Origin of the sequence: Cyanobium sp. Copco_Reservoir_LC18 (assembly GCF_009834675.1) — a bacterium.
Lineage (GTDB): Bacteria > Cyanobacteriota > Cyanobacteriia > PCC-6307 > Cyanobiaceae > Cyanobium > Cyanobium minutissimum.
Window position 1 is genome coordinate 54468 of sequence record NZ_ASAC01000014.1, and the last position, 55715, is coordinate 110182.

The 55715-nt window shown below is 66.9% G+C and carries 53 protein-coding genes and 1 tRNA gene (2 of these 54 cut by a window edge); 29 read left to right on the forward strand and 25 right to left on the reverse strand.

The window, feature by feature from the left end; translation table 11 throughout:
* Positions 1–181, forward strand: the 3' end of a protein-coding gene (locus L107_RS07760) for a single-stranded DNA-binding protein (protein ID WP_015109779.1). Its footprint begins 215 nt before the window's first position; the window shows 181 of its 396 coding nt (coding positions 216–396); its start codon lies beyond the left edge, outside the window; the stop codon is at positions 179–181.
* Between the two features lie 140 nt (positions 182–321).
* Here L107_RS07760 and L107_RS07765 read toward each other — a convergent pair whose 3' ends face one another.
* Both L107_RS07765 and ahcY read right to left on the reverse strand, forming a co-directional pair.
* Positions 322–978, reverse strand: coding sequence for a DedA family protein (locus L107_RS07765; RefSeq protein ID WP_159817640.1), 657 nt, complete (start codon positions 976–978; stop codon positions 322–324).
* A gap of 74 nt (positions 979–1052) precedes the next feature.
* Positions 1053–2495, reverse strand: coding sequence for an adenosylhomocysteinase (gene ahcY, locus L107_RS07770; protein WP_159817642.1), 1443 nt, complete (start codon positions 2493–2495; stop codon positions 1053–1055).
* A gap of 91 nt (positions 2496–2586) precedes the next feature.
* Here ahcY and tsaE point away from each other — a divergent pair, with 91 nt between their 5' ends.
* Positions 2587–3120 (forward strand): tRNA (adenosine(37)-N6)-threonylcarbamoyltransferase complex ATPase subunit type 1 TsaE, encoded by a 534-nt coding sequence (gene tsaE / locus L107_RS07775; RefSeq protein WP_159817644.1) that lies wholly within the window; start codon positions 2587–2589, stop codon positions 3118–3120.
* Here tsaE and mutT read toward each other — a convergent pair.
* Positions 3083–4255, reverse strand: coding sequence for an 8-oxo-dGTP diphosphatase MutT (mutT, locus tag L107_RS07780; RefSeq protein WP_159817646.1), 1173 nt, complete (start codon positions 4253–4255; stop codon positions 3083–3085). The genes tsaE and mutT overlap by 38 nt on opposite strands.
* Positions 4256–4635: 380 nt before the next feature.
* Here mutT and L107_RS07785 point away from each other — a divergent pair, with 380 nt between their 5' ends.
* A complete protein-coding gene (locus L107_RS07785) occupies positions 4636–5652 on the forward strand; it encodes a hypothetical protein (RefSeq protein ID WP_159817648.1) in 1017 nt (338 codons plus the stop codon).
* Between the two features lie 61 nt (positions 5653–5713).
* Here L107_RS07785 and L107_RS07790 read toward each other — a convergent pair whose 3' ends face one another.
* From L107_RS07790 to mgtE, 3 genes are all read right to left on the reverse strand, one after another.
* A complete protein-coding gene (locus L107_RS07790; RefSeq protein WP_159818082.1) occupies positions 5714–6511 on the reverse strand; it encodes a putative 2OG-Fe(II) oxygenase in 798 nt (265 codons plus the stop codon).
* Between the two features lie 64 nt (positions 6512–6575).
* The gene (locus L107_RS07795; protein ID WP_159818084.1) at positions 6576–7595 is read right to left on the reverse strand and encodes an RpoD/SigA family RNA polymerase sigma factor; all 1020 of its coding nucleotides are present in this window, start codon (positions 7593–7595) and stop codon (positions 6576–6578) included.
* 182 nt (positions 7596–7777) lie between these two features.
* A complete protein-coding gene (mgtE, locus tag L107_RS07800) occupies positions 7778–9154 on the reverse strand; it encodes a magnesium transporter (RefSeq protein WP_106222010.1) in 1377 nt (458 codons plus the stop codon).
* A gap of 79 nt (positions 9155–9233) precedes the next feature.
* Here mgtE and L107_RS07805 point away from each other — a divergent pair, with 79 nt between their 5' ends.
* Positions 9234–9713 (forward strand): glutathione peroxidase, encoded by a 480-nt coding sequence (locus tag L107_RS07805; protein WP_106222012.1) that lies wholly within the window; start codon positions 9234–9236, stop codon positions 9711–9713.
* A 31-nt stretch (positions 9714–9744) separates the two neighbouring features.
* Here the strand turns inward: L107_RS07805 and L107_RS07810 are convergent, their stop codons facing one another.
* Positions 9745–10062, reverse strand: a complete 318-nt coding sequence (locus L107_RS07810; protein ID WP_159817650.1) for an SH3 domain-containing protein — start codon at positions 10060–10062, stop codon at positions 9745–9747.
* Positions 10063–10079: 17 nt separating this feature from the next.
* Positions 10080–12038: a DNA topoisomerase (ATP-hydrolyzing) subunit B gene (gene gyrB / locus L107_RS07815; protein WP_159817652.1), complete on the reverse strand. Its 1959-nt coding sequence runs from the start codon at positions 12036–12038 to the stop codon at positions 10080–10082.
* Between the two features lie 206 nt (positions 12039–12244).
* Between gyrB and miaA the strand changes: the two genes are divergently transcribed.
* The gene (gene miaA, locus L107_RS07820) at positions 12245–13180 is read left to right on the forward strand and encodes a tRNA (adenosine(37)-N6)-dimethylallyltransferase MiaA (RefSeq protein WP_159818086.1); all 936 of its coding nucleotides are present in this window, start codon (positions 12245–12247) and stop codon (positions 13178–13180) included.
* Between the two features lie 20 nt (positions 13181–13200).
* Positions 13201–13782 carry a translation initiation factor IF-3 gene (gene infC / locus L107_RS07825; protein ID WP_159817654.1) on the forward strand — a complete coding sequence of 194 codons (582 nt, stop codon included), beginning with the start codon at positions 13201–13203 and terminating at the stop codon, positions 13780–13782.
* A 59-nt stretch (positions 13783–13841) separates the two neighbouring features.
* Here the strand turns inward: infC and L107_RS07830 are convergent, their stop codons facing one another.
* Complete coding sequence (locus L107_RS07830; RefSeq protein WP_236550573.1) at positions 13842–14651, reverse strand: dienelactone hydrolase family protein; 810 nt, start codon at positions 14649–14651, stop codon at positions 13842–13844.
* 103 nt (positions 14652–14754) lie between these two features.
* Between L107_RS07830 and L107_RS07835 the strand changes: the two genes are divergently transcribed.
* The 6 genes from L107_RS07835 to L107_RS07860 all read left to right on the forward strand — a co-directional run bounded on the left by L107_RS07835 (position 14755) and on the right by L107_RS07860 (position 19456).
* Positions 14755–15744 (forward strand): GntR family transcriptional regulator, encoded by a 990-nt coding sequence (locus tag L107_RS07835; protein WP_015109798.1) that lies wholly within the window; start codon positions 14755–14757, stop codon positions 15742–15744.
* 110 nt (positions 15745–15854) lie between these two features.
* On the forward strand, positions 15855–16088 hold the full coding sequence (locus tag L107_RS07840; protein ID WP_236550574.1) for a type II toxin-antitoxin system VapB family antitoxin: 234 nt from the start codon (positions 15855–15857) through the stop codon (positions 16086–16088).
* Entirely contained in the window at positions 16089–16502 is a 414-nt protein-coding gene (locus tag L107_RS07845) for a type II toxin-antitoxin system VapC family toxin (RefSeq protein WP_159817660.1), read from the forward strand.
* A gap of 11 nt (positions 16503–16513) precedes the next feature.
* Entirely contained in the window at positions 16514–17275 is a 762-nt protein-coding gene (gene cysE, locus L107_RS07850; RefSeq protein WP_159817662.1) for a serine O-acetyltransferase, read from the forward strand.
* Entirely contained in the window at positions 17272–18078 is an 807-nt protein-coding gene (locus tag L107_RS07855; RefSeq protein ID WP_159817664.1) for an ABC transporter permease, read from the forward strand. Before cysE ends, L107_RS07855 begins: the two co-directional genes overlap by 4 nt.
* A gap of 1 nt (position 18079) precedes the next feature.
* Positions 18080–19456, forward strand: a complete 1377-nt coding sequence (locus L107_RS07860; protein WP_159817666.1) for an ABC transporter ATP-binding protein — start codon at positions 18080–18082, stop codon at positions 19454–19456.
* Here the strand turns inward: L107_RS07860 and L107_RS07865 are convergent, their stop codons facing one another.
* On the reverse strand, positions 19457–20812 hold the full coding sequence (locus L107_RS07865) for an FkbM family methyltransferase (RefSeq protein ID WP_159817668.1): 1356 nt from the start codon (positions 20810–20812) through the stop codon (positions 19457–19459).
* Between the two features lie 83 nt (positions 20813–20895).
* Here L107_RS07865 and L107_RS07870 point away from each other — a divergent pair, with 83 nt between their 5' ends.
* Positions 20896–22281 carry an FkbM family methyltransferase gene (locus L107_RS07870; RefSeq protein WP_159817670.1) on the forward strand — a complete coding sequence of 462 codons (1386 nt, stop codon included), beginning with the start codon at positions 20896–20898 and terminating at the stop codon, positions 22279–22281.
* Between the two features lie 60 nt (positions 22282–22341).
* Here L107_RS07870 and secA read toward each other — a convergent pair whose 3' ends face one another.
* Positions 22342–25176 (reverse strand): preprotein translocase subunit SecA, encoded by a 2835-nt coding sequence (gene secA, locus L107_RS07875; RefSeq protein ID WP_159817672.1) that lies wholly within the window; start codon positions 25174–25176, stop codon positions 22342–22344.
* Positions 25177–25351: 175 nt separating this feature from the next.
* Here secA and L107_RS07880 point away from each other — a divergent pair, with 175 nt between their 5' ends.
* Complete coding sequence (locus L107_RS07880; protein WP_159817674.1) at positions 25352–25828, forward strand: GNAT family N-acetyltransferase; 477 nt, start codon at positions 25352–25354, stop codon at positions 25826–25828.
* On the opposite strand, the gene L107_RS07885 is transcribed toward L107_RS07880, so the two are convergent.
* A tRNA-Gly gene (locus tag L107_RS07885) sits at positions 25820–25891 on the reverse strand. The two genes, L107_RS07880 and L107_RS07885, sit on opposite strands and share 9 nt — an antisense overlap.
* Before the next feature lie 418 nt (positions 25892–26309).
* On the opposite strand from L107_RS07885, the gene L107_RS07890 reads away from it, so the two are divergent.
* The 4 genes from L107_RS07890 to L107_RS07905 are packed head-to-tail and all read left to right on the forward strand — an operon-like array spanning position 26310 to position 31111.
* Positions 26310–27809: a hypothetical protein gene (locus L107_RS07890; RefSeq protein WP_159817676.1), complete on the forward strand. Its 1500-nt coding sequence runs from the start codon at positions 26310–26312 to the stop codon at positions 27807–27809.
* Positions 27806–28990 (forward strand): glycosyltransferase, encoded by a 1185-nt coding sequence (locus L107_RS07895; RefSeq protein WP_159817678.1) that lies wholly within the window; start codon positions 27806–27808, stop codon positions 28988–28990. Before L107_RS07890 ends, L107_RS07895 begins: the two co-directional genes overlap by 4 nt.
* 31 nt (positions 28991–29021) lie before the next feature.
* Complete coding sequence (locus tag L107_RS07900) at positions 29022–30218, forward strand: glycosyltransferase family 1 protein (RefSeq protein WP_159817680.1); 1197 nt, start codon at positions 29022–29024, stop codon at positions 30216–30218.
* Positions 30218–31111, forward strand: coding sequence for a glycosyltransferase family 2 protein (locus L107_RS07905; RefSeq protein WP_159817682.1), 894 nt, complete (start codon positions 30218–30220; stop codon positions 31109–31111). The genes L107_RS07900 and L107_RS07905 overlap by 1 nt, the downstream gene beginning before the upstream one ends.
* Here the strand turns inward: L107_RS07905 and L107_RS07910 are convergent.
* On the reverse strand, positions 31078–32232 hold the full coding sequence (locus L107_RS07910; protein WP_159817684.1) for a glycosyltransferase family 1 protein: 1155 nt from the start codon (positions 32230–32232) through the stop codon (positions 31078–31080). The two genes, L107_RS07905 and L107_RS07910, sit on opposite strands and share 34 nt — an antisense overlap.
* The gene (locus tag L107_RS07915; protein ID WP_159817686.1) at positions 32229–33059 is read right to left on the reverse strand and encodes a glycosyltransferase; all 831 of its coding nucleotides are present in this window, start codon (positions 33057–33059) and stop codon (positions 32229–32231) included. The genes L107_RS07910 and L107_RS07915 overlap by 4 nt, the downstream gene beginning before the upstream one ends.
* A 113-nt stretch (positions 33060–33172) precedes the next feature.
* Between L107_RS07915 and L107_RS07920 the strand changes: the two genes are divergently transcribed.
* Positions 33173–34132, forward strand: coding sequence for a glycosyltransferase family 1 protein (locus tag L107_RS07920; protein ID WP_159817688.1), 960 nt, complete (start codon positions 33173–33175; stop codon positions 34130–34132).
* Here the strand turns inward: L107_RS07920 and L107_RS07925 are convergent.
* The 6 genes from L107_RS07925 to ribH all read right to left on the reverse strand — a co-directional run bounded on the left by L107_RS07925 (position 34118) and on the right by ribH (position 38775).
* Positions 34118–35068, reverse strand: a complete 951-nt coding sequence (locus tag L107_RS07925; protein ID WP_159817690.1) for a GDP-mannose 4,6-dehydratase — start codon at positions 35066–35068, stop codon at positions 34118–34120. The genes L107_RS07920 and L107_RS07925 overlap by 15 nt on opposite strands.
* A 71-nt stretch (positions 35069–35139) precedes the next feature.
* The gene (locus L107_RS07930) at positions 35140–36297 is read right to left on the reverse strand and encodes a sugar transferase (protein WP_236550576.1); all 1158 of its coding nucleotides are present in this window, start codon (positions 36295–36297) and stop codon (positions 35140–35142) included.
* Positions 36298–36509: 212 nt separating this feature from the next.
* Positions 36510–36698, reverse strand: coding sequence for a photosystem II reaction center protein PsbZ (psbZ, locus tag L107_RS07935; RefSeq protein WP_015109823.1), 189 nt, complete (start codon positions 36696–36698; stop codon positions 36510–36512).
* Between the two features lie 87 nt (positions 36699–36785).
* Positions 36786–37385: a dTDP-4-dehydrorhamnose 3,5-epimerase gene (rfbC, locus tag L107_RS07940; protein WP_159817692.1), complete on the reverse strand. Its 600-nt coding sequence runs from the start codon at positions 37383–37385 to the stop codon at positions 36786–36788.
* Positions 37382–38290 (reverse strand): glucose-1-phosphate thymidylyltransferase RfbA, encoded by a 909-nt coding sequence (gene rfbA, locus L107_RS07945; RefSeq protein ID WP_159817694.1) that lies wholly within the window; start codon positions 38288–38290, stop codon positions 37382–37384. Before rfbA ends, rfbC begins: the two co-directional genes overlap by 4 nt.
* Complete coding sequence (gene ribH, locus L107_RS07950) at positions 38287–38775, reverse strand: 6,7-dimethyl-8-ribityllumazine synthase (protein ID WP_094584241.1); 489 nt, start codon at positions 38773–38775, stop codon at positions 38287–38289. Before ribH ends, rfbA begins: the two co-directional genes overlap by 4 nt.
* 110 nt (positions 38776–38885) lie before the next feature.
* On the opposite strand from ribH, the gene mutS reads away from it, so the two are divergent.
* Positions 38886–41756, forward strand: coding sequence for a DNA mismatch repair protein MutS (mutS, locus tag L107_RS07955; RefSeq protein WP_159817696.1), 2871 nt, complete (start codon positions 38886–38888; stop codon positions 41754–41756).
* Here mutS and L107_RS07960 read toward each other — a convergent pair.
* Positions 41729–42394: a precorrin-8X methylmutase gene (locus L107_RS07960; protein ID WP_159817698.1), complete on the reverse strand. Its 666-nt coding sequence runs from the start codon at positions 42392–42394 to the stop codon at positions 41729–41731. The genes mutS and L107_RS07960 overlap by 28 nt on opposite strands.
* Positions 42395–42587: 193 nt before the next feature.
* On the opposite strand from L107_RS07960, the gene L107_RS07965 reads away from it, so the two are divergent.
* The 7 genes from L107_RS07965 to mscL all read left to right on the forward strand — a co-directional run bounded on the left by L107_RS07965 (position 42588) and on the right by mscL (position 50412).
* Positions 42588–43268: a type II toxin-antitoxin system Phd/YefM family antitoxin gene (locus L107_RS07965; RefSeq protein ID WP_159817700.1), complete on the forward strand. Its 681-nt coding sequence runs from the start codon at positions 42588–42590 to the stop codon at positions 43266–43268.
* A complete protein-coding gene (holA, locus tag L107_RS07970; RefSeq protein ID WP_159817702.1) occupies positions 43268–44278 on the forward strand; it encodes a DNA polymerase III subunit delta in 1011 nt (336 codons plus the stop codon). The genes L107_RS07965 and holA overlap by 1 nt, the downstream gene beginning before the upstream one ends.
* 28 nt (positions 44279–44306) lie before the next feature.
* Entirely contained in the window at positions 44307–46121 is a 1815-nt protein-coding gene (locus L107_RS07975; protein WP_159817704.1) for an aspartate kinase, read from the forward strand.
* Positions 46122–46161: 40 nt separating this feature from the next.
* Positions 46162–48009 carry an MBL fold metallo-hydrolase gene (locus L107_RS07980; RefSeq protein WP_159817706.1) on the forward strand — a complete coding sequence of 616 codons (1848 nt, stop codon included), beginning with the start codon at positions 46162–46164 and terminating at the stop codon, positions 48007–48009.
* The gene (locus L107_RS07985; protein WP_159817708.1) at positions 47982–49139 is read left to right on the forward strand and encodes a PQQ-dependent sugar dehydrogenase; all 1158 of its coding nucleotides are present in this window, start codon (positions 47982–47984) and stop codon (positions 49137–49139) included. Before L107_RS07980 ends, L107_RS07985 begins: the two co-directional genes overlap by 28 nt.
* A 61-nt stretch (positions 49140–49200) precedes the next feature.
* Positions 49201–49986: an EAL domain-containing protein gene (locus L107_RS07990; protein WP_159817710.1), complete on the forward strand. Its 786-nt coding sequence runs from the start codon at positions 49201–49203 to the stop codon at positions 49984–49986.
* Positions 49987–50019: 33 nt separating this feature from the next.
* Entirely contained in the window at positions 50020–50412 is a 393-nt protein-coding gene (gene mscL, locus L107_RS07995; protein WP_159817712.1) for a large conductance mechanosensitive channel protein MscL, read from the forward strand.
* Here the strand turns inward: mscL and uvrB are convergent.
* From uvrB to L107_RS08010, 3 genes are read right to left on the reverse strand one after another with little or no spacing between them, the layout of a single operon-like run.
* Positions 50409–52418, reverse strand: coding sequence for an excinuclease ABC subunit UvrB (gene uvrB / locus L107_RS08000; RefSeq protein ID WP_159817714.1), 2010 nt, complete (start codon positions 52416–52418; stop codon positions 50409–50411). The two genes, mscL and uvrB, sit on opposite strands and share 4 nt — an antisense overlap.
* Before the next feature lie 51 nt (positions 52419–52469).
* Entirely contained in the window at positions 52470–52892 is a 423-nt protein-coding gene (locus L107_RS08005; RefSeq protein ID WP_159817716.1) for a phage holin family protein, read from the reverse strand.
* Between the two features lie 27 nt (positions 52893–52919).
* Positions 52920–53690 (reverse strand): DUF561 domain-containing protein, encoded by a 771-nt coding sequence (locus L107_RS08010; protein WP_159817718.1) that lies wholly within the window; start codon positions 53688–53690, stop codon positions 52920–52922.
* 23 nt (positions 53691–53713) lie between these two features.
* Between L107_RS08010 and tilS the strand changes: the two genes are divergently transcribed.
* Positions 53714–54760, forward strand: coding sequence for a tRNA lysidine(34) synthetase TilS (gene tilS, locus L107_RS08015; RefSeq protein ID WP_159817720.1), 1047 nt, complete (start codon positions 53714–53716; stop codon positions 54758–54760).
* A complete protein-coding gene (locus tag L107_RS08020) occupies positions 54738–55493 on the forward strand; it encodes a hypothetical protein (protein WP_159817722.1) in 756 nt (251 codons plus the stop codon). The genes tilS and L107_RS08020 overlap by 23 nt, the downstream gene beginning before the upstream one ends.
* Before the next feature lie 16 nt (positions 55494–55509).
* Here L107_RS08020 and L107_RS08025 read toward each other — a convergent pair whose 3' ends face one another.
* Positions 55510–55715: the 3' end of a ribonuclease J gene (locus L107_RS08025; protein WP_236550577.1), read on the reverse strand. 1807 nt of this gene lie beyond the right edge of the window; only the last 206 of its 2013 coding nucleotides appear in the window; its start codon lies off the right edge, out of view; its stop codon occupies positions 55510–55512.

A 55715-nucleotide genomic window follows, 5' to 3' on the forward strand; every position in this document is an offset into this window, starting at 1 on the left:
CTCCTTCAAGCTCGACCGCTGGACGGACAGGGCCAGTGGTGAGGAGCGCAGCAAGCCGGTGATCCGCGTCGATCGGCTGGAGCTGCTCGGCAGCAAGCGGGACGCGGAGAGCGGCGGCGGCGGCAGCTTCGGTGGCGGCTTCGGTGGCGGTGAGCCCAGCGAGGAAGAAGTGCCCTTCTGAGCCTTTCGACCCAGGTGTCGGCCCGGGGGCTTGTGCCAGTGGCCCAGCCGGGTTATCAAGCGTCCGAAGCCAGAGAAGGCGCCCCCCGGGGCGCCTTTTTTACTCTCTGGGGCCGGGTCGGAGTCCCCGCAAGCCCTGGATCAGGGCCGCTGGCGGTTCTGCTTCCAGATCCGCAGCCCCAGCCACACGGCCCCCGCGAGCACCGCCAGCACCAGCAGCACCTTGATCACCCGGGCGGCCGGTTCGATCCAGAGCTCCACGTTCGTGTAGCTCTCCCCCAGCGCCAGCCCCGCCAGGGTCAGCAGCAGGGTCCAGATCAGGCTGCCGGCGGTGGTCCAGATCAGGAAGGGCGTCAGCGGCATCATCTCGATGCCGGCGGGCACTGAGATCAGGGTGCGGATGCCGGGCACCAGCCGTCCCCAGAACACCAGCGCCGTGCCGTGGCGGCTGAACCAGCGGCGGCTGCGGTGCAGCTCCTGAGGGCTGATGCCGATCCAGCGGCCGTGGCGTCCGAGCCAGTGCTCGATGCGCTCCTCGTTCACCAGCCGGCCGATGCCGTACCAGGGGAGGGCGCCGAGCACGGTGCCCAGCAGGCCCGCCAGCACCACCGGCACCAGGGAGAGCTTGCCCTGCTGCACGAAAAACCCCCCGAGCGGCATGATCAGCTCGGAGGGAATCGGGGGGAACAGGTTCTCCAGGAACATGGCCGCGAAGATCGCGCCATACCCGGCCGCCGGGTTGGCCTCCACGGCCGCACCGATCATCTCGGGCAGCTTCTGGACCAGTTCGATCGCCATCGTGCCAGCCGGATCAGAGGCGCCAGTCTTCCACGACGGCCCGGACGCTGCCAGCAGCGCCGGGCCGTCGCCGCTCAGTAGCGGTAGTGGTCGAGCTTGTAGGGGCCTTCCACGGGCACGGCGATGTAGGCCGCCTGCTCGGGGGTGAGCTCGGTGAGCCTGGCGCCGATCCGGTCGAGGTGGAGACGGGCCACCATCTCGTCGAGGTGCTTGGGCAGCACGTAGACCTCCTTGGCGTACTGGTCACCCTTGGTGAACAGCTCGATCTGGGCCAGCACCTGGTTGGTGAAGGAGTTGCTCATCACGAAGCTGGGGTGGCCGGTGCCGCAGCCCAGGTTCACCAGCCGACCCTCGGCCAGCAGGATGATCCGATTGCCGCTGGGCAGGATCACGTGGTCCACCTGGGGCTTGATGTTCTCCCAGGTGTACTGCTTGAGCGACGCCACATCGATCTCATTATCGAAATGGCCGATGTTGCACACGATCGCCTGGTTCTTCATGGCGAGCAGGTGCTCGTGGCGGATCACCTGGTAGTTGCCGGTGGCGGTCACGAAGATGTCCACATCCGCCACCACGTCCTCGAGACGCACGACGCGATAGCCCTCCATGGCGGCCTGCAGGGCGCAGATCGGATCGATCTCGGCGATCATCACCGTGGCGCCGAGCCCACGCAGGGACTGGGCCGAACCCTTGCCCACATCGCCGTAGCCGAGCACCAGGGCCACCTTGCCGGCCACCATCACATCGGTGGCGCGCTTGATGCTGTCGACCAGCGACTCGCGGCAGCCATAGAGGTTGTCGAACTTGCTCTTGGTGACCGAGTCGTTGACGTTGATGGCCGGGAACGGCAGCTCACCGCTCTTCTGCATCTGGTACAGACGGGCCACACCGGTGGTGGTCTCCTCGGTGACGCCCTGGATGTTGGCGTAGATGCGGGAGTAGAAGCCGGGCTGCACCGCCAGCCGCTGGCGGATGGAGTTGAACAGCGCCACCTCCTCCTCGCTGGAGGGGTTGTCGAGCACCGAGAGATCCTTCTCGGCCTTGCTGCCGAGCACCACGAGGCCGGTGGCATCGCCCCCGTCGTCGAGGATCATGTTGGGGGTGCCGCCATCGCCCCACTCGAGGATGCGGTGGGTGAAGGCCCAGTACTCATCCAGCGTTTCGCCCTTGTAGGCAAACACCGGGATGCCGGCGGCGGCGATGGCGGCGGCGGCGTGGTCCTGGGTGGAGAAGATGTTGCAGGAGGCCCAGCGCACCTCGGCGCCGAGGGCCACCAGGGTCTCGATCAGAACGGCGGTCTGGATCGTCATGTGCAGGCTGCCGGCGATCCGGGCACCCTTCAGGGGCTGCTCGGCACCGAACTTCTCGCGCAGGGCCATAAGGCCGGGCATCTCGGTTTCGGCGATCGCCAGTTCCTTGCGGCCCCAGTCGGCCAGGCCGAGATCGGCGATCACATAGGACGACGTCGCCTGAAGGCCAGCGAAGGCAGCCTCAGGGCTGGAAGGTGTTGCCACCATGCATGGAAAGCTCCCCGAAGGGAGGACGAAGAAGTGGAAATATCTGCAGAGACGCCGAGGCTTCGGGCTCGCTGGAGGGCAATCTACATCGATGGAATCCACGGACGCGATCGAGGTGTGCCATCTGGCGGACCCCGCCGCCACCGACGCCCTGGGGCGGCGGCTGGCGTCGCAGCTGCTCGCGGCCGGTGCCGCTGACGGCGCCCTGCTGCTGCTGCGGGGGGAGCTCGGGACCGGCAAGACGTCCCTGGTGCAGGGGCTGGCCGCCGCCCTGGGCATCAGCGAGCCGGTCACCAGCCCCACCTTCGCCCTGGCCCAGCACTACGACACCGATGCCGGCTCCGACGCGGGCACCACGGCCCTGGTGCACCTGGATCTCTACCGGCTCGAGCCGGGCGCCGCGGCCGATGAACTGTTTGCCCAGGAGGAGGAGGACGCCCGCGGCCTCGGCGCCGTGCTGGCGGTGGAGTGGCCCGAGCGGCTCAGCTTCCGGCCGGAAGGGGCCTGGGAGGTGGCGCTGAGCCACCGGGAGGATGGCGAGGGTCGCGTGGCCCGGATCACCCCGCCAGGCTTCACGCCGCCAGGGGTCACCCCGCCGCCAGCCGCGCCTGCAGCGCCGCGATGATGCGGGCGTTGGCGGCCGGGAACGGATAGGACGGGAGCTCCTGGGGCGCCACCCAGCGCACCTGCTGGGAGGCCAGCGGCTGCGGTTCCCCCGAGCGCCAGCGGCAGAGATGCACCACGAAGCGCAGCCGCTTGTGGCTGTAGGCGTGCTCGAGGGTGATCAGCTCCTCCCCCACCGTCACCTCGATGGCCAGCTCCTCGCGCAGCTCGCGCCGGATGGTCGCCTCGATCGCCTCGCCCGGTTCCTGCTTCCCCCCCGGAAACTCCCACAGGCCCCCCAGCAGGCCCTCCGGGAGCCGCTGGTCGATCAGCACCCGGCCCGCAGCGTCCGACACCACCCCCACCCCGATCACCTGGAACGGCACGGGCGGGGGGGTGTCCTTCACGGGGAAGCGGCCGGGGTCGCCGGCAGCGTAGGCAGCGCAGTGCGGCTGCCACGGGCAGGCGCCGCAGGCGGGCTGGCGGGGGGTGCAGACACCGGCGCCCAGGTCCATCAGGGCCTGGTTGAAGGCACGGGGCCGGTGGGGGTCGAGCAGGGTTTCGCTGAGCCGCCAGAAGTGGGACTGCTGCCGCTTCGGCGCGACCGGGTGGGCCACCAGCCGGGCCAGCACCCGCTGGACGTTGCCGTCGAGGATCGCGAAGGGCCGATCGAAGGCGGAGGAGAGGATGCTGCCGGCGGTGCTGCGGCCGATGCCCGGCAGGGCCATCCAGCCCTCGAGCGTGCGCGGCCAGGGATCACGCATGCCCACAGGTGATGGGGGGGCCGCGACGAGCTGCCGGGCCCCCGCGTGCAGCCGCCGGGCCCGGGCGTAGTAGCCCAGGCCCTGCCAGAGCATCAGCACGTCGTGCTCGCTGGCGGCGGCGAGGGCGCCGAGGGCGGGGAACGCCGCCATCCAGCGGTGCCAGTAGGGCAGCACCACCGCCAGCTGGGTCTGCTGCAGCATCACCTCGGCCACCCAGATCCCGTAGGCGGGCAGGGGCTGCCCCGGCCCCGGCCGGGAGCCGTCGGGGTGCAGCTTCCAGGGGATGTGGTGGCGGCCGTTGGACTCCCACCAGTGCAGTAGGCCTTGGCGCAGGGCCGCCAACCGATCCTGGGATCCCTCAACGCCGTCTCCAAGCGACTCCAGCGAAGCCATTCGAGCCGCTCGAGGGTGGGTGGGAACGGGAACCGCGTCATTCATCGGGCGTCGAAAGGCATCGAGGCACGTGCCTCGTTCACCGAGGCCACCCGGACAGAGATGATTTTATTAAACGCGCTTACCATGGGGAGATTAAGCCTTGGTTATGCTTTATGCGGCTTACCCCATTTGGTCGGCATGAGGCCCTGACGAATAACGATCGATCACCACTGAATACCGCGAGTTGGCATGGGCGGCTGACTGATCCACTCGACTTCGCAGCACTCCCTTTTCGGCTTGGCGATGCCCATCCGGAGCTGCGACGCCTGCTATTCCTTCACATCCCGAAGACAGGGGGAACGTCCTTCAATTCGCTGCTGTGCTCCAGCAGGGAAACCTTGGCGGTCCCCACCCATCGAGACCACGCGCCCCAAGCCCTAATGCTGATGGGGATGCATGGTGTTGCCCTGGGCGAGAACGATGACTTCATCCCCCATTACATCACCGCATCGAATGCACTCCTAGCGCGGAGAGCACTTCGATGGCTCCTGCCTTGCACACACATTCGACTGCTGGAATTGATTTTCCTCGCAAGGGATGAACGCGATATTGGCTTCACCTTGCTTCGCCACCCTCACGAACAGGTACGTAGCATGCTGGGGTACCGGATCATGCTGACTCTAAGCTACCCAGATTCTGTCATCAGCGGGGGGTTACCTTCTGCGCTGGGTCTCACATCGGCCGAGTTCATGCATCGTGCAGACGCCTCGGATCCGGGATTGTTCCGGGCGATCCTCAACCATGAAGCCGCTCATCATTGCCCCCTGGGCTTCTCCCCTTGGCTCTGCCTGCCTGGTCGGCCAAAGACCTGCGAAGAGATGTTGAACTCCATCGCGAGCCATGGAATCCACTGCGCCACGGCATCCACGATGGCAAGCATGGTCCGAAGCCTAACCGGAATCGGTGATCCCGACTCTCCTCCAGTGCATCTGAATCGCACCAACGACATCCACCCATCTGGTCTCGAGCTTCGAATTGAGGATGAGGTGATCACTCCCTTCGTGGAAGAGTCCTCGATGGAGTTATTCCGCCGTCTCCAGGAAGCCGGCGCCTTGGAGGTGTGGGGCGAGCCGGCTTCCACGGCTGACGACTACTGGCGCTGCATCGATCGAGCCCTCAAGGGACAGGCCGCCAGCTCCGGCTTCTGCCGACCGCATGGAGAAGACATAGACCCGATGCCACCGTCGGCCTCCTTCGCCCGGTTCAAGCTGTTCGATGACCTGTCCCAAAAGGCACAGGAACGTGACCGACTGCTAGGCAGCCGCATCTGGAGAGCTACAGCTCCCTACCGCCGTTTCCGCCATTGGCTTCTGCGCTTCTGGCGGCGCCGAGGCAACAGCAAGCAATCCTGCTGATGCAGCTAGAGCCTGGGAGTTTGTCCAATCCCCGCATTCCTTGGTTCGCCTCCCCTCCCGATCAGCGAAATCCTCCAGGACGACGGCGATTCATGGAAAGCGACACATTGCCGGCTTGGTTCTCTGCATCGGGAGCAGGATGGGTTGGCAGCCCTCCAGACAAAACTTCGCCCTCTTTCTGAGGTGTGCGAGGGATTGACTTGGGTGGCGGCTGGGGCACGGCCACCACGTTGAAGGCGATCGACCAGCGTTCCCCCTCCCCCCGGAAGGGGGGCACCGAGTGGGGCTGCCAGGCCGGGAACACATAGAAATCGCCGGGCACCGGCAGCACGTAGTGGGCCATGCCGGTGCGGAAGCTCTGGATGTGCCATTCCTCCGGGCCGTGGAAACAGAGCTGGCCGTCGAAGCTGTCGGCCCGGATCTGGGGCGGCACCTGCAGGAACAGCACACCGGAGAAGCTGCCGCCGTGGGTGTGGGTGGGGTTGTAGTCGCCGGCGCGCTGGGCGTTGAGCCACAGGTCGATCATCTGCAGGCCGTAGCGGCCCGGCGTCCAGGGGCCCCGCCCCTGGGGAGGCTGCTGGTCGATCACGTGGCGGATCCAGCGCTCGCAGGCCGGCAGGATCACCGAGCGGCAGAGTTCGGCGGCGGCGGGGTGGTCGGGGCCGAGCTCCCGCTGCTGGGTGAGCTGGCCGGCCAGCTTCACCGAGGCATCGGGACTCCGCTCGGGGGCCGCCAGCACCGCCCGGGCCATGGCCTGCAGGTCGGCCAGCTGGGTCGGACCCAGCTGGCCCTGGAGCAGGTAGCGGGGGAAGAGGCTGATCACCTCCATCGTCGGGTCCTCCGAGGCTGCGGGGGGCATGCCGGCCATGGGAGGGGGAGGTGCGGGCGGTTCCAAGCCTCGCAAACGGTGCGCCGGGAGGGCCTCAGATGGCCACGTAGGCCTCGACGGCATCGCTGAGGCGGCGCAGACCCGCCAGCCCGTCGCGCTCCAGGTTGCGCACCCGGTCGCGGCTGATGCCCAGGATGCGGCCGATCCCGGTGAGGCTCATCGGCTCCTCGCCGTCGATGCCATAGCGCATCTTCAGCACCCGGCCCTGCAGTTCCGGCAGCTGCTCCAGCAGCGCCCGCAGGTCCCCCTTGAGGCATTCGCCGTCCACCAGGTCGGCGGGCAGCAGGTCGTCGCCGGCCAGCAGATCCAGCAGTTCGGTGTCCTCGCCGTCGCCCACCTTCGTCTCCAGGCTCACCGGCTGGCGGGCGCGGCAGAGCAGGTCCTTGACCTCCTGCTCGGGCAGTTCCACCGCCACGGCCAGTTCGCTCAGGGTGGGGGTGCGGCCCAGCTCCTGGCTGAGCTCCCGCTGGCCCTTCTTGAGCTTGTTGAGGGTTTCGGTGATGTGGATCGGCAGCCGGATGGTGCGGCTCTTCTCGGCGATCGCCCGGGTGATGCCCTGGCGGATCCACCAGTAGGCGTAGGTGGAGAACTTGTAGCCGCGGGTGGGATCGAACTTCTCGACGCCCCGCACCAGGCCGATGGTGCCCTCCTGGATCAGGTCGAGCAGCTCCATGTTCCGCTTGGTGTACTTCTTGGCGACGCTCACCACCAGGCGCAGGTTGGCGGCCACCATCCGCTCCTTGGCGCGGCGGCCGGCGTGCAGGCGCTTGCGCAGCACCTCCGGCCGCAGGCCCGCCGCCGCCGCCAGTTCCTGCTGACTGGGGTCGGAGCCGCCGGCGCGCATCTTCAGCTCCTCGCGCAGCTCCTCGAGGGCCATCAGCTCCTGGACCTGGCGGCCCAGGGTGATCTCCTGCTCATGGCTGAGCAGCGGCACGCGGCCGATGTCCCGCAGGTAGGAACGGACCAGATCGCCGTCCACCGGCGGCATGGAGCGGCCGGGCGAGGCGCGGACCACGGTCTGGACCGTGTCGGACACCTGGAGCGCCTCGGCCATCTGGACCGTGTCGGACGTCGAGGGCTGGGCGAAGGCGAGGGCGACGACCATGGATCCGATCCATAACTGTCTGTAAAGCGTAACATCACGAAGTGTGAACTCCTCTCAGAAACGGCAGGGGCCCAGAAGCCCGTTCCCGATGGGGCCCATGGGGCGTCGCGGCCCCCCAGCGCAGGCCCGGATCAGCCGCCGCCGAGCCGGGGCAGCAGCAGCTGGGCGGTCCTGAGGTAGATGAACACGCCCGCCACGTCGGTGGCCGTGGTGATGAAGGGGGCCGACATCAGGGCCGGATCCAGGCCGAGGCGGTCGAACAGCAGGGGCAGGGCCGCACCGGCGGTGGCGGCCAGGGTGGTGATGGCCACCAGGCTGATGCCAGCCGAGGCGGCCACCAGCGCACTGCCCCCCATGGTCCAGGCCCAGGGCACCACCACCACCGCCAGCAGACCACCCAGCAGCGCCCCGGCCACCAGTTCCCGGCCGATCGTGCGCCACGGACCGAGTGACTGAAGCCGCTGGGTGCTCAGACCCCGGATGACCACGGTGGAGCTCTGGGCACCCACGTTGCCCCCGGTGCCGATCAGCAGCGGAATGAAGGCCGCCAGCAGCACAACCTGTTTCAGCACATGCTGCTCGGAGGCGATCACCGCCGAGGTGCCGGTGTTGGCCACCAGCAGCACCAGCAGCCACACCACCCGGCGTCGCGCCACGGTGAACAGGTTGCTGCGGAAATAGTCGTCCTCGTCACCCGCCTGCACGGCGCCGGCCGCATACAGGTCGCGGGTGGCCTCCTGCTGGATGACGTCGATGACGTCGTCGACGGTGACGATCCCCACCAGCCGCTGCTCCCGGTCCACCACCGGCACGGCCAGGAAGTCGTAGCGCTGGATCACCCGCGCCACCTCCTCCTGGTCGGTGTCGGTGCTGACGCTCATCACCTCCCGGGTCATCACATCGCCGAGGCGGTCCTCCGGGTCGGCCGTCACCAGATCCCGCAGCGACAGCATGCCGCTGAGATGCCGGGAGGCATCGGTCACGTAGAGGCTGTAGATGGTCTCGGTGTCCCGGGCCCGGCGACGCACGATGTCGAGGGCCTGCTGGGCGCTGTGGAATTCCTTGAGGTCGATGAACTCGGTGGTCATCAGGCGACCGGCGGTCTCGGCCTCGTAGCCGAGCATCTGGGCGGTGACCCGCCGCTCCGCCGGGCTCAGCTCCGCCAGCAGCCGCCGGACCACCTTGGCCGGCAGTTCGTCGAAGAGCCGCACCCGGTCGTCCGGGGACATCTCCTCCACCAGCTCCAGCACCTCGCCGGAGCGCAGCCGCTCCAGCAGGCTCTGCTGCACCGAGCCATCGAGGTACTCGTAGACCTCGATGGCCTCGTTCTTGGGCAGCAGCCGGAAGGCGAGGGCCTGGAGCGTGCGCGGCAGGGTGCCGATCGCCTCGGCGGAATCCACCGGCTGCACGGGTTGCAGCAGCAGCTTGGCGCCGTCGTAGTTCCCTGCCTGCAGCAGCCCCTCCAGCTGGCGGGCCACCACCTCGGCGACGGCGGAGGCCTCAGCCATCGCTCCTCGGATGCCGGTGGGTACGAGTGTATGGGCTGGGCCGCTAGGGTCCGCGGCGTTCTCCCCTTCCCAGGAACCCATGGCCGTGAACGTGAGCGACGTGGTGGTGCGCACCGCCGCCGGCCAGGAGCGCCGGCTCGGCGAGTGGGCCGGCCAGGTGCTGCTGATCGTCAACGTGGCCAGCCGCTGCGGCTTCACCCGTCAGTACGCCGGCCTGCAGGCCCTCCAGGACCGCTTCGGCCCCCGGGGCTTCGCCGTGCTCGGCTTCCCCTGCAACGACTTCGGCGCCCAGGAGCCGGGCACCCTGGAGGAGATCCAGCAGTTCTGCTCCACCACCTTCGGCGTCGGCTTCGAGCTGTTCGACAAGGTGCACGCCACCGGCTCCAAGACGGCCCCCTACGACACCCTCACCCAGGCGGAGCCGGCGGGCGACGTGGCCTGGAACTTCGAGAAGTTCCTGATCGGCAAGGACGGCACCGTGGTGGCCCGCTTCAAGAGCGCCGTGGAGCCGGACGGGGCCGAGCTGACCGCCGCGATCGAGAAGGCCCTGGCGGCCTGAGCCGGCGGGAGCTGGCCCGGTCGAACCGGGATCAGCCGGGCAGCCAGCCCCGGCTGGCCCGGCCGTCCGCGGTGGAGGCCTCCACCCGCAGCCAGCGGCGGCCGCCGGGCTCCAGCCATTCCCGCAGCACCCGCAGCGGGGCGCCGGTTTCGAGGCGCACCAGCACCGGGGCCTGGCAACGGGGGGCGCAGTGGAGCCCGAGGCTGCCGCTGCTGATCAGAGGCTCGGCCTGGCGCTCGCGCCGCCGCACCTCCGGCAGGCGCCGCTCGCCGCCACCGGCGGGCAGGGCGGCGGGGGCCATCAGGGCGAACCCGAGCAGGGCGGCCCAGCGCCAGGCCGGCACTGCCATCACAGGACGGGGCCGCATCAGATGTCGAGCTGGGCGAAATCCAGCTCGGCGCTGTGGGTTTCGATGAACTCCCTGCGGGGGGCGACCTTGTCGCCCATCAGGATCGTGAAGATGCGGTCGGCCTCGAGGGCATCCTCGATCTCGACCCGCTTCATCATGCGGGTCTCGGGGTCCATGGTGGTTTCCCAGAGCTGCTTGGGCATCATCTCGCCAAGGCCCTTGAAGCGCTGGATGTTGTAGTTGGCCTTCTCACCGAAGCCTTCGAGCACCTTCTTGAGCTCGTTTTCGTTGTAGCAGTAGTTGTGATTCTTGCCGCGCTCCACCTTGTAGAGGGGCGGGCAGGCGATGTAGATGTAGCCCCCTTCCACCAGCGCCTTCTGGTAGCGGTAGAAGAAGGTGAGCAGCAGGGTGCGGATGTGGGCGCCGTCGACGTCCGCGTCCGTCATGATGACAATGCGGTGGTAGCGGAGGTTCTTCTCCTCGAAGTCCTCCCCCTTGATGCCCAGCCCCAAAGCCGTGATCAGGGCCTGGATCTCGGTGTTCTTGTAGATCTTGGCGTCGTCGGTCTTCTCGATGTTGAGGATCTTGCCGCGCAGGGGCAGGATGGCCTGGAAGCGGCGGTCGCGGCCCTGTTTGGCAGAGCCACCGGCCGAATCCCCCTCCACGATGTAGATCTCCGATTCACTGGGGTCGCGGGAGCTGCAGTCGGCCAGCTTGCCGGGCAGGGTGGAGCTCTCCAGCACCGACTTGCGCCGGACCAGTTCCCGGGCGCGGCGGGCGGCCTCGGCGGCGTTGAAGGCCTGGATGGCCTTCTCGAGGATCAGGTCGATCACCTGGGGATTGAATTCCAGGTATTCGCCGAGGGCCTCGCCCACCGTGGTGTCGACGATGCCGCGCACCTCGGTGTTGCCCAGCTTGGTCTTGGTCTGGCCCTCGAACTCCGGGTCCGGCACCTTCACCGAAAGCACGGCCGTGAGGCCTTCGCGGATGTTCTCCCCGGCCAGGTTGGCGTCGGCGTCCTTGCGCTTGCCCCGCTTCTTGGCGAAGGTGTTGAGGGTGCGGGTGAGCACCGTCTTGAGGCCCTCGATGTGGGTGCCGCCGTCGACGGTGCGGATGTTGTTGGCGAAGCCCAGGATGCTGTCGGAATAGGCGTCGACGCACCACTGCAGCGCCGCCTCCACCTGGACACCGTCCTTGGTGGCGTTGACATAGATGATCTCGGGATGCAGCGGATCCTTCTCCGCATTCATGTAGGCGACGTACTCCTTGATGCCGCCTTCGTAGTGGTAGATCTCCTCGTGGGCCTCCCCATCGGCGCCGGCGGCGGCGAAGCGTTCGTCGCGGAAGACGATGCGGACGCCGCCGTTGAGGTAGGCCAGCTCCCGCAGCCGGGCCGAGAGGGTGTGGTAGTCGAACTCGATCCCGCCGCTGAAGATCTCGATGTCGGGCCGGAAGCGCACCGACGTGCCGGTGTGGGCATCGGGGGCGTCCTCGGAGGCGAGGGTGCCGATCGGCAGGCCCCGCTCGAACCGCTGGCGGTGGACCTGGCCCTGGCGGTGGACGGTCACCTCCACCCACTCGCTGAGGGCGTTGACCACCGAGATGCCGACGCCGTGCAGACCGCCGGAGACCTTGTAACCGCCGCTGCCGAACTTGCCGCCGGCGTGGAGCACGGTCAGCACCGTCTCCAGGGCACTGCGGCCGGTGCGGGGATGGATGTCGGTGGGGATACCGCGGCCGTTGTCGGTGACGCTGGCGGAGCCATCCCCGTGCAGGGTCACCAGGATCTCGTCGCAGTGGCCCGCCAGGGCCTCGTCGACCGAGTTGTCGACGACCTCATAGACGAGATGGTGAAGACCCCGGGGCCCGGTGGTGCCGATGTACATGCCGGGCCGTTTGCGCACCGGCTCCAGGCCTTCCAGCACCTGAATCTGCTCGGCGCCGTAGGCCGCTTCGACTTTGATGGCGTCGCTCATTCAGAAAAAGGGCTCCCCAGGGGGCTGACAAGGACGGCGGATCCCAGGGGCGATGGGGCGGCAATGGGGCGTAGCGGCTCTTGAAGGTCGCTGCGCAAAGGTCAATCTACCACCGCCGTCCCGGAGGGCCCCAGAGGCGCCTCTGAGCACCGATTCGGGCCGGGGGTGCAACCGCCCTCCGGGCCCGCCTCCGGCAGGATGGCCCGATCCCCCCGCCCAGGCCACCCGTGGCGCCCCTGGTGATCGCCCTGCTGGGCCCGACGGCCAGCGGCAAGACCGCCCTGGCGATCGAGCTGGCCGAAGCCCTCGACCTGGCCGTGCTTTCGGTGGATTCCCGCCAGATGTACCGCCACATGGACGTGGGCACGGCCAAGCCCAGCGCCGAGCAGCGGGCCCGGGTGCGCCACGAGCTGCTGGATCTGAGCGACCCCGACCGGCCCCTGACCCTGCAGGAATTCACGGCCCTGGCCAGCGCCGCCATCGAAGCGGAGCATCGCCGCCGCGGCGTGGCCCTGCTGGTGGGGGGCAGCGGGCTGTACCTCAAGGCCCTGCTGGCCGGCCTGCGGCCGCCGGCGGTGCCGCCCCAGCCCGCCCTGAGGGCCCAGTTCGCCGCCCTGGGCCAGCCGTTCTGCCACCAGGTGCTGCGCCAGGCGGATCCGGCGGCGGCCGGCCGGATTGCCGCGGCGGATGCGGTGCGCACCAGCCGGGCCCTGGAGGTGCTCTATGCCACCGGCCGGCCCCTGTCGGCCCAGCAGGGCCAGTCCCCTCCCCCCTGGCGGGTGCTGGAGCTGGGCCTGGATCCGGCCGATCTGCCCCAGCGCATCCACCGCCGCACCGCCGCCCTCTACGCCGGCGGCCTGGTGGAGGAGACCGCGCAGCTGGTGGAGCGCTTCGGGGCCGACTGTCCCCTGCTGGAGACGATCGGCTACGGCGAAGCCGCCCGGCTGCTGCGGGGGGAACTGGAGCCGGAGGCCGCCATCGCCCTGACGGAGCGGCGCACCCGGCAGTACGCCAAGCGGCAGCGCACCTGGTTCCGGCGCCAGCACCATCCCCTCTGGCTGACGGATGGCGTCGCGGGCCCGGCCTCGGAGGCGGATGTGCTCCAGCGTGCTCTGGGGGCGACCGCGGGCGGTTTAAGGTGAAGGCCTAACCGCCCCTGTGAATGCCTCCCCGTCCCCGTTTTGATCGCCGTGCTCCCGTGCGGGAGCTGCCCAACATCAACGACCGCATCAGCTACCCCAACCTTCGTGTGGTGGATGCGGACGGCAGTCAACTGGGAGTCATCACCCGAGAGGCGGCCCTCGAGGTCGCCCGCGACCGGGAGCTGGATCTGGTCCTGGTGAGCGAGAAGGCCGATCCGCCGGTCTGCCGGATCATGGATTACGGCAAATACAAGTTCGAGCAGGAGAAGAAGGCCAAGGAGGCCAAGAAGAAGTCGCACCAGACCGAAGTCAAGGAAGTGAAGATGCGCTACAAGATCGATTCGCACGACTATCAGGTGCGCATCGGTCAGGCGGTGCGCTTCCTCAAGTCCGGCGACAAGGTGAAATGCACGGTGATCTTCCGGGGCCGCGAGATCCAGCACACGGCGCTGGCCGAGCAGCTGCTCTACCGCATGGCCAAGGACCTCGAGGAGAACGCCGAGATCCAGCAGCCCCCCAAGCGGGAAGGCCGCAACATGATCATGTTCCTGAGCCCGCGCAAGCAGGCGGCCGGCAAGACGGCGGCCGCCGCGGCCGGCTGACGCGCGCCGGCTGAGCCGCCCTCGGGCCGAGATCCCCCGGGCTCCTGGCCAGGGCCGATTCAGCCTTCCGCCTGGAGCCTTTCCGGCCCCAGCTGCTGCGCGAAGGTGTCCAGCAGCAGGGACCAGCCCGCCGCCGCCGAAGCCGGGTGGTGGTCGGAGCGGGCGGCGCACATGAAACCGTGCCCCCCCTCCAGCACCTCCAGCCGGTGCGGCCGCCGAGCCGTCACGGCCGCGGCGCGGGCGGCATTGGCGGCGGCCAGGGCCGTTGCGATCGCCGCCACGTCCGCGGCCAGGATCAGGGGATCCTCCCGGCCGCAGATGCACAGCAGGGTGCCGCCGATCGTCGGCACCAGCTCCAGGCTGGGGGGCCCGCCGCCTGGGCGGCCCGAGGCCACGCCGGCCCCGTAGAAATCCACCGTGGCGGCCACCGCCGGCAGGCTGGCCGCCAGCAGGGCGACGTGGCCGCCGAAGCAGAAGCCCACGCACCCCAGGCCTGGGGCCGCAGCCCCGGGGGACAGCTGGCTCCGCAGCCAGTCGGCGGCGAGGCCCACATCACTCAGCAGCTGGTCGGTGCGGGTGCGCTCCTTGTGGCTGCGCCCGAGGGCCAGGTCATCGGATCCGTAGCCCAGCTCCAGATCGGGGGCCGTGCGGGCGAACAGGGGCACCGCCAGTGCCCCGTAGCCCGCCGCCGCCAGCCGCTCCGCCACGCCCCGGATCCAGCCGTTGAGGCCGAACACCTCCGGCAGCACCAGCACGCCGGCCCGGGGCGGCCCGTCGGCGGGGCGGGCCCACCAGCAGCGCAGCGGCACCTGCTCCGGCCGCCGGGGGTCAAGGGTCTGCCAGGAGGCGACGCAGGCGGAGGGGGACAAACCGGCACAGGGCAACCGGCACATGGTCGTATGCCAACGGGGGAATTGTCACGGGGCCCAAAGCTCCTTAGGGTGGCCGCCAGACCCACCTGGCCCCTCCGGCGTGCGATTCCACATTCAGCAGGAGAGCGACATCCCGGCGTCGACCCAGCTGTACAACCAGATCTGTTTCGCCATCGCCGCCCGGCACTACCCACCGGGCCACCGGCTGCCGAGCACCCGCCAGCTGGCCATGCAGACCGGCCTGCACCGCAACACGATCAGCAAGGTCTACCGCCAGCTCGAGACCGACGGCGTGGTGGAGGCCATGGCCGGCTCGGGGATCTATGTGCGCGACCAGCAGAACCCGCGCGAGATCAAGCCGCCGCCGGGCCTGCGCAGCAAGGCCCTGCCGGACATCGACCGGGAGGTGCGCCAGAGCGTCGACGGCCTGCTCAACGCCGGCTGCACCCTGCAGCAGGCACGGGAGCTGCTCACCCGCGAGATCGACTGGCGGCTGCGCTGCGGCGCCCGGGTGCTGGTCAGCACCTCAAGGGAGGACATCGGCGCCTCGATCCTGATCGCCGAGGAACTCAAGCCCAGCCTGGAGGTGCCCGTCGAGGTGGTGCCGATCGAGGAGCTCGAGTCGGTGCTGGAGACCTCCAGCAAGGGCACGGTGGTCACCAGCCGCTACTTCCTGCAGGAGGTGGAGCAGATCGCCAAGGTGCACGGCGTGCGGGCGGTGCCGGTGGATCTCAACGACTTCGGCCACGAGCTGGGCATGCTCAAGGAGCTGCGCCCCGGCAGCTGCGTGGGCCTGGTGAGCATCAGCCCCGGCATCCTGCGGGCCGCCGAGGTGATCCTGCACAGCATGCGGGGTAACGAACTGCTGGTGATGACGGCCAATCCCGACACCAGCAGCCGCCTGCTGGCCCTGCTGCGGGCCTCCAGCCACGTGATCTGCGACAAACCCAGCCTGCCCCTGGTGGAGCAGACCCTGCGCCAGAACCGCGCCCAGCTGATGCGCCTGCCCATGGTGCACTGTGCTCAGAGCTACCTTGGCAGCGCCACCATTGACCAACTGCGCAAGGAGATCGGCCTCCTGGCGGCCTGAACCCGCAGGCCAGGTGCCGGTCAGGGGAGGGCAGATCCTGGGTAGACTATAGATGGTTTCTACCATGTGCGTCCATGGGGATGAACATCAAGGACCCCCAGGTTCATGCCATGGCCAGGGAGCTTGCGGCGCGCCGGGGCACCAGCGTGACGGAGGCCGTGCGTCAGGCCCTGGGGGCGGAACTCACCAGAACCACAGCGCCTGGTCCCGAGGACATTCGCTCCACCAGACTGGAGGCCATCCGCCAGATCCAGGCGCGCTTCTCTGAGCTGCCGATCAAGGATCCGCGTTCCTCCAGCGACTTGCAGGACAGCCTCTACGACGACCGTGGCCTGCCGATCTGAATGCCCCCATCCCCCATCGTCATCGACACCTCAGCTTTTCTGGCGGTGCTGCTCAAGGAAGAGGAGGCCGAGGCACTGTCCGTGCGGATGGCGGAGGCGCCGATGCTGCTGATGTCGTCGGCAACGAAGCTGGAAGCCTCCCTGGTGGCCGAGGGAAGCCGTTTCGGCGCCTCCAGCGAGGCTGTTGAAGCCCTCTGCCAGGCCCTGGAGGTTCAGGTCATTCCTTTTGATCAGAACCATCTGATGTGGGCGCTCAGGGGCTGGCGCGAGTTCGGCAAGGGGCGCCACCGGGCGGGCCTGAATCTGGGGGACTGCTTCAGCTACGGACTGGCCAGGGCCCTGAACATGCCGCTGCTCTACAAGGGGGATGACTTCACCTGCACCGACGTGCGATCTCCCGAACCGAGCACCTGAAGGAATCCACCATGCTCGATGCACTCCGGGCCGACCTGGCCATCATCCGGCAGAGGGACCCGGCCGCCAGGGGCACCCTGGAGATCCTGCTCTGCTACCCGGGGTTCCACGCCCTGGAGTTGCACCGCGTCAGCCACCGCCTCTGGCGCATGGGCCTGCCCCTGATCCCCCGGCTGCTGAGCCAGCTGGGCCGGCTGCTCACCGGTGTGGAGATCCACCCGGGGGCCCGGATCGGCCGCGGCGTGTTCATCGACCACGGCATGGGGGTGGTCATCGGCGAGACCAGCGTCATCGGCGACAACTGCCTCCTCTACCAGGGGGTGACCCTCGGCGGCACCGGCAAGGAGCACGGCAAGCGCCACCCCACCCTGATGGACAACGTGGTGGTGGGGGCGGGGGCCAAGGTACTCGGGGCGATCACCGTGGGCACCAACACCCGCATCGGCGCCGGATCGGTGCTGCTGCGCAACGTGGGGGCCGACAGCACCGTGGTGGGTATCCCCGGCCGGGTGATCCATCAGTCGGGGGCCCGGATCGATCCCCTGGCCCACTCCGCCCTGCCGGATGCGGAGGCGGCCGTGATCCGCAACCTGATGGAGCGGATCGACAGCTTGGAGAACGACGTCAACCGGCTGCAGGCCTGCCTGCAGGAGGTAGCAGCCGGCAGCCCCCTGAAGGAGCCCTGCGTCGGCCAGTCCCAGAACCTCAAGGATCGGGAAATCCTGGAGTTCCTCGGCGTGGGCGATGACGCCGACGTAGGTTCGACACCATGAGACTGAAATTTCCGGGAGCCCTGTGGAGGCAGCGTGAGCTGTGCTGGCGCCTCACAGAGAGGGAGGTGCTGGGGCGGTATCGTGGTTCACTTCTTGGCGTAGGCTGGAGCTTCCTGCATCCTTTGGCGATGCTGGCGATCTATACCTTTGTCTTTGCCCATGTCTTCAAAGCCAGGTGGGGGACTGGAGCCGAGAGCGGCGACACAATGGGGTACTCGATTCAATTGTTCGCCGGCCTCATCGTCTTCAACCTGGCTGCGGAATGCATCAACAAAGCTCCACAACTGATCCTCAGCAACCCAAACTATGTCAAGAAGGTTGTCTTCCCGTTGGAGGTCATGGGGGCTGTCACCGTCTTCAGTGCGGGCCTGCACGGCCTTGTCAGCCTTCTTGTTCTGATCCTCTTTCAGCTCGTCGCCTACCGTTCCCTTGAGCCGACGATCCTCCTGGTCCCCCTGGCATGGTTACCACTTGTGCTTGGGTTACTGGCTGTGACATGGGCTCTATCAGCCCTGGGAGTCTTCATTCGGGACATCGGACAGGTGACGGGAGTTGCCATGAGCATGCTGATGTTTCTAAGCCCCATCTTTTTTCCTCTCTCCGCCCTGCCCCCTCAATGGCAACCGTTGCTGCAACTTAACCCATTGGCAATCGTCATTGAACAGACAAGAATGGTGGCCATTGAGGGGCGGCTTCTCTCCGGCGTCTATGCCCTGGTGGGAACCATTGCTGGGTTGTTCCTGTGCGAATTCAGCTTTCGCTGCTTCCTGAAGGCCAAACGGGGCTTCGCCGACGTAATGTGATATGTCTTTAGTCACCATCAGCGTTCAAGAACTGAGCAAGTGCTATCGCATTTTTGATCATCCTAAAGACAGACTGAAGCAAGCTTTCTGGAAACAACGCCGTCAGTATTTCCGCGAGTTCTGGGCCCTGCAAGACGTCAGCTTTGAGGTGCTCCGCGGTGAAACCCTAGGCGTCATTGGACGCAATGGAAGCGGCAAGAGCACCCTACTTCAGCTCATCTGTGGAACCCTGACACCAACCTCAGGCAGTATCACAACCAATGGAAGAATTGCAGCTCTCCTGGAACTGGGAAGTGGCTTCAACCCAGAATTTACAGGCCTGGAAAACGTCTACCTGAACGGGTCCTTTTACGGCCTATCCAGGCAGGATGTCGAATCGCGCCTTGATGACATCCTGGCCTTTGCCGATATCGGCGATTTCGTTCACCAGCCTGTCAAGACTTACTCCAGCGGCATGCAGGTAAGACTCGCCTTTGCCGTGATTGCCCACATCAATGCCGACATCCTCATCATTGACGAAGCACTCAGTGTAGGAGACATCTTCTTCACCCAGAAGTGCATGCGCTTCATCAAAAGGTTTGCCGAAGACAACAGCCTTCTTTTTGTCAGTCATGACACGTCAGCTGTCACGTCAATATGCAACAAAAGCCTGATGCTTCGTGATGGTCGCATCGCGGCACAAGGCACTCCCCGCGACGTGATTCTCATCTATCTGAAGGACCTCTATTCTGAGATGAGTGGCATACAGACTGGTTCCGAGCAAGTTTCGAACCAGAAAGATGTGAAGCCACTGCCATCAAAATCCCAGAATCTGATATCAGCCCAGAGTCAGGCAACAACATCCGAACAGAAGCCGGACTTTCGGAAAGCTATCCTTGACGACTCCAATCTGGCTTCGCGGGCGCACTTTCCAGAACTTATCTTTGATGCCAGTGAGGCCTACGGCACAGGCGAAGCTGAACTTCTGGAAGTGGACTTTCTTGTTGATGAAAAGTCAACCCGCTTGCTCACGGCTGGGGAGAAGGTGTCGCTCATGATCAAAGCCCGCTGCTTGAAAGCTGTGGATGCTCCGATTTTTGCCTTCACCATCAGGAATGCCATGGGCCAGAATCTATTTGGCGACAACACCTGCATCAGCCATCCGCCAGGGTCCATAAGCCTGTCACAAGGACAAGTCTGCGAATGCCAGTTTCGCTTCTACTGGCCTCATCTCACCCATGGCGAATACACCGTTGAAGTGGCAGTGGCCGAAGGAGTCCAGCTGGACTGGCGCTGTCTGCAACTCAGCCCCAAGGCAGTCTGCTTTCAATCTGAGGGAGCGAAATCCTTCGGACTCGTCGGGATACCGATGCTCTCGATTGAAATGACGCCTACCTGATCACACCCGCATTTTTTCATGCTTCAAGACCAAGTGAGGCACGAGCGCTGGATCAGAGAAAGGTTCAGCGCTGCCGACGAACAACATCCGCGTGAACTCGGAATAATCTTCCTGTCTTGGCAGCGTCCAGTCATCGGGGAACTGCGGATGCTCCACAGTCGTGTGAAAACTGTAAACATGGGGAAACAGGGCCTGCAACTGATTCCAGATCAGCAGACGGCTTGGCCTGCACCCCACTCCGGTTGTTGATTGGGAACCAACCGACGCCGGCTCTGGCACCAAATTCACCGCATCCGCATCTGTCAATGGATCTGGCGTGACGCAAGTCTCCAGAATCACCAAAGACGGTTCTACAGACCGAAGCATGCGGAGAAAGCGTTCCGGTGCAGAAAGATGGTAAAGCACACCATAGGCAAAAACGCAGTCGTAGTGCAGGCCGGCGGGGGATATCATCTGATTGGCATCATAAGTATAGCCAATCCAGCGGCGCCGCTCCTCGCTCGAAAGAGTCTGATTGATAGCCCGAATATTCTCGGGTCGCCCGTCGACACTGGTCACCAGACAGCCTGTCTCCAGGAGCTTCTGGGTGAACCAGCCCGGTCCAGAGCCCAACTCAAGGACGCTGTGATCAGATTGGATCAAGGCATGTCCAGCAACATGCTTCCAGCGGGCCTCATTGATCTCAAGATAGGCGTCGCGCTCAAAATCGAAATCATGAGCCGTGGCTGAGGCGCGTACATAGAGCGCATCGCCATGACCCTCCACATGGGCAGAATAGTCCTTCCGCTCAAAACCGATGGCCGTAAGGATGTTGTGAACAGGCTGCTCGGAGGTGGCATCTTGATAGACATTGACACTGGATACCTCGATGATGATGGTGTCAAATCGCCAGAGGGAACCAGTAGCTCCCTGCAGGACTTCTAGTTCAGATCCTTGGACATCAAGAATCAAAGTCGTCGGTTGATTCTCTGCTACCCAGGCAGCTTCGGCACTCATCAGATGGTCGAGTGTCGTTGTGACCACCGGAAGATCAGACACATGATGGAGTCCGAGCGTAGGCCAGATCCTGTTGGCGTCAGGGCCAAAATCCTTCAAGCTGCTGGAAGCACCATCAGAATTGCTGCTCAGATAGAACCGACGCACATCACCGTATCGGTCAGAAAGGGCCGCAATGCGGAAGTCCTGCTGCTCATAGGCATCAATGGCATGGGCCAGCTGTCGGGCGAAAGCTGGACAGGCCTCAATCCAAAGGACAGAAAGCCGCAGATCGTGGTAAGCGGAAGCCTCCTCAGCAAAGTGAGCGCCAACGTGAATGACCGCACCGCTCAAGTTGGAAATCCATGCTGAAGGCGCCATCATCCAAGTCACCGCTGAATAGATCCTACCGCCAAGGAGTGCCTTCTTCCGACGTCGGTGCCATCCCATCAAGCACCCCAGCCTTGCGTGGCCTCATTGCTTGCCAGAATCGCAGCGATGAGGTGCTCCAAGCCCCCGACGAGGGCCATGTAGAATCAAAAGCAGGACAGATCTCAAGAGGCCAGGAATCCTCTCACACCACAACTCAGAAGAATTTTCCGATGGATTCAAAGAGTCTGAAGAGCTCAGTTCAGAATGCCACAGGCTTTATCGAAGCCGTCAATCAGTACGTCCTCTATTCGAGCAGAGGACTGGAAGGAATGATCTCCACTGTGTTGGGTAATGCAGATCCCGATCACATGCTGCGATGCTATGCGGAGGAGCGGCCAGTGGCTCTGCGGGAAGCCCTATGGGTCTCCCAGCTGGGACAAGACAAACTGGTGGCTGGACTGCTGGACTTTCGGAAGGGCGGTTTCTTTATTGAACTGGGGTGCGGGAACGGCACCATCATCAGCAATACCTACTCCCTGGAGCACTTCTTTGACTGGAGGGGGCTACTGGTTGAGCCATCGCCTGGGTTCTGCCAAGACATGCGACACTCGCGGCGCTCGCGCATCGTTGAACGCGCGATCACCCCACACAATGACAATCAATCTCTGACCTTGATTACCGGAAATGTCTACGGATCCTGCATAGAGTCCTCCCAGGCAGACTCGCACGCAGAGTTCCTCGCTGCCTGTAAGGCTCTGGACCTTACCCATGAAGTTCAGTCCATCAGCGTAGAAAGTCTCTGCCGAGAGTACGATGTACCTGCAGATTTCGAATACCTCTCATTGGACATTGAGGGCGGTGAATACGAAATCATCAAAGCCTGGCCTTTCAGCCAGCACAGGCCGATGATGCTCTCAGTTGAACATAATTTCGGTCCCACGCGTTACGACATCAGAGAGTTTCTGCACCGCAACGGCTATGCATGTTTCGGTCTTGAATGGGACGACTTTTTCGTTTCCAATGAAGTACTGGATCTGGTGAAGCCCCCAGCTAACATGGCTGCGAGCCTCGAAGCCAATCGCTCACCCCGAGATCTCCTTTCCATCTCCTTCGCCGATCAGATGGCTCAACCTTCAGACAAGGATCCCCTAGAAAGCACAGCTCAGCTACGGGCCCGGTTGCTGACAGCGAACTGGGTCTTGAATGAGCAATGCCAAAAGGAGATCCACAACCTCAGAGAGCAATCCCAGCAATCCCTCCAACTGGCCATCAACCAGGTGGCAGAGCTCAAGGAATTGGTTGAAGAGTATGAAGCGAGAGAGATAAGTGAGAGCGCTTCCAGGCAAAACCAGGATGGCCAAGTGACTGGTGAGCGGGAGCCTCACAACGCTGTGAAAGCAAACGGCTCCCCGATCGAACAACCACCAACCTGGAAATCGAAGCTTAAACAGCAATTGGACAAGTTGCTGACGGACTGACGATCAGCTGCCGATCGAACGCCCACCGGATCAGGGGCCGTCCATCACCGCCTGAAGCATTCAGACTGCCACTTCCTGTGGCACCTGGGGCTGGAACATGAACATCGAATAGATCACGTTGCGCCGCATCTGGGTCATCATCTCCAGGAACATGTCGTAACCCTCGTTCTTGTATTCGATCAGGGGGTCCTTCTGGCCGTAGCCCCGCAGCCCCACCGATTCCCGCAGGGCCTCCATGGCCTGCAGGTGCTCACGCCAGAGGGTGTCGATCTGCTGCAGGATGAAGAAGCGCTCCGCCTCCCGCATCAGGCCCGGCCGCATCTGCTCGATCTGTCCCTCCTTGATGTCGTAGGCATTGCGCATCTGCTCCTGCAGGAAGGCCTTGAGCTCCTCCATCGACAGGCCGCTCACCTGATCCGGGGAGAGATCGGCCAGCAGGTAGATGAACTCCTTGACCTTCTCCACCAGGCGGGTGAGATCCCATTCCTCGGGCGGCAGATCCGGGTTCACGTAGGCCTCGACGATGTCGTCGATGGTGCGCTCGCCGTAGCCGATCACCTGCTGCTTGAGCTCCCGTCCCTCCAGCACCCGGCGCCGCTCGGTGTACACCGCCTTGCGCTGGTTGTTCATCACCTCGTCGTACTCGAACACCTGCTTGCGCATGTCGTAGTAGTACGTCTCCACCTTCTTCTGGGCCCCCTCCAGGGAGCGGGTGAGCATGCCCGATTCGATCGGCATGTCCTCTTCCACCCGGAAGGCGTTCATCAGGCCCGCCACCCGGTCGCCGCCGAAGATGCGCAGCAGGTTGTCCTCCAGGGAGAGGAAGAAGCGGGTGCTGCCGGGGTCGCCCTGGCGGCCGGCACGGCCCCGCAGCTGGTTGTCGACCCGGCGAGACTCGTGGCGCTCGGTGCCGATCACGTGCAGGCCGCCGGCGGCGCGGACCTGGGCCTCCTCCTGCTTCACCACCACGTCGTACTCGGCGCGCACCTGGGCGATCAGTTCCCGCAGCCGCTGGATCTGGGGATCGTCGGTGGGGGCCTTCTCGGCGGCCTGGGCGATGCGGTCCTCGAGTTCGAGCACCGTGAGGGTGCGGTCTCCCCACACCGCCACCAGGTCGCGGGAGAAGCCGGCGAGGGCCTTCTCCGTCTCTTCGGAGAGGCTGCAGGGATAGAGGTTGCCGATGGCGCGGGCCTCACTGGCCGGCCGGGAGCTGGGGGCCACGGCGCCGCCGAAGCCGGCCGGCGCCTCGGTGGAGCGCTGCAGGGGCACCGGCGGGCGATGGCCTTCCTCGGGGCGCACCAGCCGGGGCAGCAGCACTTCCCGCAGCTTGAGGCGGGCCATGTAGTCGCTGTTGCCCCCCAGGATGATGTCGGTGCCCCGGCCGGCCATGTTGGTGGCGATGGTGACGGCGCCGGCCCGGCCCGCCTGGGCCACGATCTCCGCCTCCCGCTCCACGTTCTCCGGCTTGGCGTTGAGGAGGTTGTGGGGGATCGCCTGCTCCTGCAGCAGGGTGGAGAGCAGCTCGGACTTCTCGACGCTGGTGGTGCCCACCAGCACCGGCCGACCGCTCCTGTGCACCTGGGCGGTCTCGGCGGCCACGGCCTGCCATTTGGCCGTTTCCGTCTTGTAGACCTGATCGGGCCAGTCGGAGCGGGAGCGGACCCGGTTGGTGGGCACCACCGCCACTTCCAGCTTGTAGGTCTTCTCGAACTCCACTTCCTCGGTCTTGGCGGTGCCGGTCATGCCGGCGAGGCGGGGGTAGAGCAGGAAGAAGTTCTGATAGGTGATGCTGGCCAGGGTCTGGGTCTCGGGCTGGATCGGCAGGGACTCCTTGGCCTCGATCGCCTGGTGCAGGCCATCGCTCCAGCGACGCCCCGGCATCACCCGGCCGGTGAACTCATCGACGATCACCGCATCGGAGCCCCGCACGATGTAGTTGACGTCCTTGACGAACAGCTCCTTGGCCTTGAGGGCGTTGTTGATGAAGTGGGCCCAGGGGTCCTGGGGGTTGAAGAGGTCCTGGACCCCGAGCAGCTGCTCGGCCTTCTGGTAGCCCTCGTCGGTGAGGGTGACGTTGCGCTGCTTCTCGTCGACCTCGTAGTCGCCCTCGGGATCGATGCCGTCCTTGCCCATTTCGGCGGCGCGCTCCAGCTCCGCGGCGATCCGGGCCGCCTGCATGTACTTCTCCTGGGGCCGCTCGATCTGGCCGGAGATGATCAGGGGGGTGCGGGCCTCGTCCACGAGGATCGAATCCACCTCGTCGATGATGCAGTAATGGAAATCGCGCTGCACCACCTCGGCGATGTCACTCGCCATGTTGTCGCGCAGGTAGTCGAAGCCCAGCTCCGAGTTGGTGGCGTAGGTGATGTCGCAGGCGTAGTTGCGCCGCCGCTCCGGCGGGCTCATGTCCTGCTGGATCAGGCCGACGCTCAGCCCCAGGAACCGGTGGATCTGGCCCATCCACTCGGCGTCACGGCGGGCCAGGTAGTCGTTGACCGTGACCACGTGCACCCCGGCCCCCGTGAGGGCGTTGAGGTAGGCCGGCAGGGTGGCCACCAGGGTCTTGCCCTCGCCGGTCTTCATCTCGGCGATCTGGCCGTTGTGCAGCACCATGCCGCCGATCAGCTGGACGTCGAAGTGGCGCATGCCCAGCACCCGCTTGCCCGCCTCCCGCACCACCGCGAAGGCCTGGGGCAGCAGCTCATCGAGCAGGGCCTTGCGCCGGGCCGCCGTCTCGGGCTTCTCCAGTTTCTGGCGGAACTCGGCCGTCAGGCCCCGCAGCTCCTCGTCGCTGAGGGGCTCGATCTCCTCCTCCAGCAGATTGATGTCGGACACCAACGGCTGGTAACGCTTCAGCTTGCGGGCATTGGGATCACCCAGCAGCAGCTTGAGCATGGAAAGGGCCTGTCCGTATCCCCTCACCCTACCACCGCAAAATGGTGGCCGAGAGCGAAGAATCGTGCTGCTGCAAGGGTTCTCAGCTCATCTGGCACCGGGGATCCGCACCCGAGGGGCCCGCGGCACCGGCCGCCAAGCAGGATTCGCAGCTGATGCGCCCCATCCCGGTCCGTTGAGCAGTGCCACCCCCGGGCCCCAGGCCCCCTCGATCGCCCCGATCCGGCTGGTCCGCCACAGCCGGCTGTGCCTGCGGCTGCACTGGCGGCTGGCGGCCCTCGGAGCCCTTCTCGATGGCCACAGCTTCTGGGCCACCGGCCGCAGTGCCTCCCAGCTGGGGCGGATGCTCAGCGGCAGCCAGGTGGTGGTGAGCGCCTGGCAGGCGGGAACCCTGGTGGGCTTCGGGCGTGCCACCAGTGACGGGGTGTTCCGCGCCGTGCTCTGGGACGTGGTGGTGGCCGAGGACCAGCAGGGCCGGGGGGTCGGCCGGCGGATCGTCGAGACGCTGCTGGCCTGCCCGGAGGTGGCGGCGGCCGAACGGGTCTACCTGATGACCACCACAGGCGAGGGCTTCTACGGGAAGCTGGGCTTCAGCCGGGTGGACAGCCAGCGGCTGATGCTGAAGACGAGGCTGGAACAGACAAGCGGATGAAGAGATTCGAACTCTCGACCCTCTCCTTGGCAAGGAGATGCTCTACCACTGAGCTACATCCGCAATCGAGGCAGGATACCGCTGGGCGGCGTGCCCCACCAGGTCGGCCTGGTGAGATGAGAATGCACCACAGGGGGCCCCTTGGTCAAATCCCCCACGCCGCCGCCCAGGGCAGTCGAGGGGCCCGGTGGACGCCACGGCTATGGTCGGGTGCCATGAACAGCCATGGCTCTCAAGGGACGCCGCCGGGCTTGGCCGTGCAAGGGTCATGGCAACATGCGCTCACGGCCGCTTCCCTCACCCGGGGGGCGCGAAGGGATTCTCGGCTGACAGGCCGTCCGTCGCCGGTCACGCCACGGAGGACCCAAGCCATGAGGCTTCATCAGCCCATCCTTCTGAGAGGTGGCGACCCGCATCCGACACGCCCGGGCCAGCGCCCTTGCGCCATGGTGGGTGCCACCCTTGATCACGGGGCAAAGCGATGAGCCTGGCATGGTCGAAAAAGCTGGCGCGCAGAATGGTGAAAGCGATGCGTCCTGGGCTGGCCCTCCCAGGTCGAACTTTGCTTCCCGTTTCCTACCGGGCGGTGCATCGTTCCATCGTTCGGAACGCCACACGCCGTGATCGCAGGATTGCACGCACATGCCATCGACTGCTGCAAAGGATCGGTCACCCGATTCTTGGCTACAAGGTATGCCTGATCACGGAGGCTCAGTTCCTGGAACGGCACGATCCCCCCAACCAGGAGCCAGGCCTTGCCGCCAGCGAAGGTCGTCCTCCGATCCTGGATCAGGTTCTCCATTATCTGCGGGCTCAACTTGTTCATCGCTTGGTCGGCATCAAGGACGCCACCAAAAGGCTGGTCGCCCTGGTGGCACTGGTGACCCGACGCCCTCGTTCGGCCCTGGCGCCCCCCAGCCACCTGCCTGTCGCTGGAGTCTTCGAGGGACTGTCCTACAGGATGATCAGCAAGTCGCCGACGGAAGGGCTGGTCGGATCCGCCGCCAATGGGAATCAGGCGCAGCACTATCAGGCGACCACACGACAGGCGAGGGAGCTTCAGAAAAGTCTTCGGAGCATCCGGAGCCGAACCCAAGGCTCCATGGACACCGGCATCGGAGCCGCCGACAACGAAGACAAGGTCGGAATCATTATCTCCTGTTTTCATCCAGAACGCTACCTAAACGGTTTCTTGAGCAATCTCAAGGAACTCGAGAATCCACAGCGACTGATCCCAGTCATTGTCAATGCGGGAATGTCCGAGGAAGCTGAACGGAAGATCCGTACAGCGCTGGATACTGACCACTTCCACCAAAGCCACTTCATCACAGCGCTTGGAAGCGGAATTTACGAAGCCTGGAACATCGCGATTGAGGCCGCCGGCGAATCAGTCCTTTACTTGACGAATTTCAACGTTGATGACCGGCGGCATCCGCTTTGCCTGGACGTGCAGGCCGACGCCCTCAAGACATTCCCCAATCGACAACTGGTTGTCACTGATTACCTCTACTTCTTTACCCCCAAGGAGAGCATCGTTGACCTCTACGAGGAAAACCGAGCCAATGGCACCCAGATTCCTGTCATCAACAAGCGGACGATCGTCTACAGGAATCTCCCCCATAGCAGCCCCATGTGGAGGCAGTCACTCCATCGCCCGGAAGATTGCGGCATGTTCAACAAAAGCTACCGGTCGGCCGGTGATGCTGATTTCTGGTACCGCGTCAGTCAGCGCCATGAGAATCCGGCCGAAGTCGTCTCTATCCCATTGAGCCTCTATTACAACAACCCTTCCGGTCTCTCAACAAGGCCGGCCACTGCGGGCGAATGGGAGCACAAGATCTGCTCCGATCCCCATTATCTCAAGCTCATGGACGCGATTGATATCGCGTTGCCCGAGTCCTTTGTTGCCGCCCACTGTCGGCGCAAAGACGCCGAGCATCTGCAGCTTTTTGCAGCCCTGTCGGCCATCAAACAGCCATGAAGATCCTGGTCATCGATGGAATTTTTTTCCAACTCAATGAGTGGTCAGGAATCGCAAAGTATTGGCGGCAACTCCTGGAGCAGATTGACGAACACTTGGACACGCACCCCGAACCAGACCTACAGGTTTACCTGCTGATCCGTGGCCGATCACGGCCGCTCAGAGAAGCCCAGTACAAACATATTAACAAGCTATTTTATTCTTTCTTTGACTATCGTTGTGCCCTCTCCGACTATAGGCACCTAGGAATTCTCTGCCAAGATTTGGGAGCCACAGCATTCATCAGCAGTTTCTACACCCTTGCCTATGGAGTCACCAACATAGGAATGGCCTATGACTTCATACCGGAGCACCTCAACATCATCGAAACCCATGCCATGTGGGCAGCAAAGGCGCTCTACATGGAGTCCCTGTCTCACACATTCGCCATCTCCAAGGCCACAGCCGACGATGCACAAAAGTTTTACCCTCGCATCAGATCCACGTATGACGACATCTTTTATCCCATCATCGGACAGGACGAGTTCCGGCTCCCCAGCTCACACGAGCGACTTCAGTTCCGGCAGAAGCATGGGCTGACCTATCCCTACATTGCCTTTGTGGGCAATCGCCATGGATACAAGAACATTGACCTGTTGCACAAGGCGTTGGCAAGCTCCAGCATCTGCCATCAGACCCTTCCCGTTGGCCTTGTGCTGTCTTCGGGAGAAGAGTTGAGCCCGGAAGAGATCCGTTTATTTCATAGTCGACTCAACTTTGGCGTACGGCAGATCCGCTTTGATCGCTTGGGGATGGGCTGCTATCTCCATTGCGCAGAGTTCTTGCTTTATCCCTCACTGCTGGAAGGATTTGGCTATCCAGTTGTCGAGGCCTTGGCACAAGGCTGCCCTGTTATCACCTCTGGATCCACATCGATACCAGAAATTCTGTGCTATGCGGAGAAGGCTGATTACCTGATCGTGGATGGCTACGATGGCCAGCAGTGCCTTCAGGCCATTCTCGAACTCCTCCATGGTCGCCGGCGCAGTGCAGCGAGAACACGGCACGCCCTCATGGAAGCCTTCACTGCAAACCTTGCCTCCCGATTCCTGAAGAGAGTCTTCGAGGTGGCGCCGACCCTCCAGCCACCAGAGGAGAGGTACCTTTCAGGTTGTCTTCCTCTCGACGGTCTTCTGGCCTGACCATCCAACGCGATCCACGCCAGCCTCGTCAATGGATACCCCGCAGACCAGCCCAGATCGGCTAAACCATCTTCTGATCGATCTGTTGCCGCTGCTGCCGGGGGGGGCCAACGGGGGTGCCAAACCCTTCGTGCTGGATCTTCTGGTGGAGTTGTGCCATCGGCACCCGACCGTCCTGATGACGGCGTGCTGTACCCCCGCGGCGAGTGGTGAACTCGAGGCCCTCTGCCTCCCCAATCTGCAACTCCTGACCCAGAAGCCGGGCTATGCGGGGAACCGATGGCTGGGCTCTCGCCGCCTGGCGGGCGTGAAAAGCAGGCTTGGCCGAAGCTTCCAGCCAGAGCACCCCCAAGCCCAGCTGCTGTTCTGTCCGTTCGGCATCACTCGACTCCGGCGCCCACAGCTTCCGCTCGTCTCCATCCTCTACGACCTGCAGATGCTGGCCTATCCAGAGTTCTTTCCCCCAGCGGATCGTCGGGAACGGCTGAGAAACTTCCGGCGCCAGGCAAGGCGCTCCACCCGTATCGCTGCGATCTCAGACTTCACACGCGACACAGCAATCGCCGCCGGAGTGAATCCGGATAGGGTCAGGACCATTCCCATACAGATTCGTCGACCACAGAACGAAGATCTGGCAGCCACTCCGCTGTCCCATGGGTTGGAACATGGCCGGTATTTCCTGTATCCCGCAAATCTCTGGCACCATAAGAACCACGAACTGCTGTTGACAGCCTTCGCGATGGCGAAGCACAGTGGTCTGCCCGATGATATCCAGCTGGTCTGCACCGGGGAGGATCTCAATCGCCGACAACGGCTGGAGGCGGTGGCGGAAGGGCTCAGGATCAGTCCATCGGTCAAGATGACTGGATTCGTTGCCGCTCAGCACCTTGACAGCCTGTATGCGCACAGCCTAGCCGTTGTGTTCCCTTCTCTGTACGAAGGCTTTGGCATGCCGGTGATCGAAGCCATGGCCCTAGGTGTTCCCGTGGCCTGCAGCTCCACCACCGCCCTTGCGGAAGTGGCCGGCGACGCGGCCCTGCTCTTTGATCCCGGCCATCCGGGAGAAATCGCCACTGCAATGTGCCGACTCAGCCTCGAGAAAGAGCTGCGCGCAACCTGCATTCAGAAGGGAAGAGTTCAGTCGTCCAGGTATACGAGCCCAGGGACCATGGCAAACAGTTACTGGGAGTTATTTCATGATGCCCTGAAGGGTTTTCCTGCCACATGATGTGCCCAGTATCCATCAGTATCATCACCCCATCCTATCAGCAAGGAGACTTTCTTGAGCGGATGCTCGCCAGTGTGAGCAACCAGAGCCATCCCGTGATCGAGCATCTCGTCTATGACGGTGGCAGCACGGATCGAAGCGTTGAGATCTTGCGGGCTGCTGGGAGCAGGGTTCGCTGGGTCTCCCGCCCCGACGGTGGGCAGGCCGATGCTGTCAATCAGGGTTTATGGTCGGCTACTGGAGAGGTCATTGGCTGGATCAATTCAGATGATATCTACTATCCAGAGGCCTTCGAAAGCATCGCCGCGGCATTTGCCGCCGACCCCGATCTGGATGTTGTCTACGGAGAGGCCGATCACATCGACGTGTTCGACAATCCCTTCGAGGCCTATCCCACGGCACCATGGGACCCCGAATGGCTGCGCCACGATTGCTTCATTTGTCAGCCGGCCTTGTTCTTCCGGCGACGGGTTGTGGGCCGGGTTGGAGTCCTGGATCCCAACCTGCATTACTGCATGGACTACAACTACTGGCTCCGACTAGCGGCCCATGGTTGTCGGTTCCGGTTCCTGCCTCGAAAACTCGCGGGCTCAAGGCTCTATGCCAGCAACAAAACCCTGCGAGACCGAGCCGCTGTCCATCGCGAGATTGCCCGGATGTTCCATACGCTGGAAGGATCAGTTCCACTCCGTTGGGTCTATGCGGAGGCGCGCTACCGCACCTTGGCCTCGATTGATGAACAGCGCTTCCCAGGCCGCTTCGCCGTTGGCCTGATGGCCAATGTCTTGCGCAGCCAATGGCACTGGAACCGCAGGCCTGGAGTGGCGGCCCTCTGGGAATACGCTCAAATCCGACGGCGTCATGCAGCCCGCGTCTGCAGCGCCTCGTCATAAAGATCCAGAAGCTGGCGCGTGCTGCGCTGCCAGTCGAAGAAACGGGCACGCCGCCGGCCCGCCGAGGAGAGCGTCAGGCGTCGGCTGGAATCCGCACAGAGAGCCTCGAGCGCCTCAACCCAACCATCACGGTCGTCTGGTGCCAGGAGGATTCCCCCGTCGCCCACAATCTCGGGCATCGATGTGCGATTGGAACTGACCACCGCAGCCCCCAAGGCCATGGCCTCTAGAACGGGTAGACCAAACCCCTCGTAGTGGCTGGGGTACAGCATGGCAAGGCAGTGACCGTAGAGCCAAGCCAGCTCGGCTTCGCTGACAAATCCAAGCCAGTGAATATCCTGGCCCCATGGAGATGACTTCAGGGCGCCCACGAAATCCTCCATCAGCCAGCCCCTCCCGCCGGCAAGCACGAGGGGGACCGCAGGCCCACCACGCTCCCTGAAGCGCTGATAGACATCCACAAGGAACCGCTGGTTCTTGCGAGGCTCCAGCGTTCCCACCGACAACAGGAAGGGCTGCTGGGTGGCGAACACTGCGGCGGACGGCCGCTGGGGAGTGACCTGAAAACCAGGCTGGTCAAAGCGGGACGCAGGATAGATGACCCTGATTCGGTCAGGCTCCACATGGGGGAAGTGATGCAGAAAGGCTCTCTTGGTAGACTCTGAGATCGCGACGAACCCGTCGGCATAGAGCGCCGCATTGAGGACTCCGTTAAAACAACCGAGCCGGTTCTTGCTGCGATTCCAGCCTGGATGTTCCGCAAAGCTCATGTCATAGAGGGTATAGATAAGCCGCGATTGGATCGGCCAGGGAGGCGACCAGAAATTGTTGGCATGACAGAGATCATGGGCCTCAAGAAAGTGCTTGACCTGCGCTTCTGATCGCCAGAATCGCTCAGCATCACTGCGCCGTAGATGACGGGGCCCATATGTCACACCGCTGGATCTCCAGGGGAAGGCGAAGGCCATCGACGCATTGTGATAGAAGTCGCCGAAACTGGTCAGCAGCGTGAAGCTGTGGTTCGATCCGGCGGCGAGCAAACCATCCATGAGCGAGGCTGCATAAAATCCGCACCCAGCCTTACCTGGCCCCACCTGACTCACATCGAAAGCAATCTTCATCCCAACCTCCGTGCGTCCACCGCTCCGAGGAGCCTGGCCTGCAACCTCTGCCACATCTTTGCCCCATAGCGACGCCAGGCAGGTGCGCTGATCCCCAGCTGCCCATTGATCTCGGCCAGTTGGCTGCGGCCGGCCCAAACAGATCGCCAACCAGCGCTGGCGCCACCTTCCGCCATGCCAATGAGCGGCTTGCTCGAGACAGCGACACGACCCTCCAACTCTGGGCCCAGCAGCAGACTCTGCATCAGTTTGTAATCAGCAGACAAGCTGAAGCGCATATCGAAGCTCTCTGCACGATACAAATCCGTCCGGGCAATGAAGCCTGGATGGGGATAATGCAAGCCTCGTCTCAGATGTCCTAACCAGACGTCATGGCAGGCGGGCAACGGTTCCACCAGCCACGGATGCAACCACTGCCGACCAGGCCGTCGAAAATAGATGATGGAGCACAAGATAACATCCATGCTGTTGTTTCGGGCAGCATGCACGGCGTCCACATAGCCCTCCACATCCAGCAGGATGTCGTCCGCATTGAGAATGTGACTGTAGTGTCCAGTGGCCAGGGCAAGTCCGGCATTCATCGCTGCATACGGACCACCATCAACATTCCGAAGCAACGTACAGAAGGGGACATCAGCCTGATGAAGCCTCACCTTGTCTAGGGTTCCATCTGTTGAGCCGCCATCGACAACGACATGCTCAAGTCGGGCGCCTCGCGCCACGCAGGCCTCTGCGGCTCGGGCGACAGATGCCAAGGTATCGTCAATGGTTTTTGCCGCATTGAGACATGGCGTGATCACCGTCAGTATCGGCAGTGGGTGCGACATCCCCTGGGGCCAGGCAGCACGAACGATAGCCTCAGGCAATGATCCTCCTCAGGGCACCATTGGGAACGGCCTCTGCACAACGCCCACTTCGCATCAGATTCGATCGACAGATCATGCGCCGCCAGCGCCAGGGGGGAATCTGCCGGTACTTTCGTGAGCTGGAGGCCGGGCTTTCCGACCGCGAGGGATTCAAGGTCATTGAGGCGAGGTGGCAGAGGCCGGACGTGGTCCATGCCACCTTCTATGCGGGTCGTCCGTATCACCGCCGGGGTCGCCAGAAACTAGTGAGCAGTCTGTTCGACATGATTCCAGAGCGCCATCCAGAACATTTTTTTCTGCCCGGCCTGCGCTCTCCACACGCCAACAAAGCCAGCTGGCTGGCAGCCTCCGACCTGGTCATCAGCATCAGCGCGGCCAGCGCGGACGATCTTGCCTTTTTTCAACCCCGGCTGACCTGCCCCATCCGGGTGATTCATCTGGCCACAGCCATCGACACCGTACCGGTCCGGCCCGTGGCCAGCTTGCTAGGCCGGCGCTTCTGGCTGATGGTGGGCAAGCGCCACGCCTACAAGAACGGCCTGACCCTGCTGAGGGGCCTGGCCCGGCTCCGGGATCGACCCGTGCCGCTCCTGGTCTGCGCTGGAGGGGGGGGGTGGCGGCCGGAGGAGCGCCGATGGATCCGCAACAACCGGCTGGAAGACGGACTCCTCCAAACGACGGCCGATGACGAAACCCTGGCCTGGCTCTATCGGCATGCCGAAGCGGTACTGGTCCCGTCCATGGCTGAGGGCTTCTCCCTGCCGCTGATCGAGGCGCTCGCCTGCAACACCCCTGTAATCGCCTCGGACATCGAAGTCCACCGTGAGGTCGGAGGCCGATTTGCCAACCTGGTGCCCGCTCTGAATGCAGAAGCCTGGGCGGAGCAGCTTGATGCGGCCGCCACTGCACCCCTGTCCCGGCCACGCGAGACCCTTTCCGGCCAGGAGTATGGGAGTCTGCGTGCATGGTTCGGAGCGGGCCGGCTGCTCCGGGAGCACGAGACGGCTTACCGTTCGCTTTTAGCCAGCGACTGACACACTAGCAAGCAGCGCCGTGATCACTCCATCAACATCTTTGCGGGCACGCCAGCCATGCGTCGCTTGCATTGGCTGGGGATTACCGACGCTGAACTCGATCTCGGAAGGCCGCAACAACTCCTCCACCAGCGTGACGTGGCTGTGCCAATCCATACCAAGCTCTCCGAAAACCCGATCAACGAAGTATTCAAGAGTCACCGCGCGGCCCGTACAGATGACCTGATCCTCAAGGCGCTCCGCCCTGAGGATCAACTGGATTGCTTCGACGTACTCCTCGGCCCATCCCCAATCCCGAGAAACCGAGAGATTTCCAAGCCGCAGCTTGTGATCAGGATCCAGGCGACAGCGCAATGCCCCCTCAACAATCTTACGGGTGACAAACGTGGAGGATCGATAGGGGGACTCATGGTTGAAGAGAATGCCAGTGACGCACTTCATTCCATAGGCCTGCCGGTACACATTGACGGTATTGAAACTGGCGTCTTTGGCGATCGCATAAGGACTGAGGGGTTGCCGTGGTGACGTCACATCAGCGGGCTGGGTGGTATTTCCAAAAATCTCACTACTGCCAGCAAAATACATACGGCAACCCGACCCGGAAAACCGCACGACCTCTAACAGATTGATCGTACCATTGATGATGCTATTGAACGTATCGACTGGCTGCTGAAAAGACAGTCCCACCGAAGACTGGGCCGCAAGATTGTAGATCTCATCAGGGTTATGGAGGGCCACCAACTCCAGGATCTCCCGAAAGTCGCAGAGATCGGCAGTGGTGAGCTCTACGGCATTGGCTATGCCAAGCTGCTGATGCGTTGAAAGATTAGGGTTGCTGGAGCGAGATACGCCGATGACGTGAATGCCTTGGCGCAGCAAGGAGCGACAAAGCAGCGAACCATCTTGGCCAGTGCAGCCGAAAACGAGGGCTTTCAAGTCGCGACCCCATCAATGGAATCAACCATAGGGCCTGGCTTCGGCACAATTGGGCAATATCAAGGATGAGATCACCTTCCTTTGGCCTTGAGGATGGTCTTGATGGTCTTCAGCAGGATCAACAGATCGAGCCCCGTGCCCCAGTGACGCAGATAGTAGAGATCGTAGCTGAGTTTGAGCTCCGCTTCCTCCACACTGGCCGCGTAGGGGGCGCAAACCTGAGCCCAGCCGCTCAGCCCGGGGGGCATCCAATGACGCTTGCGGTAATGGGGGATGCGTGCCTCAAGCTGTTCTTCCAATTGGGGAAGCTCGGGGCGTGGCCCGATCAGGCTCATATCCCCCTTGAGCACATTCACCAACTGGGGAAGTTCGTCGAGCCTGACCCTGCGTAAAAACCAGCCGATCCTGGTGATGCGCGCGTCCCCCCGAATCGTCCAGCTCGGCGGATCTTCCGGGACCGCCTCACGCATCGTCCGCAGTTTGTAGAGCAGAAAGGTCCTCCCCATCAGACCACTGCGGGACTGGACAAAGAACACCGGTCCCCGGTCCTCCATCCAGATCAGCAGACCAGCCAAGAGCATCAGCGGCAGGGTAACCAGAATCAGGATGAGAGCCACGGCGATATCAGCCGCACGCTTGAGCTGGCGCTGCACACTCAAGGTGTCGGACCAGGGAATGTCATGGAGGGTGAGAGCCTCCTCCGGAAGATGGGCCGGCAACAAACGTTGCTGCTGTTGCTCGGCCTTTTCCGACTCCGTCGGAAAGGTGCGTTGCCGCTGGCGAACCAGCCCTCTCAGGAGGAGCCGCGCCAACAGTGCCCAGACGGTCAGCCCGCAAAGCAACGACACCTGGGAGCGTCGATGGAACAGGGTGAGCGTGTTGGGAACGTTCATGACCCAGGCCACCAGGATGATGACCAGCAGTGTGGCCAAGCCGGTCATGACGAGGCGCAGCGCCACCTGACCGGGGTGAAGCCGTGTCCAACGCAGAAGGGTATATCCGCCAAACAGCCAGCTAAAAAAGATATAGACGCATCCAAAACCGAGAAGGCCCTCGGGATGGCTCAGCAGATCGGCCATTCCCGTGGAATCTGCAATCATGGCAACAACCACGACTCCCAGAAGATCGAGACCGGCACAGACAGTCAAGACCTGACGAGGCTTGTTCCAGAACAATCCAATCTCCCACCGCTTCATTGACTTGATGCAAGACGAGGCGACCCAGACCATCGGGTGGCAAACTTGAGGGCGTTCCATGAGGACGACCTCAGGGTTCGCCCTCGGGCCCCTGGAGAACAATCTTCGTACTCAACTCCATGGCCGGTTCCCATTGGCCAGCCAAGACGGAGCATTGGGTTTTCTGCACCACAATCCGTCAGAGGCCCGAAGTGATGAAGGGGCCGCTGGCGTCTGTCCATGGATCAACAGGCTTCCCGCCGCCCTCAGACCACAAGCAGGCTCATGCCCCAGTTGACCAGCACCAGGGCCACCCAGGCGGCACCGCCGATCAGGATCAGGCGGTTGGAGCGGCCGCTGTCCTCGGTGCTGGCGTACAGCACCGGCACCGCCACGATCAGGGCGAAGGAGAGCACCACCAGGGCCAGAACGGTGAGGGTGTTGAGGATCTGCATGGGGCAGGAAGGCTCGAGGCCGGATCAGGCAGCGTGGGGGATCCTGCCATGCAGAGCGGGACCCTGCCCGCCTGCGGCGGCCATCCTTCACACGTTGTCGGGCACGAACAGATCCCCGGCGGCCGCCAGGGCCCCCAGACCGGGGGCGGCGGCGTCCTTGGGGGCCAGCAGGGGCTGGTGGGGCGCCGGCAGCTCCTGCAGGGGCCAGTCGATGCCGATGGCCGGGTCGTTCCAGGCCAGGGAGCGCTCGCACTCCCGGCTCCAGTAGCCGGCGGTCTTGTACTGCACCTCGGCCACCGCGCTCAGGGTCAGGAAGCCATGGGCGAAGCCCACCGGCACCCAGAGCTGGTGCTGGTTGTCGGCGCTGAGCCGCTCGCCCACCCACTGGCCCAGGGTCGGGGAGTCCCGGCGCAGGTCGACGGCCACATCGAACACCTCGCCGACGGTGCAACGCACGAGCTTGCCCTGGGGGTGCGGCGCCCGCTGGAAATGCAGGCCCCGCAGCACCCCCTGCACGGAGCGGGAGTGGTTGTCCTGCACGAACTCGGGGGCGTCGGCGTCCTCCCGCCCCAGGGCCTCGGCGAAGCGGCGCCGGTTCCAGCTCTCGCTGAACCAGCCGCGCTCATCGGCGTAGACGGCCGGGGTGAGCAGCAGGGGGCCGTCGATGGCCAGGAACTGCACGTTCATCGCTGGGGCTCCAGGGCCTGGTGGTCGCTGGCGGCCTCCTGCAGCAGGCGCAGCAGGTAGTCGCCGTAGCCGGATTTCTTCAGGGGCAGGGCCAGCCGCTCCAGCTGGCCGTGGTCGATCCAGCCCAGGCGCCAGGCCACCTCCTCCGGGCAGCCCACCTTGAGGCCCTGGCGCTTCTCGAGGGTGCGGATGTAGCTGGCGGCCTCGTGCAGGGAATCGGGGGTGCCGGTGTCCAGCCAGGCCATGCCGCGGCCCATCAGCTCCACCCGCAGCAGGCCTTCATCGAGATACAGCTGGTTGAGGTCGGTGATCTCCAGCTCGCCCCGCGGCGAGGGGCGCACCTGGCGGGCCCGCTCCACCACGGTGTGGTCGTAGAAGTACAGGCCCGTGACCGCATAGCGGCTGCGCGGCCGGGCCGGCTTCTCCTCGATGCTCAGCACCCGGCCGTCGCCGCTGAACTCCACCACCCCGTAGCGCTCCGGATCGCTCACCGGGTAGGCGAACACCGTGGCCCCCGGCCGCGCGCCGTTGGCCCCCTGCAGCTGGGGGATCAGGTCGTGCCCATGGAACAGGTTGTCGCCCAGCACCAGGGCCGCCGGGGCGCCGTCGAGGAAATCGCCGCCGATCAGGAACGCCTGGGCCAGGCCGTCGGGACTGGGCTGCACCGCATAGCGGATCTCCATGCCCCAGCCGGTTCCGTCCCCCAGCAGCCGCTCGAAGGCGGACCGGTCGGTGGGGGTGGTGATCACCAGCACCTCGCGGATGCCCGCCAGCATCAGGGTGCTGAGCGGGTAGTAGATCATCGGCTTGTCGTACACCGGCACCAGCTGCTTGCTGACGGCGGTGGTGAGGGGGGCCAGGCGCGTGCCGCTGCCTCCCGCCAGGATCAGTCCCTTGCGCTTCATGGCGTCGGCTGCGGCAGCGCGGCCATCAGGCTGCCCATCTCCAGGGCCTGGAGGCCGTAGCTCCAGCCCAGGTTGCTCTTGATGCCGGCCCGCTCCAGGGCCTGCTGCAGGGTGTCGGTGGTGAGCACCCCGAAGATCACCGGCACGCCGGTGTCGCGGGCCACGGCGGCCACGCCTTTGCTCACCTCGGCCACCACCACATCGAAGTGGGGGGTGTCGCCCCGGATCACGGCCCCCAGGGTGATGACCACCTGGTAGCGGCCGCTGGCGGCCAGCCGCTGGGCCACCAGGGGGATCTCGAAGCTGCCCGGCACCCAGGCCACGTCGAGCTGGGTGCTCTCGGGGCTGACGTCGATGCCGTGGCGGGAGAGGGAATCCAGGCAGCCGCTGAGCAGCTTGCCGGTCACCAGATCGTTGAAGCGGGCGATCACCAGCCCGATCCGCAGACCGGCGACATCGGTGAAGCGACCTTCGAAAACCGTCAAGGGGTCAGACCACGAACAAGCTCATGCCCCAGTTGAGCAGCACCAGGGCCGACCCGGCCAGCCCCCCGGCCCGGTCCCCCTACGATCGGAACGCTCCTGACGGCGGACCCATGGCCAGGGAAGTCCAGCAGCAGCTCTCGCTCGCGGACGATCCGGCCCTGCAGGGGGACCTGTTCGGGGGCGCACCCGAGCCGGTGGCCTCTCCCTTGCCGGCGTCGGTGTCGGCTTCCGCTGCCGACGAGGGCGCCCCGGACGACCAGGCCCTGCTGGCCGATGCCAGCGCCCGGCCCCGCCGCCGCCGCCAACGGCCCGCGGCGGCGGCGGCCGCCCTCGAGTCCGACGGCGAGCAGGCCGGTGACCCGAGCGCTGGCGACCCCAACGGCGCCCCGGCGGCGCCCGGCAACGCCGGCCCGGAGCCCGATGGCGACCTGCCCCGCTGGCACCACCATTCCCTGGTGGACCCGGCGGCGCTCACGCCGGTGCTGCGGCACTACGTGGAGCTGAAGGCGGCCCACCCAGACCGGGTGCTGCTCTACCGCCTGGGCGACTTCTACGAGTTCTTCTTCGAGGACGCGATCCTGCTCTCGCGCCTGCTGGAGCTCACCCTCACCGGCAAGGACGCCGGCAAGGCCCTGGGCCGGGTGCCGATGGCGGGCATCCCCCACCACGCCGCCGAGCGCTACTGCGCCGACCTGGTGCGCCGCGGCCTCAGCGTGGCCCTCTGCGACCAGCTGGAGGCGACCCCCGCCAAGGGGGCCCTGCTGCGCCGGGGCATCACCCGGGTGCTGACCCCCGGCACGGTGCTGGAGGAGGGCATGCTGGCGGCCCGCCGCAACAACTGGCTCTGCGCTGTGGTCCTGGACGGGGACGGCAGCCACGCCGGCCGCTGGGGCCTGGCCGTCGCCGACGTCAGCACCGGCGAGTTCCGGGTGACCGAGCGCACGGGCAGCGGCAGCCTGCACCAGGAGCTGCTGCAGCTGGAGCCCGCCGAAGTGGTGTGGCCCGGCCCGGAGGAGGCGCCGCCCTGGTGTCCCGAGGGGCTGAGGCTCACCGCCCTGGCCCGCACCCCCTTCGGCGCCACCGAAGCCGCCGCCCTGCTGCGCCGCCGCTTCCGCCTGGCCAGCCTCGATGGCCTGGGGCTGGGGGAGGCACTCCTGGCGCTGCGGGCCGCCGGGGGCCTGCTGGCCTACCTGGACACCACCCAGCCGGCGCCCGAACCCGGCCCGGCGGCCGCAGAGGCGGAGGGCGCCGCCGCCATCCCGCTGGAGAGGCCCCGGCTCTGGCACGCCGGCGACCAGCTGGTGCTCGATGCCCAGACCCGCCGCAACCTGGAGCTCACCCGCACCCAGCTGGGCGGCGCCCTGCAGGGCTCCCTGCTCTGGGCCCTCGATCGCACCGCCACCGCCATGGGCGGCCGCTGCCTGCGTCGCTGGATCGAGGCCCCCCTGGTGGACCGGGCCGCGATCCTGGAGCGGCAGGAGGCGGTGAGCGAGCTGGTGGAGCAGCGGCCCCTGCGGCTGGGGTTGCGCCGGCTGCTGCGGCCCATGGGGGATCTGGAGCGGCTGGCGGGGCGGGCCGGCGCCGGCAGCGCCTCCGCCCGCGACCTGGTGTCCCTGGCCGACGGCCTCGAGCGGCTGCCCCGACTGGCGGCCCTGGTGGCGTCCTGCCGCAGCGGTCCCCTGGCGGCCCTCAGGGGTCCCTGGCCCGAGCTGGCCGCCCTGGCCGAGGAAGTGCGCCACCACCTCATCGACACGCCGCCCCTGTCGCTGAGTGAAGGCGGGCTGCTCCACGACGGGGTCGATCCGGTGCTCGACGGCCTGCGCAACCAGCTCGACGACCAGGAGGCCTGGCTCTCCCGGCAGGAGGCGATCGAGCGGCGGGCCAGCGGCAACCCCAACCTGCGCCTCCAGTACCACCGCACCTTCGGCTACTTCCTGGCGGTGAGCCGCGCCCGGGCCGCCGCCGTTCCGGATCATTGGATCCGCCGCCAGACCCTGGCCAACGAGGAACGCTTCGTCACCCCGGAGCTGAAGGGCCGCGAAGGCCGGATCCTGCAGCTGCGGGCCCGGGCCTGCCAGCGGGAGTACGAGCTGTTCTGCGAGCTGCGCCGCCGCGTGGGGGAAGCGGCCGGGCCCGTGCGGGCGGCCGCCCGGCGGGTGGCGGAACTGGATGCCCTGGCCTCCCTGGCGGAGGTGGCGGCCACCGGCGGCTACTGCCGGCCCGAGCTCAGCGAGGGGCGCGAGCTGGTGATCGAGGCGGGGCGCCATCCGGTGGTGGAACAGCTGCTGGTCGACGCCTCCTTCACCGCCAACGACCTGCACCTGGCGGCCCCCGGCCCCGACGGCTCCCCGGCGCCCGACCTGATCGTCCTCACCGGCCCCAATGCCAGCGGCAAGAGCTGCTATCTGCGCCAGAGCGGCCTGCTGCAGCTGATGGCCCAGATCGGCAGCTGGATCCCGGCCCGCTCCGCCCGGCTCGGCATCGCCGACCGCATCTTCACCCGGGTGGGGGCGGTGGACGACCTGGCCAGCGGCCAGTCCACCTTCATGGTGGAGATGGCCGAGACCGCCAACATCCTTCACCACGCCAGCCCCCGCTCCCTGGTGCTGCTCGATGAGATCGGCCGGGGCACGGCCACCTTCGACGGCCTCTCGATCGCCTGGGCCGTGGCCGAGCACCTGGCCGAGGGCATCGGTGCCCGCACCATCTTCGCCACCCATTACCACGAGCTCAACGAGCTCGCCGAGCTGCTGCCCAACGTGGGCAATGCCCAGGTGCTGGTGGAGGAGACCGGCAACGACCTGGTGTTCCTGCACCGGGTCTGCCGGGGGGGTGCCAGCCGCAGCTACGGCATCGAGGCCGCCCGGCTGGCGGGGGTTCCCGCCTCGGTGGTGCTGCGGGCCCGCCAGGTGCTGGGCCGCATCGAGGCCAACAGCCATGTGGCGGTGGGGCTTCAGGGCGGCGGATCCAGGGCGGCCTGATCCAGCCAGGCCCGCCGCAGCAGGGCATTGGCGGCGGCACCCACCAGGCCGGCGCCGCCCTTGCTGCCCTCCAGGCGGATCTGGGGGAGGGCGCTGGCGGCGAGATGGCGCTTGCTCTCGGCCACCCCCACGAACCCCACCGGCATGCCGATCACCAGGGCCGGCGCCGCGATCGTTCCGGCCTCCACCAGCTCCAGCAGCCGCTCCAGGGCCGTGGGAGCGCTGCCCACCAGCACCACCGCTCCGGGGTGCTCCACCAGGGCCCGCTCCATGCCCGCCGCCGCCCGGGTGCCGCCGACAGGGGCCACCGCCGGCGCCCACGCCAGCACCGACAGCACCGGATTGGCGAAGGTGCGCCGGGCCATGGGCGCCACGGCCGCCGCGGCCATGGCCGTGTCGGTGAGGATCGGCGCGCCGGCCGCCAGGGCTTGGAGGCCGGCGGCGCAGGCCCCCGGTCCGAGGCGCAGGTCCGGCGCCAGGGCCAGGTCGCCGCTGCTGTGCACCAGGCGCTCGAGAACCTCCTGCTCCACCCCCTCCAGGCCGGTGGGCCCCAGCCAGCCCCGGATGCGGCGCACGCTCTCCCGGAAGATCGGGTGGTCGAGGGGGGCCGCGGAGCCGGAAGAATCGAAGCTGTCCATCGCCTGCGGCGCCCTGGGATGCAGAACCTCCCCCGGCGCCCGCCGCCGCCGGCTGCCCGGGAGGGGAAACAGCGAGGCTAGGGGAGGCACCGGTCGGGGCAGGAGCAGCAACGGGGGCAGGGGCAGGGCCCGTCCTGATCCGAATCCAACACCTGTACGTTGTGTACAGAACCCGATTCCGGCCCGGCGCACCATGCACACCCTCGGCGTGCTCGAGGCCAGGCAGCGCTTCCCCGAACGGCTCGATCGGGCCCGCGACGGCGAGGACACCCTGATCGCGCGCCATGGCCACCCGGTGGCCGCCCTGGCCCCCCTGTGGCGGCGCCACCGGGCCCAGCGGCAGGCCCTGCTCGCCCTCAAGGGCAGCGGCCGCGCCTGCTGGCCCGATCACCGGCCGCCCTCCGCCGGCAGCGGCGGGCCCGTCGAGCCCTTGGACGGCGGCGCCACCCTGGCCCTCGGGTCGGCCGTGGCCATCGACGCCACGGTGCTGATTCCCTGGCTGCGCGGCGACGCCGGCGGCCGCCGGCACGAGCCCCTGATCACCGCGATCGCCGCCGGCCACTGGCGGGGGGTCCTGAGCATGGCCACCCTGAGGACGCTGGTGGAGGGGCCCCTGCTCCGGGGGGACGAGACTCTGGCGGCCCGCTACGAAGCCGTCTTCAGCGATCCCGCGGCCTGGACCCTGGTAAGCCTCCCCCCCCAGGTCGCCCTGGCGGCGGCGCGCCTGCAGCGGCCCGGCAGCGGGCCGGCCCTGGGACCCGATGGCGCCCTGGAGCTGGCCTCGGCCCTGCATGGCGGGGCCACGGCGATGATCAGCCGGGACCCCCGCCTGCTCGCCGCCCTGCCCCTGCCGGCACGCCCGCCCCTGCCCTGATGCCCATCCACCTCTACTGGGGCGACGACGAGGCCGCCCGGCAGCGGGCCCTGGCGGACCGGATCGAGGCCCTGGTGGATCCCTCCTGGGCGTCGATCAACCTCAGCCGCCTCGACGGAGCCGATGCCGTCCAGGCGGCCCGGGCCCTCGAGGAGGCCCGCACCCCCCCCTTCGGCGCCGGGGCCCGGGTGGTGGTGCTGCAGCGCAGTCCCTTCTGCCAGGCCTGCCCGGCGGAGCTGGCCGCCCAGCTGGAGGCCGCCGTCGAGCTGATCCCCCCCGACTGCCACCTGTTCCTGGTCAGTGACGGCAAGCCCGACGCCCGGCTGCGCACCACCAAGCGGCTGCGGACCCTGGCCGAGGAGCAATCCTTTACCCTGCCGCCGGTCTGGGATGGAGCCGGCCAGATCGAGCGGGTGGAGCACGCCGCCCGGGACCGGGGCCTGACCCTGGCGCCGGGGGCGGCCGAGGCCCTGGCCGAAGCGATCGGCAGCGACGGGATGCGGCTCGCCAGCGAGCTGGAGAAGCTGGCCCTCCATGCCGGTGGCAGTGGTGGCGGTGGTGGGGGCCCGATCACGGCCGAGGCGGTGGCCGCCCTGATCGGCGGCCAGGTGACCAGCAGCCTGGCCGTGGGCGATGCCCTGCTGGCCCAGAACCCCGCCGAGGCCATCGCCCTGGTGGAGGCCCTGCTGGAGGTGGGCGAGCCCGCCCTGCGCATCGTGGCGGCCCTGGCCAGTCAGATCCGGGGCTGGCTGTGGGTGTGCCTGCTGGAGCGCAGCGGCGAACAGGACGTGGCCGTGATCGCCAAGGCCGCGGGGATCGGCAATCCCAAGCGGATCTACGTGATGCGCAAGCAGATCCGCGGCCGCAGCCCCGAGCAGCTGCTGGCCCTGCTGCGCCGCCTGCTTGATGTGGAGGCGGCCCTCAAGCGCGGTGCCGACCCCGGTGACGCCTTCCGGGACGGCTTCCTGCTGGCCGCCCTAGCGCAACCCGCGAGCGCCCCGCGTCGATAATCGGGCCGGATGCGCCGGCAACGCGGGAATGGCCCTGTTGATTCAGAAGTTCGGGGGGACCTCGGTGGCGGACACCGAGCGGATCCGGGCGGTGGCCCGCCGCATCGCCGCGAGCCGCGAGGAGGGCCACGAGCTGGTGATCGTCGTGTCGGCCATGGGCCACACCACCGACCAGCTGACCGGCATGGCCGCCAGCCTCTGCAGCGATCCCCCCCGCCGGGAGATGGACATGCTGCTGGCCACGGGCGAGCAGGTGTCGATCGCCCTGCTGTCGATGGCCCTCCATGCCGAAGGCGTGCCCGCCGTCTCGATGACCGGCACCCAGGCGGGGATCATCACCGAATCGGCCCATGGCCGGGCCCGGATCCTGGAGGTGCGCACCGAACGGCTGCGGCGGCTGCTGGAGGACGGCCACGTGGTGGTGGTGGCCGGCTTCCAGGGCACCAGCAGCGGCCACGCCGGCACCCCGGAGATCACCACCCTGGGCCGGGGCGGCTCCGACACCTCGGCCGTGGCGCTGGCCGCCGCCCTCGGCGCAGACGGCTGCGAGATCTACACCGACGTGCCCGGGGTGCTGACCACCGACCCCCGCAAGGTGAGCGACGCCCAGCTGATGGAGAGCGTCAGCTGTGACGAGATGCTGGAGCTGGCGAGCCTCGGGGCCGCGGTGCTCCACCCCCGGGCGGTGGAGATCGCCCGCAACTACGGGGTGCCCCTGACGGTGCGCTCCAGCTGGAGCCAGGCCCCCGGCACCCGGCTCACCAGCGGTCCGGCCCGCCCGATCGGCAGTGAGGGGCTGGAGCTGGGCCGGCCGGTGGACGGGGCGGAGCTCGAGGCCGACCAGGCGGTGCTGGCCCTCTCCCACGTGCCCGACCGGCCGGGGGTGGCCGCCACCCTGTTCGAGGCCCTCGGCGCCGCCGGCCTCAACGTCGACCTGATCGTCCAGGCAATCCACGAGGGCGCCAGCAACGACATCGCCTTCACCCTGGCGGCGACGGAGATGGAGCGCGCCCGCCAGGTGTGCCAGGAGGTGCTCGCCGCCATGGGGGCCGACGGGGCCCAGCTCTCGGCCGAGGCGGGCATGGCCAAGCTCAGCATCGCCGGGGCCGGCATCCTGGGTCGGCCGGGGGTGGCGGCCCGCCTGTTCGACACCATGGCCCGCCTCGGCATCAACCTGCGCCTGATCGCCACCAGCGAGGTGAAGGTGAGCTGCGTGGTGGATGGCCAGCTGGGGGCCCGGGCCCTGCGGGCCGCCGGCGAGGCCTTCGAGCTCTCCGACCAGCAGCTGCGCCACGATCCGCCCCCCTGCCACCTGGGGGACCCGGCGGTGCGGGGGGTGGCCCTCGACCGCGACCAGGTGCAGGTGTCGGTGCGGCGGGTGCCCGACCGGCCGGGGGTCGCCGCAGCCATCTGCCGGGCCCTGGCCGATGCGGGCATCAGCCTCGACGCCATCGTGCAGTCGGAGCGTACCCACGGCGGCCCCGAGGACCGGCGGCGCGACATGAGCTTCACCCTGCGGCGCGACGACCGGCCGGCGGCGGAGCGGGCCCTGGCCCCGGTCCTGCGCCAGTGGGACGGCGCCGGCTTCGAGGAGGGCCCCGCCATCGCCAGGGTCAGCGCCGTGGGGGCCGGGATGGCCTGCACCGCCGGCACGGCGGCGCGGATGTTCCGTTCCCTGGCCGACGCGGGCATCAACATCTCCCTGATCGCCACCAGCGAGATCCGCACCAGCTGCGTGGTGGCGGAGGCCGATGGCGTGCGCGCCCTGCAGGCGGTGCACCAGGCCTTCGGCCTCGGCGGCGCCGAGCGGCACGCGGCCGAGGGGACGGAAGCGCCAGCCTGACCGCGGCTTCCTAGTCTTGGGACCCCGCCAGGAACGGGACATGTTGGTTCGGTTCTGGGGAACCCGCGGTTCGATCGCCAAGCCCGGCCCGGACACCTTCCGCTTCGGCGGAAACACCTCCTGCGTGGAGGTCCGCTCCGACGGGGGCACCCTGCTGGTGATCGACTGCGGCACCGGCGCCCACGGCCTGGGCCAGGCCCTGATGCAGGAGCGCCCCGACGGCATGGAGGGGTCGCTGCTGATCAGCCACACCCACTGGGACCACATCCAGGGCTTTCCCTTCTTCGCCCCCTTCTTCGCCCCTGGCCACACCTGGGATGTCTTCGGGCCGAGCGGCCTCTCGGGAAGCCTGCGCAGCGTGCTCTCCGGCCAGATGCAGCACGCCTACTTCCCCGTCACCCTCGAGCAGTTCGCCGCCACGATCCGCTACCACGACCTGCACGAGGGCACGTTCCGGATCGGGGATGTGACGATCACGACCCACCTGCTCAACCATCCCGCCCTCACCCTGGCCTACCGGCTGCAGGCGGACGGGGCCACGGTCATCTACTGCTGCGACCACGAACCCCACGACCCCGCCCTGGCCAGCGGCCTCGGTCCGCTCTCCGGCCAGGACCTGCACTACGCCGCGTTCATCGAGGGGGCCGACCTGGTTATCCACGACGCCCAGTACACGGCCCTGGAGTTCCCGGCCAAGCTCGGCTGGGGCCACAGCTCGGTGGAGTACGCGGTGCGCCTCTGCGAGGAGGCCGGGGTGGCCCGGCTGGTGCTCACCCACCACGACCCCCTGCGCAACGACGCGACCATCGACCTGATCCTGGCCGGGGTGCGTGCTGATCTGGCCGACCGGGGCTCCCCCCTGGAGGTGCTGGCGGCTGCGGAGGGGTTGGTGCTGCGCACCACCGCCCGCGCCCCGGACACCGCACCCGGCGCCCCGCCGGCCGAAGCAGGGGCCGAAACGGGGGAAGCGCCCGGCGCCGGGGCCCTCAGCGACGATCCCGGTGGCCCTCCGGCCCTGGTCTGGGTGACGGACAGGGACCTGGAGGCGGCCCTCACCACCGCCCTGCGCCTGGAGGGCCTGCCCTTCCATGTCTGCGGCGGCGAAGCCGATCTGCGGCAGCGTCTCGAGCGCGAAGGAGCCTCCCTGCTGCTGCTGGAGCAGGCGCTCCCCGTCCGCGATGGCCCCGCCCTGGTCCGCCGGCTGCGGGAGTCCGCAGCTACGGCGGCGGCCGAGATCCCCGTGGTGATGCTGGCGGCCGTGGAGGAGCAGGCCCGCCACGACGACCCCCTGGTCAGCGAGTGGCTGGTGCTGCCGGTCTCCGAGAGCTACCTGCGGGCCCGGCTCCGGGCCTGGAGCCTGCGCACCCCCTGCCGCTGGGAGCGGGCCCGCCCCCCCCAGGACGAGGAAGGGCGCCTGCGGCGGCTGGCGGAGCTGGGCCTGCTGGATACGGAGCGGGAGGAACGGTTCGACCGGCTGACCCGGATCGCCGCCGCCGCCTTCGATGTGCCGATCGCCCTGATCAGCCTGATCGATGCCGAGCGGCAGTGGTTCAAGTCCAGCCATGGCCTGGCCACCTGCCAGACCTCCCGCGACCTGGCCTTCTGTGCCCATGCCATCAGCCAGCGCACGGACCTGCTGGTGGCCGACACCTGGCTCGACGAGCGCTTCGCGGAGAATCCCCTGGTGCTGGGGGAGCCCCGGATCCGCTTCTACGCCGGCTCGCCCCTGATCCTCGACGACGGCACCTGTCTGGGCACACTGTGCCTGATCGACACCCGCCCGCGTCAGCTCAGCGGCGCCGAACTCTCCCTGCTCCACGACCTGCGCGACCTGGTGCTTCTGGAGCTGTCCCCCCAGCCATGGCCCGTCGCCCTTCACCATTCCTGAACTGGCTGGCCGCTGTTCTCCTGCTGCCGGTCCTGGGCAGCTGCCAGGGCGCGGCCGTCTCCGCCCCGGTGCGCAGCGTGCCCGTGGTGGGCGGCCTCGAGCACCCCTGGGCCGTGGCCTGGCTGCCGGGGGGCGACCTGCTGATCACGGAGCGGCCGGGCCGGCTGCGCCTGGTGCGGGGTGGCGTGCTGCAGGCCGAGCCGATCCGCGGCGTGCCGGAGGTGCTGGCCGCCGGCCAGGGGGGCCTGCTGGATGTGGCCGTCCATCCCGACTTCGCCGCCAACCGCTGGATCTATCTCACCTATGCGGCCGGCAGTGCCGAGGCCAACCACACCCGGCTGGCCCGGGCCCGTTTCGACGGCCGGGCCCTCAGCGAGCTGCAGGTGCTGTACGCGGTGCCGCAGCGCAAGAGCGGCTCCCAGCACTTCGGCTCCCGCCTGCTCTGGCTCCCGGATCGCACCCTGCTGCTGGCGATCGGGGACGGGGGCAATCCCCCGATCGAACTGGAGGGGCAGCTGATCCGCACCCAGGCCCAGAACCCGCTCAGCGCCCTGGGCAAGGTGCTGCGGCTCCAGGCGGACGGCACCCCGGCCCGGGGCAATCCCTTCGCCGGCCAGCCCGGCGCACTGCCGGGGCTGTGGAGTCTCGGGCACCGCAACATCCAGGGGATGGCCCTCGATCCCCGCACGGGCCGGGTCTGGGCGAGTGAGCACGGCGCCCGCGATGGCGACGAGCTCAACCGGGTCGAGGCCGGCGTCAACTACGGCTGGCCGCGGGTGACCCACAGCCGCGAGTACTTCGGCCCGCCCATCGCCCCGGCCACCAGCGCCCCGGGCCTGCGGGATCCGGTCCTCGTCTGGACGCCCGCCATCGCCCCCTCCGGCCTGGCGGTCTACGACGGCGATCGCTATGCGGGCTGGCGCGGTGATCTCTTCGCCGGCGGACTGGTGTCGCGGCAGGTGCATCGGCTGCGCCTGAATCCCGACGGAACCGTGACTCCGAAGGAGGAGATTTCCATCGGCGCCCGGGTGCGGGATGTGCGCCAGGGACCGGACGGCTACCTGTACGTGCTCACGGACGGGGCCGGTGATGGGCAGCTGCTGCGTCTCGAGCCCAGAGGAGCGCCCTGACGTCTGGATTAACGTTCAATCGCCATCGAACCTTCACCATTCGCATGGGACGGCGATTCCGATGATCCGACCCGCGGAGATTGCCGAGGGCCTGGCGAAGGGTGAGTTCTTTCTGGAGTATCTGCCCATCCTGTCCCTACCGGATCTCCGCTGCATCGGAGCCGAAGCCCTGATCCGCTGGCGGCGGGCCGATGGCTCCCTGGTGATGCCCGGGGAGTTCATTCCCTCCCTGGAGTCCACCCCGGCCTCGGGAGTGCTCACCTGCTGGGTGGTCGAGACCGCGGCAGCCGAACTCAGGGACTGGCTGCAGCGCCATCCCGACGTGCATCTCAGCCTCAACATTCCACCGGAGGTCGCCGGGCGGGGCGGGGTCTATTACGCCGCGATGAAGGCCGGCCTGGCCGACATGATTGACCAGCTGATCCTGGAGGTCACCGAGCGGGGGCTCCCCGATGCCCTGGGCCTGGAGGGCATGCTCCAGGCCCGGCAACTCGGCATCAGGATCGCGCTGGACGACGTCAACCTGCTGGGGGGCGCCAATCTCGCCATCCTCAGCCGTTGCCCGTTCGACATCATCAAGGTCGATCGCCACCAGCTGGCCATGATCACCCCGGAGACGCCCCATCCGCAGTGGCTGGAGGGACTCACGGCCCTGATCCGCTCGTCCCGGCTGATCGTCATCGCCGAAGGGGTCGAGACGGACCAGCAACTCCAGGTGCTGATCCAGGCGGGGGTCCAGGCCGTCCAGGGCTTCCACCTGTCCCCTCCGATCTCCGCCGCCGACCTGATCGCCTTCCACCAGCGGACCCATGGTCCGGAGGACGCCGACGGGGACCTCCAGCCGTGAGGTAGGAAAGGGCGACATTCACGCAGGATTCCCATGGCACGGCGCGCCGCCGCTTCCTTCCTGAGCGACTTCAAGGATTTCATCAACAAGGGCAACGTGGTCGACCTGGCCGTGGCGGTGGTCATCGGCGGTGCCTTCGGCAAGGTGGTCGACGCCGTCGTGAGCCTGGTGATGACCAGCCTGCTGGAGCCGGCCCTGAAGGCGGCTCAGGTGGAGGCGATCAACGCCTGGCCCGCCGGTGCGGTGATCGTGGCTCTCATCAACTTCCTGGTGATCGCCTTCGTGGTGTTCCTGATCGTGCGGGCGATCGAGGCGATGAAACGCCAGGAGGAGGCCCGGGCCGCCGATGCCGGGCCCGATCCCCAGACCGAACTGGCGGCCGCCGCCAACCGCCTGGCCGAAGCCCTGGAGCGCCGCGGGCTCTAAACCGCGGGGCGTCCCACCAGCTTGTGGCGCAGGTTCTTGATGCGATCCCGCAGGTTGGCCGCCTCCTCGAACTCCAGGCCCTTGGCCGCCGCCTTCATCTTCTCCTCCAGCTGGGTGATCAGCTCGGGCAGGGCATCGAGGGGCACCTCGTTCTGCTCGGCCTGCTCGGCCGCCACCTCCAGCTGGTCGTCGCTGAGCCGGCGGGACAGCTCCAGGAAGGAGAGGATGGAATTGCCCGCCCGCTTGCCGGCAGGGGTGGGGGTGATGCCATGGCGTTCGTTGTAGGCGTGCTGGATCACCCGACGGCGCTCGGTCTCGGAGATTGCCTTGGCCATCGAATCGGTGAGGTTGTCGGCGTACAGGAGGGCCACCCCGTCGATATGGCGCGCCGCCCGGCCGATGGTCTGGATCAGGGAGCGCTCCGCCCGCAGGAAGCCCTCCTTGTCGGCATCGAGGATCGCCACCAGGGACACCTCGGGCAGGTCGAGACCCTCCCGCAGCAGGTTGACGCCCACGAGCACGTCGTAGGCCCCGTTGCGCAGATCCTGGATGATCTCGATCCGCTCGATCGAATGGATCTCCGAGTGCAGATAGCGCACCCGCACCCCGTTCTCGGCCAGATAGTCGGTGAGGTCCTCGGCCATGCGCTTGGTGAGGGTGGTGACCAGCACCCGCTCCTGGCGGTCGGCCCGCAGGCGGATCTCCCCGAGCAGGTCGTCCACCTGGCCCTCCGACGGACGCACCTCCACGACCGGATCAAGGACGCCGGTGGGGCGGATCACCTGCTCCACCACCCGGCCGCGGCTCTGGGCCAGTTCCCAGGTGCCGGGGGTGGCCGAAACGAAGATGGTCTGGCGGGCCTTCTCCCAGAACTCGTCCCCCTTCAGGGGCCGGTTGTCGGCGGCGCTGGGCAGCCGGAAGCCGTGCTCGATCAGCACCTGCTTGCGGCTCTGGTCGCCGTTGTACATGGCCTGGAGCTGGGAGCAGGTGACGTGGCTCTCGTCCACCACCAGCAGCCAGTCGTCGGGGAAGTAGTCGATCAGGCATTCGGGCGGGGTGCCGGCCTCCCGTCCGGCCAGGTGCCGGGCGTAGTTCTCCACCCCGTTGCAGTAGCCCACCTGCTCCAGCATCTCCAGGTCGTAGGTGGTGCGCTGCTCCAGGCGCTGGGCCTCCAGCAGCCGCCCCTGGCCGTTGAGCACGTCCAGCCGTTCCCGCAGTTCGGCCCGGATCGCCTGAATCGCCCCCTGCAGCCGCTCCTTGGGGGTCACGAAGTGCTTGGCCGGGTAGATGTTGATGGACTCCAGGCTCTGGAGGATCTCGCCGGTGGTGGGATCGACGTAACGGATCGCCTCCACCTCATCGCCGAACAGCTCGATCCGCACCAGCCGGTCTTCGTAGGCCGGACCGATCTCCAGCACATCGCCCCGCACCCGGAAGCGGCCGCGGCTGATCTCGATGTCGTTGCGGGAATACTGGTTGTTGACCAGACCCCGCAGGGAGCCGCGCAGATCGAGCTTGTCGCCCACCTCGAACTTCACAGCGGCCTTGAGGTATTCCGAGGGGATGCCGAGGCCGTAGATGCAGCTGATCGAGGCCACCACAATCACATCGCGCCGTTCGAACAGCGACCGGGTGGCCGAGTGCCGCAGCATGTCGATCTCTTCGTTGATCGAGGCGGTCTTGGCGATGTAGGTGTCCGAGACGGGAACGTAGGCCTCGGGCTGGTAGTAGTCGTAGTAGGAGATGAAGTATTCGACGGCATTGTGGGGGAAGAACTCCCGCAGCTCGTTGCAGAGCTGGGCCGCCAGGGTCTTGTTGTGGGCGAGCACCAGCGTGGGGCGCCCCGTGCGGGCGATCACGTTGGCGATCGAGAAGGTCTTGCCGGTGCCGGTGGCGCCGAGGAGGGTCTGGAAGCGTTCGCCCCCGTCGACGCCCTTCACCATCGCTTCGATGGCGGCGGGTTGGTCGCCCTTCGGTTCGTAGGGGGCGTGAAGCTGGAATGGCATCGGACCATTCTGGCGGTCACCCGAGGGGAACGCTCCGGCGGGGAAAACCGATCAGCCCACCCCGGAGGCCACCGCCATCGCCCGGGTCAGGGGCACGTCCAGACCCATCCAGCCCAGGACAAGGCTGCTCAGCACGCTGTAGGCCAGGGCCCCGAGGATGGCGCTGACCAGCCCGTTCTGGAGCCGGAAACCCTGGATCAGCCAGGCGGCCAGGCTGAACAGGATGACCGTGATCAGCCAGTTGAACAGGAACGACACCGGGCTGATCAGGCCCCCGAGGGAGGAGACGAACCAGACCGGCCCCAGCAGGAGCTTCAGGGGGAGCACCAGCAGGGTGCCCAGCAGGGCGATGACGATCGCCGACAGCAGGGCCGCCGAAAAGCTCGCCAGCTCCACCCCCAGGGGCAGTCGCGCCACCAGCAGCAGAATGAGAGCCCGGATCGGCCATTGCAGAAGCCAGGTCAACGAGCCCATGGGAAGCGGTGCCGCAACCCGTTCAGCTTACCGAGTCTGTTCGTTTTGAACCATCGACGCCAGGGGCAGGGCCTCCCGCAGGGCACGCACCACCGCCACCATGGCGAGCTCATCGTCGAGGCGGTTGACGGCCGAGCCCACGCCGACGCCGGCGGCGCCGGCGGCCAGGGCCATGGGCACCGTGACGGCCGAGAGCCCGGAGGCGCACAGCACCGGCACGGCCACCGCCCGGCTGATGGCATGGGCCGCCGCCAGGGTCGGGGCGGCCTTCTCGATCAGGCCCAGGGCACCCGGGCTGAGGGGATGGGCGCTGGTGCCACCCTCGGTCTGGATCAGATCGGCGCCGGCGGCCACCAGCTCCACCGCCAGCCGCTCCTGCCCATCGAGGGGAAGGGTGTGGGGCACGGTGACCGAGAGGACCGTCTCCGGCAGCAGCTCCCGGGTGCGACGGGTGAGCTCGAGCACTTCGGCGGCACCGAAGACCCGCCCCTGGGGATAGAAGCTGTCGTAGTTGCCGATCTCCACCATGGCGGCACCGGCCTCCACGGCCGCCGGGAACAGGAGCGGGTCGACCGCCGAGACACAGACCGGCAGCCCCGGAGCCAGCGCCGCGGCCAGACGCACCAGGGTGGGGTCACAGGCCAGATCCACCAGGTCGGCGCCGCCGGCGGCGGCGGCCCGGACCACCCGCTGCACCCGGGCCGCATCGAAGTTGTCGAGGCCGGCGATGACCTTCAGCGCCCGCCCCTGACGGATCGCCTGCTGCAGGGCGGTGGGCAGGCTGGAGAGGCGGGTCATCGGCGGATGGAAGGAAGCAGACGGTGATTCTCCCACCCGACCCAAGCCGGACGCCGCGGCCCTGGGGACGCGACCAGACGCGCCTCCACCGGCACCTGCTGCGGCGACCCACCCTGCTGCCGGCGGGGGGGTCGCTGCTGGTGGCCGTGTCAGGCGGCCAGGACTCCATGGCCCTGACCACCCTGGTGCTGGACCTCCAGCCCCTGCACGGCTGGCGGCTGCAGCTGTGGCACGGCGATCACGGCTGGCGCCCCGACGCGGCCCGCCAGGCCGGGGAACTGGCCCGATGGGCCCGAAGCCAGGGGCTGGATCTGAGACTCGACCGGGCCGATCCGGTGCCCGGCAGCGAGGCCGCCGCCCGGGAGTGGCGCTACGGCTGCCTCGCCGCGGCGGCCCTCCAGGGGGGCTGCACCCATGTGGTGACCGGCCACACCGCCAGTGACCGGGCCGAGACCGTGCTGCTCAACCTGGCCCGCGGCAGCCACCTGCGGGGCCTGGCCAGCCTCGGGGCCAGCCGGCCCCTGGCCCCGGCCGCCGGCCCCCTGCGGCTGGCCCGCCCGCTGCTGATCTTCGACCGCAGCGACACCGGCCGCCTCTGCCGGGAGCGGGGCCTGCCCGTCTGGACGGACAGCAGCAACACGGATCGGCGCTTCGCCCGCAACCGGCTGCGGGCCGACGTGATGCCGGTGCTGGAAGCCCTCCATCCCGGCGCCAGCCGGCGGATCAGCGCCCAGGCGGAACGTCTGGAGGCGCAGGCCGAGGCCGAGGCGGAACTGCTGGACCTGGCCCTGGAGGGCCTCCAGCAGGGCGAGGCCCCCGCACGGCTGCCGCGCCGGCGGCTGGCCGGCCTGGCCCCGGCCAGCCAACGACGGCTGCTGCACCACTGGCTGCGCCGGCATCTGGGGCGGGAGCCGGGTTCGGGGAGCCTCGAAACCCTGGTGGACCGGCTGGTCCGGGGGGGGGGCACGGGCCGGCTGGATCTGCCCGGAGGATGGCAACTGCACTGGGATCACAGCACACTGTGGGTCCGCTCACCCGACCCGCTCCATGGCCGAGACCAGCGCCACTGACGCCGCCCAGCGCTATGCGGTGATCGAGCAGGCCTACTCCAGGGAGAAGTGGGCCGCGGTGCTGGCCGACGGGGCCGAACTGCTGCAACAGCTGCAGCCCTCGGACAATCCCCAGCTCACCGGGCTGAAGCTGCGGCTCCAGCTGCTGCTGGGTCATACCCAGCTCTACGGCTACGGGGACAAGGCCACCGCCGCCGGGTACTACGGGACGGTGGCGGAGCAGAGCAGCGAGGCTGCCCTCACCAGGATCGCCGAGCAGGGACTGAAGCAGTGCGCGATCGATGAGGCCGGCACCACCCCGACCCCGGGGTCGGCCGTGGCGGACACCGGCAGCCCCGGTCCGGAGTTCCTGGTCGCAGGGGCCGCAGGCTCGGCGGTCACCGCGCAGGCGGTCACCGGCCCAGCGGCCCCCTGGCTGACCAAGGGGCCGGCGGCAACCGCCCCGGGGGCAGCCGCCGCCCCGGCCACCGCCGCCGACCTGGAGCCGGCATCGGCGGGGGCGGAATCTCCGGCGGGGCCGCCGGCCCCCACGCCGGCCACTCCCTGGGCCCAGCCCTCGCTGATCCCGGAGGTGGTGGAGGAGCCCGAGCTGATCGAGCTGCACCAGGCGGATCCTGCCCTGGCCGACGACGTGGAGCTGAGCTGGCAGGAGTCCACCCCCACCTCGGCGGCGCCGGGGGACAAGGAGGACGAGGAGCTGCTCAGCGGCCTGATGCTGGTCAGGGTCCGCTGAGCCCACCCCCGGGCGATCAGCCCGCCGCGGCAGCCGAGCGGCGACGACGGACGCGACCGGTGGGTTCCGGCTCCTCGACGGGGGCCTTGCTGGCGGCGGCCACCGGGGCCGGAGCTGCGGTGCTGGCCGTGGCCGCCGCCGGGGCGGCCGAAGCTGCTGCGGTCACCAGCTGGCGCTGGGGCACGGCGGCGGGCTGGCGCCCACCCCCATCCCGGCGGCCGC

What these genes read in the sequence shown, in the direction of transcription:
- L107_RS07765 (WP_159817640.1), bottom strand. Translation starts at nt 978, where the DNA reads ATGGCGATCGAACTGGTCCAGAAGCTGCCCGAGATGATCGGTGCGGCC.
- ahcY (WP_159817642.1), bottom strand. Translation starts at nt 2,495, where the DNA reads ATGGTGGCAACACCTTCCAGCCCTGAGGCTGCCTTCGCTGGCCTTCAG.
- tsaE (WP_159817644.1), top strand. Translation starts at nt 2,587, where the DNA reads ATGGAATCCACGGACGCGATCGAGGTGTGCCATCTGGCGGACCCCGCC.
- mutT (WP_159817646.1), bottom strand. Translation starts at nt 4,255, where the DNA reads ATGGCTTCGCTGGAGTCGCTTGGAGACGGCGTTGAGGGATCCCAGGAT.
- L107_RS07790 (WP_159818082.1), bottom strand. Translation starts at nt 6,511, where the DNA reads ATGCCCCCCGCAGCCTCGGAGGACCCGACGATGGAGGTGATCAGCCTC.
- L107_RS07795 (WP_159818084.1), bottom strand. Translation starts at nt 7,595, where the DNA reads ATGGCCGAGGCGCTCCAGGTGTCCGACACGGTCCAGACCGTGGTCCGC.
- mgtE (WP_106222010.1), bottom strand. Translation starts at nt 9,154, where the DNA reads ATGGCTGAGGCCTCCGCCGTCGCCGAGGTGGTGGCCCGCCAGCTGGAG.
- L107_RS07805 (WP_106222012.1), top strand. Translation starts at nt 9,234, where the DNA reads ATGGCCGTGAACGTGAGCGACGTGGTGGTGCGCACCGCCGCCGGCCAG.
- L107_RS07810 (WP_159817650.1), bottom strand. Translation starts at nt 10,062, where the DNA reads ATGGCAGTGCCGGCCTGGCGCTGGGCCGCCCTGCTCGGGTTCGCCCTG.
- gyrB (WP_159817652.1), bottom strand. Translation starts at nt 12,038, where the DNA reads ATGAGCGACGCCATCAAAGTCGAAGCGGCCTACGGCGCCGAGCAGATT.
- infC (WP_159817654.1), top strand. Translation starts at nt 13,201, where the DNA reads ATGCCTCCCCGTCCCCGTTTTGATCGCCGTGCTCCCGTGCGGGAGCTG.
- L107_RS07840 (WP_236550574.1), top strand. Translation starts at nt 15,855, where the DNA reads ATGGCCAGGGAGCTTGCGGCGCGCCGGGGCACCAGCGTGACGGAGGCC.
- L107_RS07845 (WP_159817660.1), top strand. Translation starts at nt 16,089, where the DNA reads ATGCCCCCATCCCCCATCGTCATCGACACCTCAGCTTTTCTGGCGGTG.
- cysE (WP_159817662.1), top strand. Translation starts at nt 16,514, where the DNA reads ATGCTCGATGCACTCCGGGCCGACCTGGCCATCATCCGGCAGAGGGAC.
- L107_RS07855 (WP_159817664.1), top strand. Translation starts at nt 17,272, where the DNA reads ATGAGACTGAAATTTCCGGGAGCCCTGTGGAGGCAGCGTGAGCTGTGC.
- L107_RS07860 (WP_159817666.1), top strand. Translation starts at nt 18,080, where the DNA reads ATGTCTTTAGTCACCATCAGCGTTCAAGAACTGAGCAAGTGCTATCGC.
- L107_RS07865 (WP_159817668.1), bottom strand. Translation starts at nt 20,812, where the DNA reads ATGGCGCCTTCAGCATGGATTTCCAACTTGAGCGGTGCGGTCATTCAC.
- secA (WP_159817672.1), bottom strand. Translation starts at nt 25,176, where the DNA reads ATGCTCAAGCTGCTGCTGGGTGATCCCAATGCCCGCAAGCTGAAGCGT.
- L107_RS07890 (WP_159817676.1), top strand. Translation starts at nt 26,310, where the DNA reads ATGAGCCTGGCATGGTCGAAAAAGCTGGCGCGCAGAATGGTGAAAGCG.
- L107_RS07895 (WP_159817678.1), top strand. Translation starts at nt 27,806, where the DNA reads ATGAAGATCCTGGTCATCGATGGAATTTTTTTCCAACTCAATGAGTGG.
- L107_RS07900 (WP_159817680.1), top strand. Translation starts at nt 29,022, where the DNA reads ATGGATACCCCGCAGACCAGCCCAGATCGGCTAAACCATCTTCTGATC.
- L107_RS07905 (WP_159817682.1), top strand. Translation starts at nt 30,218, where the DNA reads ATGTGCCCAGTATCCATCAGTATCATCACCCCATCCTATCAGCAAGGA.
- L107_RS07910 (WP_159817684.1), bottom strand. Translation starts at nt 32,232, where the DNA reads ATGAAGATTGCTTTCGATGTGAGTCAGGTGGGGCCAGGTAAGGCTGGG.
- L107_RS07915 (WP_159817686.1), bottom strand. Translation starts at nt 33,059, where the DNA reads ATGTCGCACCCACTGCCGATACTGACGGTGATCACGCCATGTCTCAAT.
- L107_RS07920 (WP_159817688.1), top strand. Translation starts at nt 33,173, where the DNA reads ATGCGCCGCCAGCGCCAGGGGGGAATCTGCCGGTACTTTCGTGAGCTG.
- L107_RS07930 (WP_236550576.1), bottom strand. Translation starts at nt 36,297, where the DNA reads ATGGTCTGGGTCGCCTCGTCTTGCATCAAGTCAATGAAGCGGTGGGAG.
- psbZ (WP_015109823.1), bottom strand. Translation starts at nt 36,698, where the DNA reads ATGCAGATCCTCAACACCCTCACCGTTCTGGCCCTGGTGGTGCTCTCC.
- rfbC (WP_159817692.1), bottom strand. Translation starts at nt 37,385, where the DNA reads ATGAACGTGCAGTTCCTGGCCATCGACGGCCCCCTGCTGCTCACCCCG.
- rfbA (WP_159817694.1), bottom strand. Translation starts at nt 38,290, where the DNA reads ATGAAGCGCAAGGGACTGATCCTGGCGGGAGGCAGCGGCACGCGCCTG.
- mutS (WP_159817696.1), top strand. Translation starts at nt 38,886, where the DNA reads ATGGCCAGGGAAGTCCAGCAGCAGCTCTCGCTCGCGGACGATCCGGCC.
- L107_RS07960 (WP_159817698.1), bottom strand. Translation starts at nt 42,394, where the DNA reads ATGGACAGCTTCGATTCTTCCGGCTCCGCGGCCCCCCTCGACCACCCG.
- L107_RS07965 (WP_159817700.1), top strand. Translation starts at nt 42,588, where the DNA reads ATGCACACCCTCGGCGTGCTCGAGGCCAGGCAGCGCTTCCCCGAACGG.
- holA (WP_159817702.1), top strand. Translation starts at nt 43,268, where the DNA reads ATGCCCATCCACCTCTACTGGGGCGACGACGAGGCCGCCCGGCAGCGG.
- L107_RS07975 (WP_159817704.1), top strand. Translation starts at nt 44,307, where the DNA reads ATGGCCCTGTTGATTCAGAAGTTCGGGGGGACCTCGGTGGCGGACACC.
- L107_RS07980 (WP_159817706.1), top strand. Translation starts at nt 46,162, where the DNA reads ATGTTGGTTCGGTTCTGGGGAACCCGCGGTTCGATCGCCAAGCCCGGC.
- L107_RS07985 (WP_159817708.1), top strand. Translation starts at nt 47,982, where the DNA reads ATGGCCCGTCGCCCTTCACCATTCCTGAACTGGCTGGCCGCTGTTCTC.
- L107_RS07990 (WP_159817710.1), top strand. Translation starts at nt 49,201, where the DNA reads ATGATCCGACCCGCGGAGATTGCCGAGGGCCTGGCGAAGGGTGAGTTC.
- mscL (WP_159817712.1), top strand. Translation starts at nt 50,020, where the DNA reads ATGGCACGGCGCGCCGCCGCTTCCTTCCTGAGCGACTTCAAGGATTTC.
- uvrB (WP_159817714.1), bottom strand. Translation starts at nt 52,418, where the DNA reads ATGCCATTCCAGCTTCACGCCCCCTACGAACCGAAGGGCGACCAACCC.
- L107_RS08005 (WP_159817716.1), bottom strand. Translation starts at nt 52,892, where the DNA reads ATGGGCTCGTTGACCTGGCTTCTGCAATGGCCGATCCGGGCTCTCATT.
- L107_RS08010 (WP_159817718.1), bottom strand. Translation starts at nt 53,690, where the DNA reads ATGACCCGCCTCTCCAGCCTGCCCACCGCCCTGCAGCAGGCGATCCGT.
- L107_RS08020 (WP_159817722.1), top strand. Translation starts at nt 54,738, where the DNA reads ATGGCCGAGACCAGCGCCACTGACGCCGCCCAGCGCTATGCGGTGATC.